We start from the raw sequence: 56,758 nt of genomic DNA on the forward strand, positions 1-56,758 counted from the left end.
CGCAGGCTTCGTGGTAACGCTTGTCATGGCGTGGTCTCCAGCCCGGCGCGTCAACGCCGGGTGATTCGAGGTTGATCACCCCGGAGACTACGCCACTTTCAATTCCAACCACTTTCCGGACGGCACCGGGCCCCCAAGGCGGATTCCTGCTCTGTCTCTCCGGGTCGGTCACGACCTCTGCTGGCGGCGGCGGGACTTTTGAGCCTGGCGCTTGTCATGGCCTGGCTGGCGGCGAGCAGCGAGCGACTTTCCGGCCTGCTGTTGGTGGGCGCGGCCTTGGGCGTCACACTGACCCATGGCGCCTTCGGCTTCGCCTCCGCCTATCGAGCGCTTTTTGTCCGTCGAGATGCCAGCGGCGTATTGGCGCAATTGCTCATGCTCGCCTTGGCGACGGCGCTCTTCGCACCGACTTTGAGCGGAGGCGTCGCTTTTGGCCACGACGTGGTCGGCGCGACGGCGCCGGCGGGCGTTTCCGTGGCGGTGGGCGCGTTTCTATTCGCGATCGGCATGCAACTGGGAAGCGCTTGCGCCTCGGGCTGCCTTTACGTCGCCGGAAGCGGCGACCTGCGCGCTCTTGTCGTGATCGCGTTCTTTTGCGCCGGCGCTTTCTTGGGCAGCCTGCACCTCGACTGGTGGCTTCGCCTGCCGTCATCAGGAGAGACGTCTTTCGGCCAGCTGATCGGTTGGAAAGCTGCAGCACTCGTTCAGATCAGCCTCATCGGCGTGCTCGCCTTGGCCTTGGGCCGCTTCGCGTCCTCCACGCGTCGGGTGCCGGTGACGCCGCGCGGCTCCGCTTGGCTGAAGGGGCCATGGCCAGCCCCGTTCGCGGCAGCGATGCTCGCGACGCTCAATTGGTCGACGCTGCTGATCGCGGGTCATCCCTGGAGCATCACCTGGGCGTTCGCGCTCTGGGGGGCCAAGGCGGCCCTGCTCGCGGGATGGACGCCGCCCGCAGACGGTTTCTGGAGCGGGGAATTCCAGCTCGCGGCGCTGAAGAACGGCGTCTTGGCCGACGAAACCTCGGTGATGAATATCGGCATCCTTCTCGGCGCCTTCATAGCCGCCGCGGCGGCGGGGCGCCTCAAGCGTCCCTCGCGAATTTCGCTGACGTCGCTGGCGGCGGCGGCCCTGGGCGGTCTATTGATGGGCTATGGCGCGCGCCTGTCCTTCGGCTGCAACATCGGCAGCTTTTTCAGCGGCGTCGCCTCGACCAGCCTGCATGGCTGGGAATGGATCGGTTTCGCCTTGCTCGGGACGCCGATCGGCGTCGCGTTGCGCCGCCGTTTCGGACTGCCAGATTGAACGCGGCGCCGCATATTTTCCCGCGAAGAAAGCTATTTGTTTTGAGAGCATGACGTCTTCACATTCCTGCTCGCCCAGGCAAACGTCATTAGGCTCTATCCAGCGGACCCAACGGGTTCATGGTCAATTAGCCGATAGGCGCTTGTGAATTGGGCTGCCAGGCCTGAAGGCGTGGAATGCAAATGCAAACGTGACGTCGTAGGGAATGTCGGAGAAGCGCCCAGCCTCGTGCCGCTGCACGATTACGTTTCCAACGTCGCGACCGGCCGCGACGGTCTCCTTGTCGAGGGCGGAGGTTTGTCCGGCCTCCCACTTCAGAACAATATTGCCGGCTTCGATCGTGCCACGCTCTCTCAGTAGCGACAGCGACCAGGCCTCGTGGTACTCCGGCTTGGTTTCGACGGCAACGACGCGCTCCATCGGATCAATGCCGCCAGGCAACGAGCCATCATAAAGGAAGGGCTTTTGGCCGCTCGCGTCGTATCCAACATAGGGATTCCTGCCGTAGTTGCGCGCGCGAGGATCGTTTGGGATGAGCACCTGCCCATTGGGGAAGCGCTGGCGAAAGCGACTGAAGGATTCTACACGCGACGGAATCAAACGAAGGTTTTTTCCGCTCAGAACGCCCACGATCGCATCGCCTCCGAATTGTTGCCACCAGCTCTCGGTCTGACGGTCGTACATTACGAGATCCGAGTTTCGGAGTTTTCCCGTTGTGCCAAAATCGAGGACGCGATTCTCCACCGTGCGGTCAAAAACGAGCGAGGCGTTGCAGAGCGGGCAATAGGTCACGGCGACCGGCGTGCCGCCGACGACATCGTTCACGACTTCGTGCCAGATCAGAACACTCAGTGGATAGGCTCGCGCATCGTCGCGGATGGCCAGCGAAATCACCGGCTCGGCGTCCACAATGCGCGCAGCCCAACCGGATGCGACACCATTGCTGAGCCGCTCGAAACGGGGGGCATCGATCGGCGGAATACCGTCCTTCGGCGGCCCGCCCGATTTGATCTCCTGTAGAGGAACAGTGTGCCGGGAAAAATCAGTGCGAGGCCACTCCGCCCGCCAGCTTGCCGGCTCGGCCATGGATCCGCCCACTGCGGCCAACGAGGCGGCAAGTGCGGCCACCGCCAGCACCGTCGTCCGGGCGCAAGTTTGGATACCTGATGACACGCCGCCAAGGACTCTCATGGTTTAGCCCAGCGCGCCGCAATCTCGGCTTTCGGAGGAATGTTCGCTCGGTCCCCTAACGAGGTTACCCAGTGCTCAAATCTCAACGCTCAGGTCGGATGCAGCCGGCCATTTGCTCAGCCGGCCGACATGACCGTTGCGCGCTCCGATCAACGGCTCGCCCGCTCCCGGAACAACGTCTCGATCAGCGGACATTCCGGTTGGGTGCCATTTCCGCATTGCGCAATAACATCTTTCAGCACCCGCTCCATACGCCTCAGGTCGGCGATCTTTGCCCGCACGTCATCGAGATGTGCTGCCGCGACCGCGCGAACATCGCCGCAGGGCTGGTCGCGTTCGTCAGCAAGATGGAACAGCTCACGGATTTCATCGAGGGCGAACCCCAGTTCGCGCGCCCGCAAGATGAACCGCACGCGACGTTCGTGCGTCGCGTCGTAGCTCCGATAGCCGGCGGCCGTACGCGGCGGCGCGGGCAGAAGGCCCACCTTCTCGTAATAGCGAACGGTCTCAAGATTGCAGCCGGTTCTTTGAGCGAGTTCCGCCCGCTGCATGCCCCTCACCCCGGTGTGATTGCGCATCGGAAGATCCCTATTGACCCTGTAGCCGCTACAGAGCGGATGTTTACGCCGCTCTTGAAGCGTTGCCAAGCAAAGAGGTGGAAATGGTTCCTTTGCGAACTGGAACAAGAGAAATCGTGCCGACTAGGCCCGGCACAGGGGAGCGCGAACTGGGGCGGCAGCGTCTTGCGGCATTCGGCGGGGTGATCGGCGCGCTGGCCGCCTCCTCCTGCTGCATCGTGCCGCTCATCCTGTTCAGTGTTGGCATAGGCGGCGCCTGGATCAGCAGGCTAACGGCGCTCGCTCCCTATCAGCCACTGTTCATAGCAGCAGCAGCCGGCATGCTCGGGTATGGCTTCTACCTGGTTTACTGGAAACCCGGACAGTCCTGTACGGACGGCACGGCCTGCGCACGCCCGGTATCTACCCGCATTGTCCGTTTATCGCTCTGGGTGGCCACGCTGATCGTGCTGGCAGCCTTTGCCTTCGACTATGCCGCCCCGTTGCTGCTCGGCACCTGATGGCAAGGAAAGGAGCCTTCCCATGAAGAGAAGCTCATACGTTGTTGCGCTGATCGCCTTGGCCTTATCGGCCACGGGCGCCGTTGCCGGCGAGCGCACGGTTACGTTCGCCGTTGACAACATGACCTGCGCCTCTTGCACCTACATCGTGAAGAAATCGATGGCCGCGGTTCGCGGCGTCGCCAATGTCACCGTGTCGTTCAAAGCCAAAACCGCAACCGTGACTTTCGATGACGCAAAGACGAATTCGGACGCTATTGCGGCTGCCAGCTTGAACGCGGGCTACCCGGCGCATGCAAAGCCGCAAGGTAGCTGAGATGGATGAATCCGGCGCGATCCACTACGGCACGGGAAGCACGGCCGATAGCGCTGTGCGATCAGACTGTCGGCCCCGATCGAGCAATGACGGCGTCCACGATCTTGTCGTGGTCGGTGCCGGTTCGGCCGGATTTTCAGCCGCAATAACCGCTGCCGAACAGGGCGCACGCGTTGCCCTTGTCGGTAGCGGAACGATCGGCGGCACCTGCGTCAACGTAGGCTGCGTCCCGTCGAAGACACTAATACGTGCGGCGGAGCAACTGCACAATGCACGCGCGGCCGCCCGCTTTGCCGGAATTACCGCGCAAGCCGCAGCCATCGATTGGCGGAAAACGGTTCACCAGAAGGACGCGCTCGTCGCCGAACTGCGCCAAGCGAAATACGTGGACCTGCTGTCGGCTTACCCCAGCATCGACTTTCGTCAAGGTCTGGCACGTCTCATGGACGATGGGGTGGAGATCGACGGAACGAGGCTTGCTGCCAGCAGGATCATCATTGCAACTGGGGCACGTCCGGCGATCCCCGCGGTCTCCGGCCTCGAGACCGTTCCATATCTGACCAGCACGACGGCACTCGATCTCGAAAGCTTGCCGCGCTCGCTCCTCGTGGTCGGCGGCGGCTATGTCGGGGCCGAGCTCGCCCAGATGTTCGCGCGCGCAGGCGTGAAGGTGACACTGGTGTGCCGATCCCGCCTGCTCCCGGAAGCCGAGCCCGAGATCGGCGCCGCGCTTTCACGCTATTTCCAGGCTGAAGGAATTAGCGTGATCGCCGGAATCGCCTACCGCGAGATCCGGAACGTCGGAGAACGCATTTCGCTCACGGTCACGCGCGACGGGCGAGACATAGGAATTGAAGCCGACCAGGTGCTGATTGCGACCGGTCGCACCCCCAATATCGAAGGGCTCGGGCTGCCTGAGTACGGGATCGCTACCGCACCAGGTGGAGGAATCGCCGTTGATGAGCACATGCGCACGACCCGCGCCGGCGTCTACGCCGCCGGTGATGTGACTGGTCGCGACCAGTTCGTCTACATGGCTGCTTACGGCGCCAGGCTTGCCGCAATGAATGCTCTGAGCGGCGATCGCCGCAGCTACGATAGTCGCGCTATGCCGGCCATCGTGTTTACCGACCCGCAGGTCGCAAGCGTAGGCCTCACTGAAAAAGCGGCGCGTGATGCCGGGTACGATGTGCGCGTCGCCACGATCGGTCTTGACCAGGTTCCGCGCGCACTGGCCGCCCGCGACACCCGCGGGCTGATCAAGCTGTTATCGGATGCAAGGACCGACCGACTGCTCGGCGCACACATCCTCGCGCCGGAAGGCGCCGACAGCATTCAAACTGCCACGTTTGCAATCCGTCAGGGTCTCACCGTCGCTGATCTCGTCGATACCATCTTTCCTTATCTGACCACCGTCGAAGGTCTTAAACTGGCGGCGCTGTCGTTTAACAAGGAAGTTTCCAAGCTGTCGTGCTGCGCCGTGTAATGGTTGTTTTCCCGAAGAAATTCACCCGAATCGTCTAAAGTATGTCCGAACACCTTACCCATATCCCTGCGAGTGCATGGTGAGATTGGCTGGCATGGTGATCGCGCCGGCACGCCGCCAGCTTGGCCGCTCGAGTTAGGTTTGGCCCGGGGTTGCAATCAACGCCGAGTCCTTAAGCTGAGAGCTGGCCGCACCGCGCAGGCGGCGCCGTAGCAGGCAGCTGCCGAAGTCGCTAAACTTCTTCCGTGTAACCGCCGCAGCCGTGAGACTGGCTGCGAGGCCATTCTTCCGGCGGAAGGCAAGCGGCCATGGCCAATGTCGATGCCGATCGCAAGCTAGTCGCGGTCCTCTGCGCCGACGTTGTTGGCTATAGCCGGATGATTGGGGAGGACGAAGAAGGGACGCTGGCGGCGCTTGCCGCACACATGAGCGAACTGATCGAACCCACCGTGGCCGATCACCACGGCCGCATCGTCAAGACGACGGGCGATGGCATCCTGGCCGAATTCGCGAGTCCGATCGCTGCGGCTCGCTGCTCGTTCGAGATTCAGGACGGTTTTCGAGCGCGAAACGCTGATGTCGCTGAGCCGAAGCGGCAATGGCTGCGGATGGGGCTCCACCTCGGCGACGTTATGATCCGCGCCGGCGATATTTTCGGCGACGCTGTCAACGTCGCCGCACGCCTTCAGTCGCTCGCCGAGCCTGGCAGCGTGTATTCGTCCGCGGCGGTTGTCGACCAGCTGCGCGGCCATGTCGGATTCGCGTGGGAGGATCTCGGCGAGAAATCACTGAAAAACATCTCGCGGCCGGTCAAAGTATTTCGCCTGGCGCCGGCCAGCCCGGCAACGACACCGCGGCCAAGCTTAGCGAAGAGTTGGCAACCTGGGTTCTTGCATCCTAGGTTCTTGCATGTTGCTGGCGCGGCGGCGCTCGCCGCAATTGTCGTGGTCATGGCGTATGTCTGGTTGCGGGCGCCATCGCCGGCGACGATGCCGAGCTTGGCTGTGCTGCCGTTCGCGAACCAAAGCGGGGATCCCGCCGACGACTATTTCAGCGATGGGATCACCGGGGACGTCATCAACGCGCTTGGGCGCTTCTCGGGGCTGAGGGTCATGGCTTATACCGCCGTGCTCCCGTACAAGGACAAAGGCGCGGCTGAGGCCGGTCGCGCACTCGGCGTCGAGTACCTGGTCGACGGGAGTGTCCGACGGGCGGCTGATCGAGTTCGCGTGTCCACCCGGCTGACCGATGCCCAGCGCGGCACCTTGGTCTGGTCGGAGCAGTTCGAGAAGGCGCTCAAGGACGTCTTCGACGTCCAGGACGCCATTGCGCTTCGGGTTGCCGGGACCCTGGCTGCCCGGGTCACCCGCATTGAACAGCAGCGCGCGCTTGCCAAGCGGCCCAATAATCTTGACGCTTACGACCTGGTGCTGCGTGGACGCGCAGTGCAGACGCGACGGTCGCGAGCCACGAATCGCGAGGCGCGGCAGCTCTTCGAGCGGGCCATGCAGCTCGATGCTAACTATGCGGCTGCATATGCTTTGCTTGGCCATGCCTATCGCGATATGGCAACTCTCGGTTGGACCGAGTTTCCCGCCGACATGGTCGCGCGGGCCGAGGAACTCGCCCGAAAGGCGTTGGCCATCGACCCGGACAATCTCGACGCTCACCGGCTGTTGAGCCAGGTGCACAACGATCAGTCTCAATACGAGCGGGCTCTGAGTGAAACTGACCGTGCCCTTGCGCTCAACCCAAGCGACGCGGTCAGCCACGCTGCGCGAGGCGAAACTCTCCTTTGGGTGGGTCGCTTCGAAGAGGCAATTGCCGCGCTGGAGACGGGGTTAACCCTTGATCCGAACATGTCGGCTCAATACGTCTTCACCCTCGGGACCGCCTATTACATCTCTCGCCGTCACACCGATGCGGTGCGGTTTCTCGAGCGCGAAGCTTTGCGGAGACCGGAGGAAGTCTTTATTCAGGTGGTTCTGGCAGCGGCCTACGGCCAGCTCGGCCGCACCGCCGAGGCCCAGCGCGCCGCCGAGACGGTCAGACGAAAGTTACCCGTGTTCGATCCGCAGATATTCGGTTCACGTTTTCAGAACCGGGAGCACCATGAGTATCTCACCGAGGGTCTGCGGAAGGCTGGCCTAATGTGAATCGCACGACGTGCCGGCCGCGGCGTCATTGAGTGAGCTTTGTGCCAATCGGGGCGTCTTTCAGCTTTTCCCAGTTGGCGTATCCTGCGGCCGCAGTGCCTTGCCGGTCAGCCTGAAAAAGTGCCTGGGCTGCTGGAGACCTGAACACAAAGAGACGACCGTCATGAATGAGCCAATTTTCAGGGTTGGCCTCGACCTTCATGCCCATGGACATTCCCGCGGCACATGACCCGGCAAACTGGGGGGCATAGCGGTCCGGCTCGGCGCGGAACAGCGTCATATGCTGAGCCGAGGCGAAGCGGTAGCGTGCCTCATCCCAATCACGCTCGAACTCAGACTTGCCGAGCGTCGGCCGGCCCTCGGTGAAATAGGCAACCGGATCGTAGCCTTTGAGCGTGAGCCGTGGGGCGTCCGTTTGACCCGAGACTTGCGCCCACGCCAAGCTACCAGGGATTGTTATGGTGAGAAGCAGCGCCGCGGTCATCATAGGCAGAACATTCCATCGATTCAGCATGGAACTTCTCCCACTACGAACGACGTACAGACGGACTATAGCATCGGCTGCTTGAGTTCGGAAAACACAGCCCCGCGAGCTTCCCGGGCAGCTTGGCGGGACCTGCTGCCCGAGGCTGGGGCAGCAGGAGATCCGCCATCTTCACCCATGTCGGGCGAGGCGACGCTAACGGCGCGTGATAAAAGGTCAGGTCGAAAGCAGCCGGCCAGCTGGCTCAGCTGGCTCACGACCGGTGCGCGCTCCGATCAGAGGCTCGCCCATCCAACAGGTTCCGATTCCCGCCTACGTAACGTTCCTCCTCTTGTGACGAAGTTAGAGGTAGGCGCGCCATTTGGCGCGCCGTAACCGCAAAACCAGGGAGACGTCTGATGCCGGCGAGGTCCTGCACAGCGTCATGTCTGCGTCGGGCCCCGTGGAGTGCTCGGTCATGACGCACGACCCTGGCAACCGCGGACCCTCGCTCAGGCTCGTCGGAAAGGACGACAGCGGCGGCTCGCAGCCGTCAGCCCCGGTCGCCCGGGATGTCGACTGGTCCATCCTGATGGCCAGAGCACAGGAGGGAGACCGAGCCGCTTATCACCGGCTGCTCCAGGAAATCACGCCGTATTTGCGTTCTCTTGCGGTGCGGCGGCACCGTGACCGCCGCGATGTCGAGGATTCGGTTCAGGACGTCCTGCTGACGATCCATTCCATCCGGCACACCTACGATCCAGCCCGGCCCTTTGCGCCGTGGCTCATCGCAATCGCCAACAGGCGATTCATTGATCGGCTGCGCCGGCAGGGTCGGACCAGAGACCGCGAGATACCCTTGACCGACGAGCATGAAACCTTTTGCGAGCCTGCAGCGAACCTAGAGGAGAGGTCGGACGAGCGGGAGCTCGAGGGGATGGTCAGCAACCTCCCCCCTGCGCAGCAGAATGCGGTCCGGTTGCTCAAACTCAAGGAATTGTCACTAAAGGAGGCGGCAGCAGTGAGCGGAATGTCCGTCGCGTCTCTGAAGGTAAACGTTCATCGCGCGCTGAAGAGCTTGCGGAAAAAGATGCTCGACCGGAGTGAACCTTGATCAAGACGCCCGATCTCATCGCTTCCCTTGCGGCAAACGCCACGCCGGTGCGGCGGTTGCGACCGCCGGTAATGCGGGCGGCGTGCTGGCTCCTGCTCGCAGCGGTCATCTTGACGCTGCTGGCCGTCAACCAGGGCATTCGCCCCGACCTGGTTCAGCGGCTGCAGGAGCCAGCTTTTGTCGCCGGCGTGGTGGCGGCAGCTCTGACTGGCGTGCTCGCGGCCGTCGCGGCCTTCCTCGTCAGTCTCCCCGACCGGGCACGCCTCTGGCTTCTGCTGCCCGTGCCCGCCCTGATCCTTTGGCTTTCAAACGTCGGCTACCAATGCCTGACGCAATGGGTTGCCGTCGGACCTGACGACATTAGCTTTGGCGAAGCTGCGCGTTGCTTCGCCACTCTCGTACTCACGAGCCTGCCATTGTCGCTCGCAATGCTCGTGATGCTACGCTACGCCGCCTCGCTCCGTCCGACGGCTGCGACCTTCATGGGTAGCCTGGCTGTCGCCGCGATCACGGCAACCGCACTGTCATTATTCCACGCCACCGACGCGACCGTAATGATCCTGCTGTGGAACTTCGGTACGGCGGTGCTGTTTATCGGGCTCGCCGGCATATTCGGCCGGAAAATGTTCCGATGGGTCGCACCGCGAACCCTCTATGCAAAGGACTAAGTCACAGGCGCCGCAACTGCGTGAACCGCCGATTGCGATCCCTTAGCCGAGTAAACCATGAAGCAACAACTCAGACGGGCTCACAAGCCCAGAATCTTCCCTTCTCGGCCTTGAAACACATTGAAAAGGAAGACCAGCATGACAAGTCCCTTGCCCCTGTTTCCACGACAGCCCGTACCGCCGCTCCGCTTCGAGATTGCCTCCGGCGGCTCCTTCGATCTTGCAAATGAGAAGCCGGCGCATTTCTCGCTTCTCGTGTTCTACCGCGGCCTGCATTGCCCGATTTGCAAGACCCAACTGAGGGAATTGGAATCCAAGCTCGATGAGTTCGACAGACGTGGGGTTGCGGTAGTTGCCATATCGTCAGATACGAAAGACCGGGCGACGCAGACCCTGGAAAGCTGGGGATTGACGCGCCTGCGCATCGGGTATGGCCTCGACCTCGCGCTTGCGCGCCGCTGGGGATTATTCATTTCGTCCGGGCGCGGAATGACGTCCACCGGCGTCGAAGAGCCCGCGCGATTCTCCGAGCCGGCACTCTATCTTGTGCGGCCGGATGGCACACTCTACTTCGGCAGTGTCCAGACCATGCCATTCGCGCGCCCGCATTTCTCTGACATTCTGACGGCCGTCGACTATGTGCTCAAGAATAACTACCCGGCACGCGGCGAAGCCACGGACGTGTAGAGAAACTGGTTTCACGCCGACTCGGCAGCGCCGCCTCGTGAGATCGTGCCTCGGCGCGAGGCCCTCCTGCGCGGAGAAGGCCATGAGAATTGCTATCGCCTCATTGTTGGCGGCAGTAGCGCTCCCATTGGCTGTGGGACTCGTTCCTGCTGAAGCCCAGGTCACCGAATTCATTCTGGCCACTCCCGCCAGCCGCCCCTCCGCAATCACGAGGGGGCCGGACGGCGCGCTGTGGTTCACCGAGGCGGCGGGCCGGATCGGGCGAATTGCCACCGATGGCGCGATCACCGAATTCCCGATCAAGGGCGGCGGTATTTTGCATGCCATTACGACGGGACCGGATGGCGCGCTGTGGTTCACTGACTTTACCTCGAAGAAGATTGGGCGCATTCCGGCAACCGCCACGGCTCAAAGGCTGCAGTTCGTCGAATTCGCGATCCCCGGCCCGGCTGGACCGCTCAGCATCACGCGCGGGACAGACGGCGCCCTGTGGTTCACGGATGCTGGCGGTAAGATCGTGCGGATGACGAGCGAAGGCACGGCCACTGAATTCACGATCCCGACCAAGAACAGCGGCCCCGAGGGCATTACAACCGGGCCGGACGGCGCGCTGTGGTTCACCGAATCGCTCAGCGGCAAGATCGGACGAATTACCATCGACGGCAAGATCAGCGAATTCGCGCTGCCCGATCCCGATGCGCAGCCGCTCGGGATCACCACGGGACCGGACGGCGCGTTGTGGTTCACTGAGGCCAGCTGCGTTCGCAAGCGGGCTTCGCGCTGTGTGATTGGCAACAAGATCGGCCGGATCACGACCACCGGCGTGATCACCGAGTTCGCGATTCCCTCAGACGGTAGCGGACCCCACAGCATCACGGCTGGGCCGGACGGCGCGCTGTGGTTCACAGAGTACTATGGGAGCAGGATCGGACGCTTGGTGCCTCCCTGATCGTCACCGCGGCATGCAATTTCGTGGGCCGGAGCAGAAGCCATTTGAGGACGCCCGCAAGCTCAGCCCCGGCCACGCATCGTGCGTCGTACCAATGCCCTGCAAGAAAGCCGCAGATGCATATTAGCAGCCCATATACGTTGAGACCAAGGAAGAGCCGAGCACAGACGGGGCCAAACTTCTTGACGAGCATATGGGGGAGAGACCGGTAGCCGCCGCGGGTCCGAAGGAAATATATCGCGATGCCGGCAACGGCGACCGCTCAAATAGTAAATGGTGTATCCGACGCCACCGCTAAGGCCGAACGCGAAGGCCAGATCGGAGGCGTTGGCGATCGACTTCGCAAAGATCCAGGTTGATGACGAGAACTAGCCGGGCGAAGTTCGGGAATACAACTGGGCGCTGGACCAATTATTCTTGCGAGCCGCCGTAACCCTTCGCGAGCGAGCAGCGAACAGTAAACAATGGACGAGAGCCAAGTACCGTCGACATCTGGAGCGCCCATCTTGCTGATTGACAGGTTACCGACGTCACAGGCGAAGCCAGGATCAAATGCCGTGATCGTCCCCCCAGGCGAGCCGCTGCTGGTTTTCGGTGGACCATACAGCAACCTTGAAGCGCTCCAGGCGATGATCGCGGAAATCCGGCAGCGCTCGATTCCGCCACAGCGCGTGATCTGCACCGGCGACGTCGTCGCCTATGGCGCCGACGCGGCAGCGACCGCCAGCCTGATGCGCGATTTCGGCTGCCACGTCATCATGGGCAATTGCGAAGAAAGCCTGGCCGCAAGTGCTGCCGACTGCGGTTGCGGCTTTCCCGAGGGCAGCGCCTGCCAACGACTGGCGTCCGACTGGTTCACCTACGCGGCGCGCGAAATGACCTCTGACCTGCGATCCTGGATGTCCGCGCTGCCGCGGCAGATTTACCTTGAAATCGGCAGCACGCGCCTGGTTGTCGTGCACGGTGGCGTAACGTCCATCAACCGGTTCATCTTCGCCTCGACGGCTGCCGCAGTGAAGGCGCAGGAATTGAATGAAGCCGCAGTGGACGGCATTATCGCAGGTCATTGCGGCATCCCCTTCACTCAGATCATCGGCGGACGGCTCTGGCACAATGCAGGCGCCATTGGCATGCCCGCGAATGACGGCACTCCCCGCGTCTGGTACAGCGTCCTGCAAGCACGTGACGGCATGATTTCGGTCGAGCACTGCTCGCTGCGATACGACCATGAAACGGCTGCCCGGAAGATGCGCCGCGCCGGCCTGCCGGAGGGCTACGCCGCCGCGTTGGAAAGCGGACTGTGGCCGAGCTGTGACGTTCTGCCGGTCAATGAGATCCGCGAAAAAGGCACTGCGATCGTCGAGGGCGCCGTCGAGTGGCGGCCAAACCCAACACCGGTCGCAAGAAAGAGACGGACAGGCGTTCAATCAAACCACCTTTGGCCGTCGGACGATCGCGCCCGCGTGCAAGCTCTCGCGCGGAATAAGTTTAACGACCCTGCGCGCACACTGGCGGGAACCCCTCGGGCGCGTGTCGAGCTCAATCGCCTGCAGACGCTATGGATCAACACCGGAACGCTTTGCAACATCACCTGCCGCAACTGCTACATCGAATCGAGCCCGAAGAATGATCGGCTGATCTATATCCGCAGGTCCGAGGTTACCCCCTTCCTGGACGAAATTACCGAACACCATCTTCAGACCGAGGAGATCGGCCTCACGGGCGGCGAACCGTTCATGAATCCCGAAATCATCGGCATCATCGAGGAATGCCTCGGTCGGGGATTAAGGGTTCTGGTCCTGACCAACGCCATGCGTCCGATGCAGCGCCACAAACCGGCGCTGCTGGCGCTCAATCGGCGGTACGGATCGCGGCTGACCTTGCGGGTATCCCTCGATCACTACACCGCCGAACGTCATGAGGAAGAGCGTGGTCTGGACACCTTCGCCGTCGCTATCGCAGGCCTGAAATGGCTCAGCGAGAACGGATTTCACGCGACGCTCGCCGGTCGGACGATGTGGGGAGAGGACCAATCGGCCGAGCGCAACGGATATGCTCGCCTGCTCCGCGACAATCACATTACGAATATCTCGGCCGCGCCCGAGTCGCTCGTACTCTTTCCTGAGATGGAAGCAGATCGAGACACGCCGGAAATCACCACGGCGTGTTGGGACCTCCTGCACAAATCGCCGGCTGACGTGATGTGCGCGTCCTCGCGGATGGTCGTCAAGCGCAAAGGCGTGGAACGACCCGCGGTGGTCGCATGCACCCTTCTGCCCTACGACCCGCGCTTCGAGCTTGGACATACCTTGAGAGAGGCGCACGCAAGCGTAGCGCTCAACCATCCCTTTTGTTCGCAGTTTTGCGTCCTCGGCGGCGCATCCTGCTCAGGCAAGTGAGAGGCGATTGGTCGTGGTCCCGCCATGAAGCGCTCCCTCAATTCTAGCATGGTCAGGGCTGCTGCTCTGGCCGCATTGCTGATCGCCTTCGCAGCCGCGGCAATGATGCTGCCTCTGAAGGACTGGGCGCTGGCGCTTGTGGATGCCGTCGAGGGGCTTGGATGGATCGGCATCATCGCCTTCACACTGATCTATGTCGTGGCCGTCGTGCTTCTGCTGCCGGTGTGGCCGCTGACAATCTCGGCGGGCCTTGCCTACGGGCTGTGGGCAATCCCGCTTGTGGTCGTTACGGCGACCGTCGGGGCTGCCCTGGCGTTTCTTGTCGCCCGGCGGGTCCTGCGACAATGGGTATCTGCATGGGCGCGCCGGCAACCCTATGTTGATGCGGTTGATCGGGCCGTGAAGGTCGAGGGCTGGAAGGTCGTTGGTCTCTTGCGGCTGAGCCCGGTATTCCCGTTCAACCTGCAGAACTACTTTTTTGGAGCCACAAGCATCTCCGCCACGGATTTCGTGACGGCGACGTTCTTCGGTATCATCCCGGGCACCGCGATGTATGTCTATATCGGCACGCTCGGGCGGGCGGCTGTGCTGCAGGGTCAGCTGTCGACCGGACAGGTCGTCCTCTTCGCGATCGGGCTGTTCGCGACAGTAATTGCGGTGGTGATCATCGCCCGAAAAGCAAGGCTTGCGCTGAGCCGGATGGGCGCTGCCGGGAATGGCACAGGCAAAGGGTCCAGCGATGTTATCGATCATCGTCCCGACGCTGAATGAGGAGGCAACCATCGCATCCTGTCTGATGCGCCTGCAGGCGCTGCGTGGCCGCAGCGCCGAGGTCATCGTGGTGGATGGCGGCAGCACCGACAACACCGTGGTCATCGCCCACAGACTTGCGGACGTTGTGACTGACGCCCCGCGCGGCCGGGCATCGCAGATGAACGCGGGGGCACGACGGGCACACGGAACGGAGCTTCTGTTTCTGCACGCAGACACGATTCTGCCTGATGATGCGATGGCGCAAATCGAGGCTGTCTTTCACGAACCGCGGCACGTATGGGGACGGTTCGACGTGCAATTCCAGTCTAACCTAAAACTACTTTCGCTCGTCGGCTTCCTGATGAATGCACGATCGCGATTTACCGGGATCGCCACCGGCGATCAGGCGATTTTCGTCCGGCGCGCGGCCTTTGAGCAGCTCGGCGGCTTCCCAGAAATCGCGCTCATGGAGGATATTGCGCTTTCCAGAGAACTAAAGCGGCTTGCACCACCGGTCTGCCTGCGCAGCAAGATTACCACGTCCGGGCGGCGGTGGGAGCAGAATGGGGCGATCCGAACCATTCTGCTGATGTGGCGGCTCCGCTTGGCTTACTTTTTCGGTGCTGATCCCTCTCACCTGGCAATAAAGTACATGTATGCGCAACGACGCCATTGAACCGATCCAGCTTGCGATCTTTGCCAAGGCTCCCATTCCCGGGTACGCCAAGACCCGGCTGATTTCCGTGCTTGGCGCCGAAGGCGCTGCCGACCTCCAGGCGCTTCTCCTGGGACGAACCATTCAAACAGCCCTGGCATCGTCTCTTCGGCCGATCACCCTGTGGTGCGCGCCGGATACCACTCACGAGATATTCATGTCCTTACACAAAGGCCATGACATCGACATCCATGCTCAGGTGGATGGCGACTTGGGCACGCGAATGCTTGCCGCGTTCGAACAGCTTACGGAACACGGCCCGGCGCTTTTGATCGGTACCGATTGCCCGACCCTGTCGGCAGGGCACCTTGATCGATGCGCGTCCGCCCTTCGCGAAGGCATGGATGCGGCCTTCATTCCAGCAGAGGACGGCGGCTATGTCTTGATCGGCTTGAGACGGCCGCATCGTAGTCTGTTCGAGGATATTGCTTTCGGAACAGACGAGGTCATGCGACAGACCCGCGAACGGCTGAACGAGCTCGGCTTGAGTGCGTTCGAAGCGGACGCGCTCTGGGATGTCGACACGTCTGCAGACTATCAACGAGCACAATCAGACGGCCTGTTGACGAGCGAAGTAGATCGCATTGGAACCAAAAGGTGACGACCTTAGCGAAATGAAGTCGATCAACGTGCCCATAATTAAGGATCTCGTACTGGTCGGCGGTGGACATAGTCATGTTGCCGTGCTCAAGAATTTTGGCATACGGCCGATGCCGGGAGTTCGCGTGATACTGGTCACGCGCGATCTCCAAACGCCGTATTCGGGGATGCTGCCAGGCTTCATCGCCGGCCATTACACTTATCACTCATGCCACATCGATTTGGTGCGACTGGCGTCATTTGCCGGCGCGCGGCTGTGCCACGCCGAGGCGACCGGCGTCGACCTGAAACTGAAGTGCGTGCTGTTCGCGGATCGCCCGCCATTGCGGTATGACATTCTGTCGCTCGATATCGGTTCGCGGCCGAAACAGGCCGATGTACCCGGGTCAGCGCGGCATGCGACACCGGTTAAACCCATCGACGGATTTGCGGCACGCTGGGAGCGGATTGCCGCGCGAGTGACAAGCAACCCAAGGCCACCATTGCGGATCGGCGTGATCGGCGGCGGCGCCGGCGGGGTCGAACTGCTTCTGGCGATGCAATATCGCCTGCGGCAGCTCCTGACCGAACAAGCCCAGGATCCGGATCGCCTTCGGTTTGTCCTGCTTACCGACCGCGACTTGCTGCCAACCCACAATCGAAAGGTTGGGCGCATCTTCGAGCGCGTGTTGAAGGAGCGTGATGTTGAGCTTCATCTGGACTCCCATGTTGTCGCTGTTAAATCTGGAAGCGTCAATTGCGCCAGCGGCGCGACAATCCCCCTCGACGAGATGATTTGGGTCACGCAGGCGGGCGGCGCGCCGTGGCTAAGGGATTCAGGCTTCGCGTGCGATCCGAATGGCTTCCTACACGTTCGCGATACACTCCAGACCGTAACCCACCCTGATGTGTTCGCGACCGGCGACATCGCTGCCGTGGAAAACCATCCGCGGCCAAAGGCCGGCGTCTTTGCCGTGCGCCAGGGCAAGCCGCTCACTCGAAATTTGCGGCTTGCGCTTGCCGGGCAACGGCCAAAGCCATTTGTGCCGCAGAGCAACTTCCTGTCACTGATTTCAACGGGCGACAAGTATGCCGTCGCTTCGCGTGGACGTTGGGCGACAGAGGGACGATGGGTTTGGACGCTCAAGGATTGGATTGATCGGCGATTCGTGCGCAAGTATTCCGATCTCCCATACATGGCCTCAGTAGCGGGGCCCGTCCCCAGCAAACGGTCTCACCGACTATAGGCCAGGCGAGGTGTAAGCGCCGGAGATGCCGAAGCTGCGGAGCCTACGATGAGGGCGTAATAGACCTGCCCGAGCAGCCTGCGCGGTATATGTTGGGATGAAAGCCGCGGAGATAAGCCACTATGATCGATGTGATGCGCAACGCCGCTTAGTTCGATTCTGAAAGAGCTTCAAAGCTCCATTTCCAAACGCGCCAAAAAAATTTGGCCGGAATAGAGCTGCTTACATAGCGAACTCAGCAGCTTGGCTGGCGACGCAGTGCTGATCGCACCCGTCTCCAGCTGAATTCCCTAAACAGGGAATTTTTCAGGGAAGTTGCCGCTTTTGGTGTCTCGGAGACGCACCTTGCAGCGAAAAAGCACGCGCACCGGCGATTTCTTAGCCTGATTCCCTACCCGAACTAACAGGGAATCATTTTAGGCGAACAGGGAATTGCCGCATCACAACAGGCAAATCCGGCAGGTCCTCTCTTGGGGGCGCGACCAACGCTGGCGGGATGTCGGGGATCAAGGATCGTTCCTACTTCAGCTGGGTCGGACGATTGCCCCGTTCAGGTGCACGAGGCCGGCGACCGAGAGCTCCTCCTGCCCGGTGAAGCCGCGCGTGCTCTGGCTCGCGATGGCGCCGGCGGTGTCGTCAGTGCCGTCGGGGAAGCGGCGCTTGCCCCAGGCGTCGTAGGACAGCCGCTCCTGCACGATGCCGTTCTCGTCCGTGATGACCGAGATCGAGCCGAGATGGTCGGTGTGGAAATAGCGCGTCGACAGCGTCTCCGACGCCGTCTGCAGCACCCGCATGCCGACCTTGGCGTTGCCGACCGAGAGATAGTCGGTCCAGCGCTCGGCCGCCGTGCCGGGATTGCCGCGGAGACAAGCCACTATGATCGATGTGATGCGCAACGCCGCTTAGTTCGATTCTGGACCGCGCTTCAGAAGCTCCATTTCCAAACGCGCCAAAAAAATTTGGCCGGAATAGAGCTGCTTACATAGCGAACTCAGCAGCTTGAGTGCTGGCTGGGGCGGGAGGGATCGAACCTCCGAATGGCGGAATCAAAATCCGTTTGATTATTCAGGTATTTCAACGCGCATTTGGAAAAAATGGCCAAAACACGCTCCAGCAATCTCAATAGGTTGGCGGCCGTTTCCAAATGAAAACGACCTTCCGCGGAGGATCAGCCGCAGCAAAATTTGGGCCGAACTGCGCCGACACTCTCAAGAGTTTCGAGTCGAACCGTTGCCCTCCGAAGGCAAAGGTCACACGTTCGAATCGTGTCGGGTGCGCCAGTTTGTCTTTATTTTTGCAGCCCGATATGCGCACCCTTACTGAAATTCCGGCCCTGCTTCATTCGAGCAAGGTGCGGCTGAAGTTGAGCATGCCGAACAGCATCATGGGGTAGACCTTCCTCGGCCGCTTGACGATCTTGCCCTTGCTGTCGAGCCGGATCAGCAGGTCCGAGATGGTATCGACCAGGCGTGCGTTCGTCCGCCGGGACAAAGACATGCGGCAGCACTCAGCCGGCAGCAGAAGCGCGCAGGATATCCCCGGCTCGACCGTCCTGCGCCGCCGTACGAATCGCCGCGATATTGCCAGCATAGTCCGACCGGCTTTTCCCGCGGAAGACAGCGGACCCGGCAACGAGAACATCAGCGCCGGCTGCGGCTGCGGCAGCCGCGGTATCATGGGTAATGCCGCCGTCGACCTGCAGGCGGATCGGCCGGCCGCCGATCATGCTCTGGATACGGCGTATCTTCTCGAGCTGCGAGCCGAGAAAGGATTGCCCGCCAAAGCCCGGATTAACCGTCATGACGAGCACGAGGTCGATGCGGTCGAGCACATACTGGATCGCGCCTTCCGGCGTCGCCGGGCACAGGCTGACGCCGGCCTTCTTTCCCAGCGCCCTGATCGCCTGCAGCGAACGGTCGAGATGGGGACCGGCTTCGGCATGCACCGTGATGATGTCGGCGCCCGCCTTGGCGAAGGCCTCGAGATAGAGATCGACCGGTGCGATCATGAGATGGACGTCGAAGGTCTTCGCCGTTAGCGGCCGGATCGCCCTGATGACATCGGCGCCGAAGGAGACGTTCGGAACGAAATGTCCGTCCATCACGTCGCAATGAATCCAGTCGGCGCCGGCCGCGTCGATCGCAGCGATCTCCTCGCCAAGCCTTGCGAAATCCGCCGCCAGGATCGATGGTGAGATGAGGATGTCTTGCGGCATTACTTCGCACTCCCTGCCGTCGGCTCGCCGCCGCCGAACACCCGGCTCGCCAGCACATCGGCGCCGTCAATGGTTTGGAGATCCGCGATCCCGAGCATCCGGTCGAGATCGGACACCAGCCGATCGGCCTGGCGGAGCCGCATGCGGTCGACCGCATTGCGGATCGAGCGCGCATTGGAGAACAACGGCTGGGTCCGGCGCAGCGCGATGTAACTGACGAAAGCTTCGCGTGCCGCCGTCGAGAAGCGGTAGCCGCGCTCGTGCAGCATGAGCTCGGCGATCAGGAGGAGTTCCGCTTCCGAATAATCGGGGAATTCGATGTGGTGCGCGATGCGCGAGCGAAAGCCCGGATTGCTGGCAAAGAAGCTCGTCATCCGCTCGCCATAGCCGGCCAGGATCACGACCAGATCCTCGCGTTGGTTCTCCATGACCTGCAGCAGGATCTCGATCGCCTCCTGGCCGTAGTCGCGCTCGTTGTCGGGCCGGTGCAGATAATAGGCCTCGTCGATGAACAGCACCCCGCCCATCGCCTTCTTGAGGATCTCCTTGGTCTTCGGCGCGGTGTGGCCGATATACTGCCCGACCAGATCGTCGCGCGTCACCGAAACCACCTGCCCTCGCCGCACGAAGCCGAGCCCGTGCAGGATCTTCGCCATGCGCAAGGCAACCGTGGTCTTGCCGGTGCCGGGATTGCCGGTGAACGACATGTGCAGGGTCGGCGGCGATGCGACGAGGCCGGCTTGTTGCCGGATGCGCTCGACGAGAAGCAGCGAAGCGATCTGCCGCACCCGGTCCTTGACCGGCCGCAGTCCGACCAGCTCCTGCTCGAGCTGTTGCAGGATCGCGGTGATTCCAGCCGCCTCGGCCTCCTTGCGCAGATCGAAGGCAACGGGCCGCTGGTCTCCGTTTCCGCTCACATCGGCGATCTCAGTGTGTGGCAGATCAAGCATCGGGTTTCTCGAATAGAAAGGGCTTCGCCGGCTGGCCGGCGAAGCAGTTGTCCGCCAAGGGAACGGAGTGGGGAGATGCTCACTCCGAGCGGATGTCTTTCCACCTTACGGCGAAGCATGCTGAAGCGGGCGGCGGACGGTGGTGTAGCGGACCGAGCGTCCGACGACTTCCTGCCGCACCAGCTCGAATTCGGCTTCCTGCGGCGGACGGTTGACGATGAATGAGATCCGCACCGACTCCCAGCCATGACTGGAATCGAAGCCGCTGATGCGGATGTAGCGGTCGCCATATACCTTGCGGCATTCGGCAAGCTCCATCATCACGCCGGCCGCGTCCGCAAGATCGAACATCGGCAGGCCCCACATCTCCCAATAGGTGTTGCGGGGGTGCGGATCGTCGGTGAACTCGATGTTCACCGCCCAGCCCTTCGCCAGGCAATATTGCACTTGGCCGTAGATCTGATCGTCGGTGAGATCGGGCAGGAACGAGAAACACCCTTGTGTCAGTCTCATGTCATGTCTCCTCAAACGGCGACCAGCGCCGTCGGCACGAAGTCCGGCGTGTCGGTGGATTGATAGTTGAAGGTCACGTCCTTCCAGGTTTCGAGCGCGGCCTTCAGCGGCGTGCAGCCGGCAGCGGCCTTGGCCAGGATCTCCGGTCCTTCGTGCAGATAGTCGCGGCCTTCGTTACGGGCGAGGATCATCGCCTCCAGCGCCACGCGATTGGCGATCGCGCCGGCCTGGATGCCCATGGGATGACCGATCGTGCCGCCGCCGAACTGCAGCACGACGTCTTCGCCCAGGAGATCAAGCAGCTGGTGCATCTGGCCGGCATGGATGCCGCCCGAGGCCACCGGCATCAGCTTGTTGAGGCTCGCCCAGGGCTGGTCGAAAAAGATGCCGTGCTCGAGCTTCATCGGATTGAAGTCTTCGCGGCAGATATCGTAGTAGCCGCGCGTGGTGTTGGGATCGCCTTCGAGCTTGCCGACGACGGTTCCGGCATGAATGTGGTCAACGCCGGCAAGGCGCATCCACTTGGCGATGACGCGGAACGACACGCCGTGGGATTTCTGCCGCGTGTAGGTCGAATGGCCGGCGCGATGCAGATGCAGGATCATGTCGTTGCGGCGCGCCCATTTCGCCATCGACTGGATCGCGGTATAGCCGATCACGAGGTCGATCATGACCACGACCGATCCGAGCTCCTTGGCGAACTCGGCGCGCTCGTACATGTCCTCCATGGTCGCGGCGGTGACGTTGAGATAGGTGCCCTTGATCTCGCCCGATGCCGCCTGGGCGCGGTTGACGGCTTCCATGCAGTAGAGGAAGCGCTCGCGCCAATGCATGAAGGGTTGCGAGTTGATGTTCTCGTCATCCTTGGTGAAATCCAGCCCGCCTTTCAGCGCCTCATAGACAACGCGTCCGTAGTTGCGTCCCGAAAGCCCGAGCTTCGGCTTGATGGTCGCGCCGAGCAGCGGCCGGCCGAACTTGTCGAGCCGCTCGCGCTCCACCACGATGCCGGTGGCAGGCCCCTGAAACGTCTTCACATAAGCGACCGGAAAACGCATGTCTTCCAGGCGCAGCGCCTTCAGCGGCTTGAAGCCGAACACGTTGCCGATGATCGAGGCCGACAGATTGGCGATCGAACCGCCCTCGAACAGGTCGAGATCGTAGGCGATATAGGCGAAGTACTGGTCCGGCGAACCCGGCACCTCGTCGACCCGATAGCACTTGGCGCGATACTTTTCCGCCGCGGTCAGACGATCGGTCCAGACCACCGTCCAGGTTGCCGTCGAGGATTCGCCCGCAACGGCGGCGGAGGCTTCGATCGGATCGACGCCGTCCTGCGGTGTGACGCGGAACACCGCGATGACGTCGGTGTCCTTTGGCACATAGTCCGGTTCCCAATAGCCCATGCGCTTGTATTCCATCACGCCCGAGCGATAGCGCTCCTTGCCGCGGACTGTTCCGGTATGTGCGTTCATGTTCGTCTCCTCAAGATATTCTCTGCTCTCTCTGCATGGTCAGGCCGCGACCGGCTCGCGCGCATCGATGCGCGGATCGAGGTCGCCGGCGCGGTAGCGCCGCGCCATCTCGCTCAGGGGGATCACCCTGATCTTGGTGGCGTGGCCGGCGGTGCCGAACTGCTCGAAGCGCTCGCGGCACAGATCGCGCATCGCGTCCATCGCGGGCTTCAGGAATTTTCGCGGATCGAATTCGCCGCGCGCCTGCATGGCTACCTTGCGGAACACCGCGGTCATCGCGAGGCGGCAGTCGGTGTCGATATTGACCTTGCGCACGCCGCATTTGATGCCGCGGACGATTTCCTCGACCGGCACGCCCCAGGTCTGCGGCATCGCCCCGCCGAATTCGTTGAACATGTCCTGCAGCGGCTGCGGTACCGACGAAGACCCGTGCATGACGAGATGCGTATTGGGCAAGCGACGGTGGATCTCCTCGACCACCCGCATTGCCAGGATCTCGCCGTCCGGCTTGCGGCTGAACTTGTAGGCGCCGTGCGACGTGCCCATCGCGATCGCCAGCGCATCGACGCCGGTGGCGCGGACGAAATCCACCACCTGGTCGGGATCGGTGAGCAGCTGGTCGCGGCCGACCTTGCCTTCGAGGCCGTGGCCGTCTTCCTGCTCGCCGCCGCCATGTTCGAGCGAGCCGAGCACGCCAAGCTCGCCCTCGACGGATGCGCCGACCCAATGCGCGAGATCGACGACACGACGCGTGATGGCGACGTTGTAGTCGTAATCCGCTGCCGTCTTGGCGTCGGCTTTCAGCGAGCCGTCCATCATGACGGACGTGAAGCCGTGGGCGATGGCGCTGGCGCAGGTCGCCTCGTCATTGCCGTGATCCTGATGCATGCAGAGCGGAATTTCGGGATAGGTCCGCTCCAGCGCCTCGATCATGTGCGAGAGCATGATGTCGCCGGCATAGCTGCGCGCGCCGCGCGAGGCCTGGATGATGACGGGCGCATCGACGGCGGCAGCCGCCTGCATGATCGCGAGCCCCTGCTCCATATTGTTGATGTTGAAGGCGGGCACCGCGTAGCCGTGGTCTGCGGCGTGATCGAGCAATTGCCGGAGTGTGATACGTGCCAAGGGAATGCTCCTATCTTGCCTGCTTTGCGCGCGCGGCCGCGCGCCGGGCCGCAGCCGCAACGGACTGCGGGGTGATATCGAATTCGCGGTAGAGGATCGGCGCGGGCGCCGAGGCGCCGAAGCCGCGCATGCCGACGAACTCGCCATCGGCACCGATCCAGCGCGGCCAGTCGCCGAGCACCGCGGCTTCGACGCCGACGCGGGGCGCCGTGCCCAGCACGTTGGCGCGGTATTCCTCCGGTTGTTCCACGAACAAGGCGAAGCATGGCGCCGAGACGACCGCTGCACGGATATGCTCGGTGGCAAGCAGACGCGCCGCCTCCATCGCAATCGACACCTCCGAGCCGGTCGCAATCAGCGTCACGTCGCGGCCGCCCTCGGGCGCAACGACGAGATACGCGCCGCGCGCGACGCGGTTCTTGCCGCGCGCATCGCTGCGGAAGGTCGGCAGCGCCTGGCGCGACAGGCACAGCACCGAGGGACGATTCGTAGCCTGCAGGGCGCAGTCCCAGGCTTCCAGTGTTTCCACCGCGTCCGCAGGACGGAACACCAGCAGATTTGGAATGACGCGCAGCGCAGCCAAGTGCTCGACCGGCTGATGCGTGGGGCCGTCCTCGCCGAGCCCGATGGAGTCGTGCGTCATCACGTGGACAACGCGAAGGCGCATCAGGGCCGAGAGGCGAATCGCCGGCCGGCTGTAGTCGGAGAAAGCCAGGAAGGTGCCGCCATAGGGAATGAATCCGCCATGCAGCGCGATGCCGTTCATGGCGGCGGCCATGCCATGCTCGCGAATGCCGTAGTGGACATAGTCGCCGGCGAATTGGCCGGGCTTGACCGGATGCTGGGTCTTGCTCTGGGTCAGGTTCGAATGGGTGAGATCGGCCGATCCGCCGACCAGTCCCGGAATGGTGGAGGCGATGGCATCGAGCACCAGTTGCGATGCCTGGCGCGTGGCAAGCTTCGGCCGCTCGGTGGCGAAACGCTCGCGCAATTTCGCCGACATCAGATCATAAGCACCGGACAAAGCGACCGCCTTGCCTGCGGTGAACCACTCGCGGTTTGCCGGTTTGGCGCGTTCGCAGCGATCCTGCCAGGCAAGACGGTCGATCTGGCCGCGTTGTCCGATCATTCGCCACGCCTTGAGCACCGGGGTGGGCACGACGAACGGCTGGTAATCCCAGCCGAGATTTCGGCGCGCCGCCGCGGCCTGCTCGACACCGAGCGGCGCGCCGTGCGCCTTCTCGGTCCCCTGCCGGTCCGGCGCGCCATAGCCGATGATGGTGCGACAGGCGATCAACGAAGGTTGCGCGGTCTCGCGCTCCTCGGCGATGGCGGTCCCGATCGCGTCGGGATCGTGTCCGTCGACGCGGCGGACCGACCAGCCGGAAGCGGCAAAACGCTTGAGCTGATCGTCGGAAGTCGCAAGCGAAGTCGGGCCGTCGATGGAAATCGCGTTGTCGTCGAACAGGACGATCAAGCGGCCGAGCTGCAGATGGCCGGCCAGCGAAATCGCTTCCTGGCTGATCCCTTCCATCAGGCAGCCATCGCCGGCGATCACATAGGTGAAATGATCGACCAATTCGTCGCCAAGCCTTGCATTCGCCATGCGCTCGGCAAGCGCCATGCCCACGGCGGTCGCGATCCCCTGCCCCAGCGGCCCGGTCGTCATTTCGACACCGGGCGTGTGACCATATTCGGGATGGCCCGGCGTTTTGGAACCCCACTGGCGAAACGCCTTGATATCCTCGAGGCTGACGTCGCTGCCGACGAGGTGCAGCAGCGCATAGAGCAGCATCGAGCCGTGGCCGGCCGAGAGCACGAAGCGGTCGCGATCGGGCCAAGCGGGATCGGCGGCGTCGAACTTGAGGAAACGCGAGAACAGGACGGCGGCGACGTCGGCCATGCCCATCGGCAGGCCGGGATGGCCCGACTGCGCCTTCTCGATGGCGTCGACGGCCAGGAAGCGGATGGCATTGGCGAGATCGCAATGGGCGACCTTGTTGAGGTCGGCTTCGGCATGGACCGAAATATTCATCAGACGCTCCCGTGATTCTCGTACATCCGCGGCATCGCTTTCAGGCCGCGCTTGCGCTCGATCAGCTGCATGATCAGCGGCGTCAGGATCAGCTGCATGGCGAGATCGAGCTTGGATCCGTGGCAGACGATCGAGTTGGCGCGCGACATGAAGCTGTTGGGCAGCATCGACAGCAGGTAGGGAAAGTCGATGCCGCGCGGAGACTTGAAGCGGATCACGACCATCGATTCGTCCGGCGTCGGAATCCAGCGCGCGACGAAGGGATTGGAGGTATCGACCGTCGGCACGCGCTGGAAGTTGATGTCGGTCTCGGTGAACTGCGGGCAGATGTAATTGATGTAGTCGGGCATCCGGCGCAGGATGGTGTCGGTCACCGCTTCCGTCGAATAGCCGCGCGCGCTGCGGTCGCGATGCAGCTTCTGGATCCATTCGAGATTGATCACGGGCACGACGCCGATCTTGAGGTCGGCATGGCGTGCGACGTTGACCTTGTCGGTGACGACGGCGCCGTGCAGGCCTTCGTAGAACAGGAGGTCCGAATTGTCCGGCAGCCGCTTCCATTCGGTGAAGGTGCCGGGCGGGCTGCCGTGGCGGGCGGCTTCCTCCTCGTCATGGACGTAGTGCCGCGTCACCGCGCTGCCGGTCTCGCCATAGTCGCGAAACGCCTTCTCCAGCTCCTCGAACAGGTTGGTCTGCGGGCTGAAATGGCTGAAATGCTTGTTGCCGCGCTCGGCCTCGTTCGCCATCTGCACACGCATCTCGGCGCGGTCATAGCGATGAAACGCGTCGCCCTCGATGTAGACGGCCTTGACGCCCTCGCGATGGAATATCTGCTCGAAGGTTCGCTTGACGGAGGTCGTGCCTGCGCCCGAGGAGCCGGTGATCGAGATGATCGGATGTTTTCTGGACATGGGCTTTTCCCTCACAGCCGGAAGAAGCCGCGTTGCGCGAACAGCGGCGCGGAAACGCTCGCTGCCGGTAGCGGATCGCAGTGCAATTCCTCGACGCGCCGCACTTCGCCGCTCGATCCCATGATCAACGGCACGCGCTGGTGCAGGCTGTGGGCCGCGAGATCGAGGATACGCTCGCGCCCGGTCGAGGCGGCGCCGCCGGCCTGCTCGATGATGAAGGCGATCGGGTGGGCTTCGTAGACCAGGCGCAGGCGGCCGTCGCCATAGCCCGGCCGCGCATCGGACGGATAGAGGAACACCCCGCCGCGCGAGAGGATGCGATAGGCTTCCGCCACCAGCGAGCCGATCCAGCGCATGTTGAAATCGCGGCTGGCAGGACCGTCGACGCCGGCCAGGCATTCGTCGATGAAGGCACGAACCGGCGGATCCCAATGCCGCCGGTTGGATGCGTTGATGGCGAACTCCTCCGCCGTGTCGGGAATCCGCAACGCGCGCCGCGCCAGGCGGAAGCCACCGGCCGCGCGGTCGAGGGTGAAGATGTCGACGCCGTCGCCGAGCGTGAGCACCAGCGATGTCTGCGGACCGTAGGTGACGAAGCCGGCGGCGAGTTGCGCGGTGCCGCACTGGCCGAAGGCGAGACTCGGATCGTCGGGTGCCGGCAGGATCGAGAAGATCGTGCCCACCGTCATGTTGATATCGATGTTGGAAGAGCCGTCGAGCGGATCGATCGCGACGCAGATCCGCGCCTCCCGGTCGCCGATCTCGGCTTCCTGCATCTCCTCGGAAGCCAGCGCGGCAATCGGCACCTTGCCGAGGCAGCGGCGAATGATGGCGTCGGCCTGAACGTCGAGATCGCGCTGCAGGTCGCCGTCGCTGTTACGGCCGGTGGCAAGGCCGGACTTGTCCGACAGCGCCCCCCTGCCGGTGAGCTCGGCGATCTCGATCGCCGCGACCGTGATCGCATCGACCGCGGTGGCCACGGCCAGCGCGAGCGGCCCGGTTTCCGAATACCGTTGGAGGTAATCTTCCAGCGTGAGTTGCCCGATCATGCGCGTCATCCCCTCGCAACCGCCGCGTCCCTGGCTCGGCGGCCCGCGTTAGGAAGGTTGACAGAGCGCGCTTAATAAGAAAAATTTCTATTCATAATGAGAGGCAAAGATTTCTCTTATAATCATCCAGCCTCCCAGCTGCGGCATCTGACGATCCGCCAGCTGCGTTCGCTCGCAGCCCTGGCCAACAAGGGCAGCGTAACCGCGGCCTCCACCCATCTCGGATTGACCCAGCCCGCGGTAACCCAGCAGTTGCGCCAGCTTCAGGAGCTGGCCGGCCTGCCCCTGGTGCAGCGAACCGGCGACGGCATGCTGTTGACGGCAGCCGGCCGCGAGGTGCTGACACTCGCCAGCCGGATCGAAGCCGCCATTGCGGATTGCCAGGGCTCGCTCGACCTGCTCGCCGGACGCACCGGCGGCATGGTCCATCTCGGTGCCGTCTCGACCGCGAAATACTTCGTGCCGCACGCGATCGCCGCGTTCTCCAAGCGCTTTCCGAAGATCGAGATCAAGCTGACGATCGGTAACCGCGAGGAAATCCGCGAGGCGATGCACTCCTACGATCTCGATTTTGCGGTGATGGGGCGGCCACCTGAAGACGTCAGCGTCGACGTTCGCCTGCTCGGGCAAAATCCGCACATCATCATCGCGAGCAAGGGCCACTGGCTGGAACGGGACGCCGGCCTCAGCCTCACCGATCTCGTGCACGAGACGTTCATCACGCGCGAGCCCGGCTCGGGCACGCGCACCCTGATGGAGGGCTTGTTCCAGAAGTCCGATCTCGAGCCGATCATCGGCATGGAGATGAGCAGCAACGAGACCATCAAGCAGGCGGTCATGGCTGGGCTTGGCGTCGCCTTCATCTCCGCTCACACGGTGGCGAGCGAGCTTGCCCAAGGCCGCCTCGTCATCCTCGACGTCGGCGGCCTTCCCATCGTCCGCCAGTGGTACGCGATCCGCCGCAGCGACAAGCTTCTGCTGCCACCGGCGCAGGCGATGTTCGATTTCCTGGGGACGGAAGGCTCGAACTATCTGCCCGACGTGCCCGGGCTGGACGCCGGACTGTCCTGATCAGGCCGATGGCAGCGCGAACGAGAAGCAGGCGCCGCCTTCGGGCCGGTTTGCGGCCGACAGCTCGCCGCCATGCTCCCGGATGATGCCGTAGCTGATCCACAGGCCGAGGCCCGTTCCTTCCCCGACACGCTTTGTGGTGAAGAAGGGCTCGAAGATTCGGCCGATGTTGTCCTTTTCGATGCCCGGCCCATTGTCGGTGACCGCGATCAGGACGTCGCTGCCCTGCCGCGAGGCCGACACCGTCAGGCGCGGTTGCGCGGTCGTGCGCATGGCGTCGATGGCGTTCTCGACCAGATTGACGATCACCTGATGCAGTTGCCCTTCGTTGCCAGAGACGCAGAGACCCCGCTCGATCTCCATCCTGACGTCGAGGCGCACCTGCTTGGTGCGCACCGCCCATAGCACCGCGGTGTTGATCAGGCGTTCGATGTCGACCTGCGCGACCTCGCCGACCTTGCTGAACGACAGCCGGCGCAAATTCTTCACGATCTCGCTGATGCGCACCGCGCCCTCCAGCGTGCCGTCGATCAGCGGCCCGAAATCCGCGAGGATGTCGTCGATCCGCAGGCGCTCCCTGAGCGCGGCAAGATCGGTCGTCTTCGACTTGCCGTGGATCGCATCGAGATAGGCGACCAGCGCGGTGCGGTAGCGCATCAGGGTATGGATGTTGCCATAGACGAAGCTGATCGGATTGTTCAGCTCGTGCGCGACGCCGGCGACCAGCCGGCCGAGGCTCGCCATCTTCTCCTGCTCGACCAGCTGCCGCTGCGCCCGCTGCAGCTCGTGATGGGCCTTGTGCAGCGCTTCATAGGCGCGCCGCAGCTCCCCGATGGGCCGGCCGGTCAGCACCACGCCGATGAAGCGGCCGCGATGATCGTGACGGGGCGAGCTGTTGATCGCGAACAGATCGGAGCTGCCCCCGGCGGTGGCAAACCTCAGCTCGCCGTCGACGACTTCGGTCGCAGCACGCGGCTGCAGCAGCGGCTCGAGCCTGGCGCCGTCGCCGGCAGCGACGATGGCGGCGATGCCGCCGCCGAGCACATGATCGAGCGGCCGGCCCAGCATGTGCTGAAACGCCGAGTTGGCCTGCTGCACCACGCCCTTGGCGTCGCACACCACGAGAATGTCGGACACCGATTCGATGACGTTGGTGACGAAGGCCTGCGCCTCCTCGAGCTCGGCGTTCTTGTGCTCGAGGTCGACCTCGTAGCGCAGGAGATCGGAATACACCTCATCCATCTTGCGGATGACTTCGATCCACGCGCCCTCACGCTCGCTGTCGAACTCGATCGAACCGCGGTTGGCGATCAGCTTGAGCAGCGATTCCGACTCCGGAATCTCAGGAGATTTCGTCGCCTTTGGCATTCTTCCTCAGGTCATATCTCGACAGCTTGTTCCTCAGGCCCACGCGCGACAGGCCGAGTTCGCTCGCCACCCGGCTGATATTGCCGTCATACCGCTCCAGATAGCTGACGATGACCTGCTTCTCGAGGTGCTCCACCTTGTCCTTCAGCGTGGCGGAGCCGTTCAACTTGCCGTTCGGCGGCTGGCTCGGGCGCGGCCCGTTGCGGCGGCCGAGCAGCGGGGCGTATCTGAGCTCATCCTGATCGGCCAGCACGACCATCCGCTGAATCTCGTTCTGCAGCTCGCGCACGTTGCCCGGCCAGTGATATCTGGCAAACTCCTGAAGGATGGAAGGCGAAAATCGCAGATTGTGGCGGTTGAACGATATCTTGACCGCGGACAGGACGTTCTCGGCGATCAGGGGAATGTCCATCGGGCGCTCGCGCAACGAAGGCATATGCACCGGAAACGCCGCGAGCCGGTAGTAGAGGTCGCGGCGGAAGCGGCCGGCCTCGACCTCGGCCTCGAGATCGCGATTGGTCGCAGCGACGACGCGAACGTCGACCTTGCGGACCCGCTGCGCGCCGAGCGGCCTGATTTCGCTTTCCTGCAGCACGCGCAGCAGCTTCACCTGGAAGGCGGGAGAGGTCTCGCCGATCTCGTCGAGGAAGATGGTGCCGCCGCCGGCCACCTCGAACAGGCCGATGCGATCCTGGTAGGCGCCGGTGAACGCGCCCTTCTTGCAGCCGAACAGCTCGCTTTCGAGCAGCTCGTCGGGCAAGGCGCCGCAATTCTCGACCACAAACGCCTTGTTGGCGCGCGCCGAGCCGTAGTGGATCGCGCGCGCGAGCAATTCTTTGCCGGTGCCGGATTCGCCCGTGATCAGCACCGAGATGTCGTATTCGGCCGCGCGCTTGCCGAGCTCGATGACGCCGTGCATGGGGCTGTCGGGCGAATGCACGATGCGGTCGAAATCGTATAGCCGCTTCGCCGCGCCGCGCTTGACCGACAGCACGTTCTTGATGTGGCCGGGCGACGCCTTGATGTCGACGCCTGCCGTCTCGGTTTCCTTCTGCAGGCGATAGAGCTGGATCGCGCCCTTGACGATGTCGAGCAGCTGATCGGGATGCCAGGGTTTGGTGATGTACTGATAGATGCCTGCCTCGTTGAGGCCGGCGATGATGTCCTGCGAGTCCGAATAGCCCGATATGATCATGCGCACGGGATCCGGCCACATTTCGCGAACCCGCTTCAGGAAGCTGACACCCGATTCCTCCGGCATCCGCTGGTCGCATATGATGACGTGGACGATCTCGCCCTCGAGCAGCTTCTCGGCGTCGGCTGCGCCGCCGGCGCACAGCACCTCGAATTCCTGGTTGAGAACCCGACGCAGCGCCTCCTGCGACCTCACTTCGTCGTCGACAACGAGAACCGTTCCCTGCACGCTCATGATGAGATCGCCTGGCGGTTGGTCCGGTCCGGCTCGCGCCGCAACCGATGGTTCGCGATGGTCAGCGGCGTGCGGGACTTCGGAACCTTGTGGATGAAATTGTATCGCGCGACATGATAGCTCGTATCGAAACCATAGAAGTTCAGCCGCATCCGGCGCAATTCGTCCTTGCGGTAAGCCTCGAGCGGCTTTTCCGCATCATCCGCGGCTCGACGCTTTTGCTTCTCGGCGAGGCGCGCGGCATAGCCGTCGCCCGATGCCAGGGCCGAGGCCTGCGCGACGAGGTCTTCCGCGTTCATTCCGCTGTCGGGGACAACCCGATCGACCAGGCCGAGACGATGGGCCTCGGCCACGCCCATCGGCAGGCGGCACCTGGTGATCCTTTCCGCGTTGGCCTTTCCGGCGCGGCGCGGCAGCAGATAGGTCCAGTATTCCGAGCCGAATAGATTGCCCATGTCCTTGTAGTGCGGGTTGAGCACGACGTGTTCGCCCGCCCACACTTCGTCGGCGGCAAGACTTAAGAAAACCCCGCCGGCGCCGGCATTGCCGCGGATCACGGAGACGACGAGCCGATCGGTGGTCTGGATGACGGTACCCGCCAGATCGTCGATGGCGTTGATGTTGCGCCAAGACTCGTCGGCGGCGCTGTCGGCGGCCTCGATCTCTGCGAGGTGAATGCCGTTCGACCAGTAGTCGCCGCCGCCGGTCAGCAGCAACAGCCTGGTCGGCCGCGCCAGCGCCGCTTCGTAGGCGCCGAGCAGCCGCTCGCAGTCTTCGGTGCTCATGGCGCCATTGTAGAAGGAGAACGCGAGCTCGCCGACCTCGCCATGCTCGCGATATCGAATCGGTTCGTAACCGCATTGCGGCCGGTGCGGCAGCTCTGCCGCTTCCGCCGCAAAGACTCTTGCCGCAGGAAGCTTGAGGCTCTTTTCTTCCATGCGGCGGACGTGACCGATCCAGACCGCACCGTCGATGGTGGCGCGTGCCAGCGCGCCATCGCATTGCGCCACGACATCGCCGGGAATACCGGAGAGACCGCACGCTACATGTGCGTCGAACAGCCGGACGTCGTTCCCGAACAAGCGGTCGACCAGACCCGGCATCCCGTCGGCCGACCAGATCTTCCGCAACACGACATCCGTCGCATCGCGCTGCCAGTCGATCGCGCGGTCAACCTGGCGGCAGACCCCGCGCGCGCTGATGCGCGGGTCGTCGCGCCGCATCGGCGCCGGCGTCGGCCGTCCCGCTTCGATCGCTGCCACGGCCTCGATCACCGCACCGATCGCAGACCGCGTGACCTCGTGGCGATAGATGCTGGACTTGGCGGCGCGCCGCATCGGGAAACTGGCCGACGCCCAGACCGGGCCGGCGTCGAATTCGCTGTCGGCCTCGAGCACCGTCACGCCCCATTGTGTGGCGCCTTCGAGCACGGCCCAGTCGAGCGCCGCCGGTCCGCGGTCGCCGGGCGGCCCGGGATGCACAATCAGGCATCGCACCGCGCGCCAGACATCTTCCGGGATCGCCCGCTTCAGGAACGGCGCGATCACGAGATCGGGCCGGTACAGGGCGATGCTCTCGCGCGTGATGTCGGGATGAATATCGAGCTCGACGGACACATCGTGCCCGCGCTCCCTGAGCTCGACGTGCAGCCGCTGCGTCAGGCTGTTGAAGGAATGCGACAGGAGCAGGATGCGCATCGGTGTCCTCAACATATCCGCGGCAGCTGTTCGCCGGACAACCAGTCGACGATCCTTCCGCCGCCAAAGCTCGTCACCATCTGGACGAAGTGATGATCGTCGGCAATGGCTTCGCCGATATCGGCGGCATCGCGGCCGAGCGGATGCGCCTTCATCGCGGCGAGCACCCGATCTGCGACCTCCGGCGCCACGATCGCGACAAGCTTGCCCTCATTGGCGACGTAGAGCGGATCGAGACCAAGCAGCTCGCAGGCGGCCGCGACCGCCGGCTTCACCGGGATCGCCTCTTCCTGCAGGCGGAAGCCTAGCCCGGATTGATGGGCGATTTCGTTGAGGCTCGCGGCAAGCCCGCCGCGGGTCGGATCGCGCATCACCCTGATGTTATTGCCGGCAGCCGCCACCATGTCCGCGACCAGCTCGTGCAGCGCCGCGGAATCCGAGAGTATCTCGGTCTGGAAGGTGAGGTTCTGGCGCTGCGACATGATCGCGACGCCATGATCGCCGAGGCTTCCCGACACCAGCACGCGATCGCCTACTCTGGCGTTCTCCGCCGAGAGATCGAGGCCATCGGGCAGGACGCCGACGCCTGCCGTCGAGATGAACAGTCCGTCGGCCTTGCCGCGTTCGACCACCTTGGTGTCGCCGGTAATGATGTGGATGCCGGCGGCCCGCGCCGCCTCGCCCATCGAATCCGCGATCTGCTTCAGCTCGGCGAAACGGAACCCCTCCTCGATGATGAAGCTCGCGGACAGATAGAGCGGACGCGCGCCAGCCATGGCGATGTCGTTCACCGTGCCATGGACGGCGAGCGATCCGATATTGCCGCCCGGAAAGAACAGCGGCGAGACCACATAGCCGTCGGTCGTCATCACCATCCGCCCGGCGCCGACGTCGAACGCCGACTGATCATTGCCGCGGGCAAGCCAGGGATTGCCGAACGCCTGGTGGAACAGTCCGGAGATGAGCTGCGCCATGGCGCGCCCGCCCGAGCCGTGGGACAGGTCGACGCAGCCGTTCCTGATATCGAGCTTGCGCTGATAGTTCCTGGCGCTCATGACGCCCGCCTCTCCCGATGATCTCGAAACCGGCCGTAAGTCCAGTGCGCGGCGCAAGCGCCCTCCGACGAGACCATGCAGGACCCCATCGGGGTCTCCGGCGTGCAAACCGTGCCGAACAATTTGCAATCGATCGGCTTCTTCGCGCCGCGCAGGATCGCGCCGCATTCGCAGGCCGGATTGTCCTCGACGCAGACGTCGCTCATCGCAAAGCGAACCTCGGCGTCGAATTTGGCGTAGCTTCGCTTCAGCTTCAGCCCGCTATAGGGGACGAGGCCTAGGCCACGCCATTCGAACTGGTCGCGGAGCTCGAATATGTCGGACACCTCTTCCTTGGCGCGCAGGTTTCCCTCGCGCGTAACCGCGCGGCTGTACTGGTTCTCAACCTCGTGACGCCCCTCATTGACCTGCCGCACCAGCATCAGGATCGCCTGCATCATGTCGAGCGGTTCGAAGCCTGATATCACCACCGGCTTGCCGAACTCCTCGGCGAAGAACTCATAGGGTTCGGTGCCGATGATCGTGGAAACATGGGCAGGACCGACAAAGCCGTCGATCTCGACGCGCCCGATGCGGCGGATGTCGGGGCTCTCCAGGATGTTCAGCATTGCCGGCGGCGTTAGCACGTGGTTGCAGAACACGCTGAAATTCTCCAGCTTCTTCTTCTCGGCAAGCCGGATCATGACAGCGGTAGGCGGCGTGGTGGTCTCGAAGCCGATGGCAAAGAACACCACCTGCCGGTCCGGCGTCTCCTCGGCGATCCGAACCGCATCGATCGTCGAATAGACCATGCGGATATCGGCGCCGCGAGCCTTGGCGCGGAGCAGCGATTGTCCTTGCGAGCCCGGCACCCGCATCAGGTCGCCATAGACGCACAGAATGACTTCGGGCCGCGCGGCGAGCCCGATCGCCATGTCGATGCGGCCGGCCGGCAAGACGCAGACCGGGCAGCCCGGACCGTGGATCATGCGAATGTTGCGCGGAAGCATGTCCTCGAGGCCATAGCGGGAGATCGCGTGGGTGTGCCCGCCGCAAAATTCCATGAAGCGATACGGCCTCCCGGCAGCGGCCTCGGAGCGGATCGCCTGCGCCAGGCCCTGCGCAATCTTCTTGTCGCGGAATTCGTCGGCGTACTTCATGACGCAGCTTCCTGGCCCTGCGCGCTGAGCTCGGCCAGCAGCTCGAGCGTGCGTTTCGCTTCTTCCGGATCGATCTTGGTCAGCGCGTAGCCGACATGAACGATGACATAGTCGCCGATCGCGAGACCCTCGATTAGCGCGACTGATATCTCCTTGCTGACGCCATCGAGCGACACGATGGCCATGTCGTCAGGCAGGATCTGAGTCACCTCGGCGGGTATGGCAAGACACATGTCAGCTTCTTCCTTCCCGGCGTTGCGGCCGATCGGCGATCTGCAAGGCGGCAATCCAGGCCTGGCCGAGGCTCAAGCCGCCGTCATTGGGCGGGACCTGGCGCGGCAGAAATACTTTCAGCCCCGCGGCGGCACAGCCGCGGCGCACGGCGTCGGTGACGATGGCGTTGAGGAAGCACCCGCCGCTCAGGGTGACGTTGCCAATGCCGGTTGACTTCGCCGCGCGCCGTATCCAGTCCACGCAGGCAATCGCGAAGGTGCCGTGAAACAATTCGGCACCCGCGGTTCGATCTATCTTCCCGGCGAGATGCTCGAACAACGGCTCAAACGACAGCACGCCGGCGTCGATGTTCCATCCCCCGTTCAACACGACGGGTTCGCGAACGCAGGCCTCGAGCTTCATCGCCGCCTCGCCCTCATAGCTCTGCATCGCGCAAACGCCGAGCAGTCCTGCCGCGGCGTCGAACAGGCGGCCGGCACTGGTCGTGGTCGGCATATCCGGCCGGCGGAGCAGCATCGACAGGCCTGCCGCGTGCGGCTGTGCTGCAAACCGTTGCGGAATCTCGCCGGCCCGCTGCAGCTGCGCGAGCATCGCCGCGGCCATGCGCCAGGGCTCGCGCGCGGCGCGATCTCCGCCCGGCATTTTCAGCGGAGCCAGATGGCCGATGCGCCGAAAACCGGCGCTCTCGCACACCAAGAGCTCGCCGCCCCAGTTGCCGCCGTCGGTCCCGTAGCCATGGCCATCCAGCACCAAAGCGAGCGTAGCCCCCTCAAGGCCATGTTCCGCAATGACAGCGCCAGCATGGGCATGGTGATGCTGAATCGCAATCGGCTCGCGGCCGAAGGTTTCGGCGAACCGGGTCGAGGCCATGTTCGGGTGCAGATCATGGGCGACGGCGACCGCATCGATATCCAGGGTCGAAAGCAGATGACTGATGGTTTCCTCGAAAAAGCGGATGCCTTCGGCGGTATCGAGGTCGCCGATGTGCTGGGAAACGAAGGCCTCATTGCCCCGCGTGACGGTGACGGTCGATTTCAGCGCACCGCCGACCGCAAGCACGCAAGGAACCGGCCGGGAAAGGCGGATCGGTTCGGGGACATAGCCCCGCGCCCGGCGGATGAACTGCAACTGCCCGGCCATGACGGCCAGGACGGAGTCATCAGCGCGCGTGACAATGCTGCGATCGTGGGTGACGATCAGATCGGCGATGCCGGAAAGCCGCCGCAACGCCTCGTCATTGTCGATCACCAGCGGTTCGCCGCCGGGATTGGCACTGGTCGCGACAATAACCGGAGCCGCGCCGCCGCTCGACAGAGCATGAAGAATCAGGTGATGCAGCGGCGTTGCCGGCAGCATAACGCCGAGACAGGAAAGCCCGGGCGCAACCGCCGGCGCGAGGCTGTTGCGCGACCGCAGCAGCACGATCGGTCGGGCCGGCGTTTCGAGCAACGCCAGCTCATTGGCATCGGCATGTCCGATTTCGGCGATGGCTTCGAGCGAAGCAACCATCACGGCGAAAGGCTTGGCGTCGCGCTGCTTCCGGTCCCGCAGCCGTTGCACGGCGATCTCGTTGCGGGCATCGCAAAGCAGCTGGTAGCCGCCGAGTCCCTTGATTGCGACGATCCGTCCCGCCGCGATCGCTGCGGCGATCTCGTCGACGGTGTGACTGAGGCGCGGACCGCATTGGGGGCAGGCGATCGCCTCCGCGTGAAACCGGCGGCTGGCGGGATCGGCATACTCGCGCGCGCAAGTCCCGCACATCGCGAACGCCTTCATTGCAGTGGTGCGGCGGTCATAGGGCAGCCGTTCCGCGATGGTATAGCGCGGGCCGCAATGGGTGCAGTTGACGAAGGAGTAGCGGTGGAACCGGCTGTTCGGATCGAACAACTCGTCGAGGCATTGCCGGCAGGTCGCGGCATCGGCGGCGATGCGCGTCGAGATCCTGCCCTGCTCGCTAGCGCGGATCTTGAATTCGCCGCCCTCGATCGTGCCGATCTTCTGGACAAGGATCTGGTCGATCCGCGCCAAGGGCGGCTTCTCCAGCGGCAGCGCCGTCACGAAGTCGGAGGCCTTCTCGCCCTCGATCTCGATGATCACGCCTTGCGGATCGTTGGCGACGAACCCGGCAAGCCGGTATCGCGTGGCGAGGCCATAGACATAGGGACGAAAGCCGACGCCCTGCACGGCGCCGCGGACGTGCACGCGCAGTCTGGTTCCGTCGCTTGCCATGGCCTGGCCGGTCATGCTCATGCTGTCGCCGCTTCGCCCGCAGGCTCTCTCGCAAGCCGGGCCTGCCGTTTCCCGATCCAGGCGTAGAACGCCGCAAAGCCCTCGCCGGTGCGCGCCGACAGCGTCATCACCTCAATACCGGGATTTACCCGCCTTGCATATTCGATCGTGCGGGCAAGGTCGAAGTCGAGCACGGGGGCAAGATCGATCTTGTTGATCAGCATCAGGGAAGCCGCGGCGAACATGTCCGGATACTTCAACGGCTTGTCTTCGCCTTCGGTGGTCGAGAACACGACGATCTTGCAGGCCTCGCCGAGATCGAAGGCCGCCGGGCATACGAGGTTGCCGACATTCTCGATGAACAGGAGACCGTTTTCCAGCGGAGGCAAGCGCCGATAGGCCTCGCCCACCATCGCCGCATCGAGATGACACCCCTTGCCGGTATTGACCTGGATCGCCGGAGCGCCGGTGGCGCGAATGCGCTCGGCGTCGTTCGAGGTCTGCTGGTCTCCCTCGATCACACCGACGACGTGGTTCTTTTGCAAGTCGGATACCGCGCGGACCAGCAGCGAGGTCTTCCCCGCGCCGGGGCTGGAGACGAGATTGAAGACGAGGACATTATCGGCGCCGAAGCGCGCGCGATTGGCGGCGGCGAGGGCGTCGTTCTTGCCGAGGATGTCACGCTCGACCTGGATGATGCGGTCGCTGCTCATGCCGACGATCTTCTGCCCGGCCGGATCGGCGCCACAATCCACAAGTCCGGCATCGCCGGGCGCGTGGTGGTGATCGCCATGATGGTGATCATGCTCATGGTGCGCATGATCGTTGTGGTGATGATCGTGGGCATGATCATGGTGATGATCATGGTGATGATCATGGTCGTGATGATGGTGGTCATGGCCGTGGTGATGGTCGTGACCATGCGCATGATGATGAGCGTGGTCATGGCCGGCTGAAGCCAGCTCCTGATGGCCCACCTTCTCGATCGTGGATTTTCCGTCGCTGCAGCCGCATACCGTACACATCAATCGACCTCCAATTCCTTCACTCGCATCTCCTCGCCCGCCGTGACCTGCAACTGGTAGCCCCCGCACGAAGGACAGGGTTCATGGCGTTGCTTGATCTCGACATCCCTGGAGCAGGCCATGCACCACGCCCGGCCCGGCGTTTCGATGATCTCGAGCGCCGCACCATCCGCAATGGTCCGCGCGGCGACGGCATCGAAACAGAATCTCATCGCCTCCGGCGTGACATGGCTCAAGGCGCCGATCTCCAGGCACACGGCCTTCACCTTCGAGAACGAGCGGCGTCGCGCCTCGTCCTCCACGATCTGGATGATGCCTTCGCAGAGCGCCATTTCATGCATGTGCCGCCTCGCGAAAGGTGAGACTGAATGCGACGCAGGGGTCGAACGATCCCACCATCGCCCGCACCGCCTCCTGCCCCTGCCGGCCGCCGGAAAGGACGGAACCCTGCAGCCCCTGCACCAGCGGGCCGCGGGCGTGAAAGTTCCATTCGGTCGGCGCGAGAAACTCGAAACGGGAAATCTGGTCCTCGCCGTCGAGCTCGACGAGATGGTAGAGGCGGCCTCTCGCGCATTCCACCGCCGCCGCCCCGGTGCTGGCCCCGAGGTTATAGCTTTCGACGATGCCGTCCTCAACGGAGTTGAGTTCGTCGCCGGCTTCGAGCCATGCGCAAAGCCTGGCCGCCTCGGCGATCCGTGCCTTCAGGCGCGCGGCCGGTCCCGCCTCGCGCGGCAGCGCCGGCTCGCGCATCGCCCGGCGCGCCCACACGCCGGTCTCCGGAACCCGGCCCTGCAGATCGGGCGCATCGGAGAACTGTGCGCCATCGGTGCGCAGCCGCAGCAGCACGTCGCGGTCATCTGCGCTCGACAGGAATGATGGCTCGATCGCCGCAGGCGAGAAGGCCTCATCATCGAGCGCGGCGACATGGGCGGCCAGCGCACTTCCGGGCGCCGGCGCGCCTTCCTCGTCGGATACGCCCAGCGCCGTCAGCGCCGCCCTGATCCGCGACACCGACTCGCGGCGCGCCGGACCGTGGTCGGTATCGGCCGCGTCATAGCCGAGGACGGTTGCGGCCTGCATCATCGAGCGCACCGCGGCAGCGCCGGCGCTATCGAGCGCAAGACGCCCGACAAACAGCCCGCGCAACAGTTCGGTCAGCCGTTCGGCGATCACGGCGGTGACGCGGCGGTGCCTGGCATCCGCAGCTGCGGTCTGCCCGCGCGCGGCCTCGACGGCCGAAACGAAGGCCACCTGATGCGCGCAGGAGCACAGCGAGAACAGGCGGGGCAGCACGGAAAACAGCGATCCGACCTGCTTGCCCGCGAACAGGCGCGTCAACGGCGGCCGCGTCCTCGGCAGGATTTCGACGTCGGCGATCGCACCGCGTGCGAGCAACACCGTGACGTCGATCTCGTTGCGGAATGCGATGCTCATGCACGCCGCTCCGTCAGCGTGCCGCGCAGGAAGGCGCGGCGGTCGATGGTGCCGGTCGCCGCGTGATCGCGTTCGCTCTCGCTTGGCGGCAGCATCAGCGCATCGAGTGCGGCTGCCGCCGTCGCGAGGGCCGACGCCTTGTCGGCGAATTCGAACATCGGAGAAAACAGCGAGCAGCTGGCGACACGGCCCACCGATGCCACCTCGCCGACGGTGAATTCGATATTTCCCGCCGGAAAGCGCAGGCAGAAGGTCGAGCCGGGCCGATGCGCCTGCAGGACGCAGTCGTCGGCATCCACGACCACATTCATGAACCACGGTGTGACCATGATCCCGACGACATGACCGTCAAATCGGCGGAAGCCGATCGCCTCCACGCCGAGCGCCTCGTTGAAGATCGGCAGATCGCGCATCTGGCGCTCGCCGACGTCGCGGTAGACCGCAGCCAGCATGTCGCCCCATGCGACGGGATCGCCGTCGACGCGAGAGGAGCGATGCGGTGCGCCGTCAGGCTTCATGTTCGATCGCCATGAATTTCGATTTGGGCGCGTCGCAATTCGGGCAATGCCACTCTTCGGGCAAGTCCGCAAACGGCGTCCCCGGCGCGATCTGGGCTACGTCGTCGCCGTCGGCCGGGTCGTACACGGTCCAGCAGATGCCGCACTCCAGGCGCGCATCGTCGGCGAGATGCTGCCTGACGCCGAAATTCTCGAACCCGCTCATGTGAAATAGGCCTCGACGATTTCCCGCAGCCGCTCCGCCGAATCCTCGAAATCCTCATCCGCCGCCACCGCCACGGTCGGCACCCCGCCGACCTCCAGCGTGTCGAGAATGATGGTGTCCATGGCGTTGAAGAACTGCACCGACCAGACGTTCCGCACGCCGGTGGCGAGCACGCGGCAGGTGCCGTAGCCGCGCGAGGTGAGCTGGATCGGGCCGTTGCCGATGCGCTGCTGCAGGAACGCCATGTCGACGGGACTCATCGGCAGCAGCGTGAAATTGATGATCTGCGAGCGCATGCCCGGACGCCAGGCCCGGGCACGCTCGCGAACTTCGGCAAGCACCGGCAGCACGTTCATGGCGCCCTCCGGCGGTTCGCCGATCTCGATATCCGCCGACGTCAGGTCTTCGGCCGCGCGCCTTACGATCTCGGGGATGGCGCCGACCTCGACATATTCGTGGGCCGCGTCGGTCTCGAGGCGCACCCGCCAGATACCGGCCAGCACCGATTCCTGAACTTGCGCGACCGAGCCGCCCGGCAGCGCGACGATGCCGGCGACCTCGCCTTCGCCGAACACGTCCGCGACCAGCCGGCGCTCGAGATCGTTGAGATTGTCGAGCTGGAACAGCCGCGTCGGTGCATCGCTCTTCTGCTCCGCCACTGCCGCGGCGATATTCGACAGCAGATCGATCGCCTGGGGACAGGCCTTGGCCAGTTCGACGCCGTCGAGCGAGGCGAGCTTGGCGAGCGCGCCGGCCGCGGTGAGGCCGCTGTGCGCCGCGTTGAGACTTTCCTCGCCGATCGGAAACACGTTGACCGGCTGCTCGGCGCCTTCCGGCGTCATCCAGAAGCCCATTTTCATCGTTCGATTTCCCGTCCGACATGCTGAGGGATGATGGTCTTGACGACAGCCGCGCCGCCGGAATGCGGGCGGTCGATCAGCTTCGAAATGCGGTCGACATAGACCGACCAATCCTGGATCTTCGCGATCAGGCCGAGCGTCTCGCTCCCCCGGCACAGGATCAGGCTCGGCTGCACGCGCACGCCAAATCGCTTGCCAAGCTCGCCTTCGGCTTCACGCGCGATCACCGCACCGCGCAGGCGGCCGCCAAACGCGTCGATCAGTTCGGGCAGGACGACGGCGACGTCGATGGCCTCGGGCCAGCGCGCAGGATCGCCAGCCGACAGCAGCACCGCGACGGCGCCGGCGTTCCCGGCCCGGGCGATGAACGCATCCACATTATCTACGTCCACCTCGGGCAGGCCCCGCCGGACGAGATTGTGCTTCCCCTCCTGAAACTCCATCGAATCCATCCCTGACAAGTTGCTTATGCTTACAGAGGAGTTAGCAAGCTGCGTGCCAGCTCGGACAGCAAATTGCCATCACGCAATATATTGATATTACGTTATAATTTTTGCCATACCGGAAGGCAGGAGGTTGCCGCAAGCCAGCTTTGCATATTTTCTGAAAACTTTCTTTTCATACTAGAAAGTTTTCTTCCAGATGGCCAGCGCCCGGCGTCAACCGCTCAGCGCAGGTGCTCGGGCAGCTGCGGCTCGCGGTCGACGAGGTCGGCAAAGAAGCGGTCGAAATCCTCGCCGTTCAGCGCGGCGCCGACGCCTTCGATCGCAGCGCCAATCAGGCGCGCCTCTTCCTCTTCGAGCAGCCGGATCGCGGTGTCGATATAGACGAGGACTTTGGCGCCGACCGGCGGGGCGGACAGCAGCAGCACGGAGACGCGGCGCTGCCCGCCGCAGTATTCGCACAGCGCCGACACGCCGTCGGTTTCCACGATCGTCATCGGCAGGCCAAGGCACATGGCAACACTCGCGAATTGATCGGCGCGCCGGTCAGGCCGGCCGCATCTCGTAGTGCAGATGGTCGATGTCGTTCGCCAGCAGCCGATCGGGCTCCGCCAGCGGCACCTGACGCGGCGACGGCGGCGATCCCCACTCCGCCAGCAGCTCGCAGGCGATAGCGATCGCCGGCTCGATCCGCTCGCGCACCGGAGCGGTCAGCGGCCCGCCCCAGTCCTCCAGATCGAGCGGCTGACAGCCTATCAGCGCCAGATGCTGCGGGCAGCGGCCGAGCAGGTCGGCTGCGCTCAGCACTTCCTGGAAGCCGGTCTGGTGCAGGCTCATCTTCTTGGCGCCGGTGAATTTCGGCACCTCGTCGTCGCGAACGAGCTTCAGCGAGCCCGGCTCGAGCCCATAGTCGATGGCGTCGAACACAATCAGGCGGTCGGCTTCCTCGAGATAGTTCACGAGGTAGAGCCCCTGAGTGCCGCCATCGAGGATGGTGACGTTGTCCCGCACGGCGTAACGGCGGTGGAATTCCTCCACCGCGCGCACGCCGAAGCCTTCGTCGGCCCACAGGATGTTGCCGATCCCGAGCACCAGGATTCGCTTCGCGCCCACGGCATCAATCCCTGAATTCGCGCTCGCCGGAGATCATCGAGGAGATGATGCTCTGGCGCGACATGATGTCCTCGCGGATGGCCGCGTAGATGTGGACGATGGCGAAGGTGACGATGATCCACAGGCCGAGGTGATGCCAGGTGTGGGCGTCCTGGCTGTTCGGCCAGATCGCAAACACCCAGCCGAACAGCCTGTATTGCCAGCTGTCGTGCCCGGCGCCCTCGCCGTAGAGCGCAAAGCCCGTGACGATCATGAACGCGATGGTCACCGTGTACATGAAGAACATCGTCAGCTGCGCGAGCGGATTGTGCCCGACATATTTCTTCGGCTTGTCGGTCAGGAACGCGTACCAGCGGATCTCGTGCGCCACCTCCGCCCACCAGCTCTTGCGCCAGACCGGCACGAAGAATATCTGCCTGGCGTGCGGATTGCCCATGAAGGCCCAGTAGATGCGCAGCAGGAAACCGACGGTCAGCACGTAACCGGCGGAGAAATGCGCGAAGCGGACATAGCCGAACAGGAAGTTGTCGCTCGCTTCGCCTGATATCGTGGGCGTGGCGCTGCCGATGAAATAGCCGGTCAGGCCCAGCACCACGATCGCCAGGGCATTGATCCAGTGCCACAGCCGCACCGGCGCTTCGTAGACATAGACGACGTTGCGCTCGACGCTGCGATCGCTGCGCGCGGCGTCGACCGCGACATCCGCGGTGACGGCGTGAGGACTACTATCGATCATGACCGCCTCCTATCGCACCTTGACGTTGGCCATTTCCTGCCCGTCGGGGCTCATGACGTGGGTCGAGCAGGCCAGACACGGGTCGAAGGAATGGATCGTCCGCAAAATCTCCAGCGGCTTCTCCGGATCGGCCATCGGCGTGTCCATCAGCGAAGCCTCGAACGCCCCGATATTGCCCTTCGGATCGCGCGGCGAGCCGTTCCACGTGGTCGGCACCACGCACTGGTAATTGTCGATCTTGGTGTCCTTGATCTTGATCCAGTGCGCGAGCGCGCCGCGCGGCGCCTCGGTGAAGCCGTAGCCCTTGGCCTCCTTCGGCCAGCTCTCCGGCTTCCATTTCTCGACATTGGCGGTCGATGTGTCGCCGGCCTTGATGCGCGCCACCAGCTTGTTCTGGAAATAGCGCATTTCGTTCGCCGCCCATTCGCACTCGAGCGCGCGCGCCGCGGTGCGGCCGAGCGTCGAGAACAGCGCGGTGACCGGCAGACCGAGCGTCTTGAGCAGCTTCTCGGTCGGCTCCTTGAATTCCGGCTTGTTCTGCGCATAGCCGACGATGTAGCGGGCGAGCGGACCGACTTCGACTGCGTTGCCGCGCCAGCGTGGCGCCTTGATCCAGGAATATTTGCCGCCTTCGTCGAGCTCCTTGATGTCGGTCTTGGTGCCCTTGGTCTTGGGGCCGAGCTGATAGTTCGGCTCGGTGACGCCGTCCCAGGGATGCAGCCCTTTCGACTCGTCGGCATATTTGTACCAGGAGTGGGTGACGAATTCCTGGATCTGCGCGGGGTCGCCATGATCGATCGGCAACACCTCGTTGAGGTTGCCGTTGATGATGACGCCGCGCGGCAGTTTCAGGCTCTTCGCCGAATAGTCGTTGGCGTTTTCGGGAATGTCGCCATAGGACATCACGCTCTTGCCGGACAGGCCGCCGCCGAACAGCCAATCCTTGTAGAACGATCCGATCGCCGCGACGTCGGGCAGATAGACCTGCTCGGTGAATTCGATGCAGCGGTCGATGATGGAGGAAACGAGGTTGAGCCGTTCCATGTTGATGGCGCCGACCGCGCCGACCCCGTCGACATTGATGGCGCAGGGCACGCCGCCGACCAGCCAGTTCGGATGCGGGTTCTTGCCGCCGTAGATGGTGTGGACCTTGACGATGTCTTTCTGGAAGTCGAGCGCCTCCAGATAGTGCGCCACCGCCATCAGATTGGCTTCCGGCGGCAGCTTGTAGGCGGCATGTCCCCAGTAGCCGTTCTTGAACGGGCCGAGCTGCCCGGATTCCACGAACTTGGTCAGCCTGATCTGCAGATCCTTGAAGTAGCCGGGCGACGACAGCGGCCATGACGAAATGGACTGCGCCAGCGCCGAGGTCGCCTTCGGATCGGCCTTCAGCGCGGAGACGATGTCGACCCAGTCGAGCGCATGCAGGTGATAGAAATGCACCAGATGATCATGCACCTGCAGGCAGAGCTGCATGATGTTGCGGATCGAATTGGCGTTGTCCGGAATGGCGATGCCGAGCGCGTTCTCCACGGCGCGTACCGAGGTCAGCGCGTGGGTGCCGGTGCAGACGCCGCAAATCCGCTCGGTGAACGCCCAGGCGTCACGCGGATCGCGGCCGCGCAGGATGGTCTCGATGCCGCGCCACATCGTGCCGGTCGAGACCGCATTGCGGATCACGTTGTTGGAATCGACGTTCACCTCGACGCGGAGGTGGCCTTCGATCCGGGTCAGCGGATCGACGACGACGCGCTTGCCGGAATTGTCGAGATTGAACCCATTGGGTGTCTGAATGCCCATCGTTATCTTCCTGAAATTCGATTACTGATCCTGAGCCGCGCCTTCGCGCTTGCTCGCCAGCCGCTTGACGGCCGTTACCGCGGCGTGCGCAGCCACTGCGGCGCCGACGGCGCCAGCGGCGACCATGCCGACCTGATCGGCGTTCTTCTCGATGCCGAACTGCTTGATGTTGGTGAGGCGGTCGTAGAACGATCCCTTGTCCCAGAAACCGTCTTCGGAGCAGCCGATGCAGCCGTGGCCCGACTGGATCGGGAACGAGACGCCGCCATTCCAGCGCACGGTCGAGCAGGCGTTGTAGGTCGTCGGCCCCTTGCAGCCCATCTTGTAGAGGCAGTAGCCCTTGCGCGCGGCTTCGTCGTCCCATTCCTCGACGAACTGGCCGGCATCGAAATGCGGCCGCCGGTAGCACTTGTCGTGGATGCGCTGCGAATAGAACATCTTCGGACGACCCTGGCGGTCGAGCTCGGGCAATTTGCCGAAGGTGGTGATGAAGGTCACCACGCCGGTCATCACTTCGGCGATCGGGGGGCATCCCGGCACCTTGATGATCGGTTTGTTGGTGATGACCTTGTCGATCGGCGTGGCCTGGGTCGGATTCGGCTTGGCCGCCTGCACGCAGCCCCAGGAGGCGCAGGCGCCCCAGGCGATGATCGCCATGGCGTCTTCCGCCATCATCTTGAGCTTCTCGACGAACGGTTTGCCGCCGTCGATGCAGAACATGCCGCCCTCGTTGAGCGGCGGGTTGCCTTCGACCGCGAGAATGTACTGGCCCTTGTGCTTGGTGCGGGTCTCTTCGAGGATGGCCTCGGCCTGGTGCCCCGCCGCCGCCATGATGGTGTCGTCGTAATCGAGCGAAATCATCGAAAGCACCACGTCCTTGACCAGCGGATGCGCGGACCGGATGAAGCTCTCGGAGCAACAGGTGCATTCGAGACCGTGCATCCAGATCACCGGCACGCGCGGCTTGGTCTCCAGCGCATTGGCGATGCGGCTCGCCGCCAGCGGACCGAGCCCGAGGCTGGTCGCCGTCAAGCTGCAGAATTTGTGGAAGCTCCGACGCGTGATTCCCTGACGCCTGATCACGCTGTAGAAAGTTTCTGTTGCCGCGCCCATGAGCCCTCCCATTTGATTCCGCTTCGACCGGCACCGGTCGATTGCCCTGGGGGACAGCAAGAAGCAGGCCAAGATCGGCGGCTTGAAAAAACTCGCGGCAAATCAAGTCATTGCCAATTTCCCTGCACCCAGGCCGACCAACAAAGAGGCGAGGAAGGGCCGCGGCCGGAAACTATTCGATTGCAGACTGCAACGTAGTTTCCACAAAATATATTTCAGTGCGCGGTGCACACCATGCACGGATCGAACGAGCGCACGATGTGCTGGATTGCAACCGCGCGCGGTCCGGCGTCGCCGACATCCGTTCCCACCAGCGCCTGTTCGAGCGGCCCGCAGACGTCGGAGGAATCGCGGGGGGAGAAGTTCCACGTCGTCGGCGCGATGATCTGGTAGCGCTCGATCTTGCCGTCGCGGGCGACGATCCAGTGCCCGAGACTGCCGCGCGCAGCTTCCACCAATCCGATTGAGCTGCCATCGACGATCGCGTGCGTGTCCAGGCAGAACGGATCCGAGAGCCGCAGCTCCCTGATCCAATGCTCCATCGCAATCGCAATGCGCGCGGTCTCGATCAGCCGCGCGATCACCCGGTTGCGCACGTTGCTGCCGGCCTTCGACACCAGATCGGCCACCAGCGGCTGGCCCGCCACCGCCTGCCGCGCCAGCGCACCAACCTCGACCGGCTCACCGGACAGGCGCGGCGCCTTGCACCAGCTATAGGCATTGGGCTTGTCGGGATGGGGAATCGTGTTGGCGTGCGCGGGGTCGCCCGCGCTGTCCCTCATCCAGGCGTGCGAGACGTCCTCGGTAATTTGCGTCACCGGCAATGGCTCGACCCGGGAGTGCGGACCGAACACGCCGCGCGGGAACAGCGCGCCGTCGCCATCGTGGTAAGCGCCATAGCTCATCAACAATCCCGGTCCCTTGCCGAGCCCGGCGAGATCGAGACTGTCGGCAATCGTCAGGAAATGCGCGAAATCCCCGGCGCGGCCGGCGCGCCAATCATCCAGCTGTCGCGCGTCGGCGATCGCCAGCACGTTTTCAAGCGTGTCGCCGAATACGATGTGCTCGAGAAACGACCGGAAGCCGTTGGCAATCGACATCAGCCTGACGCGTTCGCCGAGGTCGATCGCGCGCGTCGTGCCGCCGGGCTGGAAAGCGAGGCTGTGCGGCCATTTGCCTGCGAGAATCCCCATCACCGCGAGCAGTCGCGCGCGCGCCGGCAACGCCTCGCGCGCTGCGCTGCCACGGGTCGCTGCGAAACGCTCCGCCGTCGCGCCATGCCAGGGATGGCCTGCGTAGGCCTCGCGCGCGAAGTCGGGCATGAAGAACACGTAGAAATGCGTCAGGTGATCGGCGGCATTCTCGGCCGCGTGGGCGATATTGGTCGCCAGCACGCCGTTGGGTGCAGCTTCACATCGCATCGCTTGCCGGAGCGCGGTGGCCGCCGCGATCGATTGTGAAACTGAGCAGATTCCGCAGATGCGCGGCGCCAGCACCAGTGCATCGAGAGGCGGACGGCCTTCCAGTATCTGCTCGAAGCCGCGGTACAGCGGCGCCGTCACCTCGGCGCGCACCACGTGCCCGTCCTCGACGTCGAGGCGGACCTCGAGGTCGCCTTCGACGCGATTGAACGGACCGATGGTGATGCGCGTCATGGCGCGCGCTTGCCGCCCGAGCGGCCGGGCGGTACGACCACATGATCTGACGTCGCATTGGTGCGCACGCGGCGAGGCGTAGCGGATTTCGACAGCGCCGCCAGCGCGACGAACCAGGCCTTCGGCATGTCGGTGGGCAATCCCACCGGAATGCCGGCGAGCTTGGCCGTCTCGAGGAAATTCTGCGCGCCTTCGAATCCCGGCGACGTGCAGGCAATGCAGGCGTAACCGCCCTTGGTGCACGATCCGCCACCGTTCCACGAACGCTGGTTGCAGTCGCCGACGGCCTGGGTCGCCTTGCAGCCGAGATGCTCCATCAGGCAGCCGCGTTGCGACATCGTCTCGGCGCTCGCCTTGAATTCGTAGAACTCGTTCCGCGAGCAGCCGTGGTGGGCGAGATGATTGGCGACGAATTTGGGGCGCCCGTAGGCGTCGAGGTCCGTGACCGCGAGATCCCCGGAGGTCAGCGCCAGCAGCGTTTCCATGATCCAGCCGGGATGGGGTGCGCATCCCGCCACATTGATCACGGGCAGGCCCAGCCTCGATCTGAAGTTTGCGCCCAGCGCGCCGCCGAGATCGCCACCCTCGAATTGCAGTCCGACGGCGTCGGTCGGATTGGACCCGGCCGCAGGAACGCCGCCATAGGCCGCACAGCTTCCAACTGCCACCACATAGTCGGCCCGCTGGGCGAGATCGCACATCCAGCTGTAGATCGAGCGGTTGGTGCCGGCGAGCAGGTTGAAGCGGCCGGTGTTGTCGGGCCCGCGTGCGACCGAGCCTTCGAGTAGCAACAGGTCGAGGCGCACCGTTCCATCCCGCACCGCTTTGAGCACGGCGAGCACTTCCTCGCCGGTCTCCTCGCTGACGGAAGGGTGCCAAAGCAGGTTGATGCCGGATTGCCGCAGCTCGTCGAACCAGCCGGAAGAACCGCTTTCGAGGACGGACATGGTGCAGCCGCCGCAGCTTGCGCCTTGCAGCCAGAGCACATTGGTCATCTCGCCGGTTCGGCTCATCCTTCGTTCCTCCATCGGTGCGACCTTTACCACAAACGCAGGGCGTTGACCCACGGAACTTCAGTCCTCCGCCATCGAAGCGCCGCCCCGCTTCAAGTGATGCCTGCGGATGTTGCGAATGATGACCCAGACCGCAACGACGGCAACCGGCACGAAAACGGCGCTGGCGAAGGACGGCTCGACCGGCAGCCCGACGTCATGTGCTCCCTTGGCGAGATATCCGAACAGGCTGACGACGTAATATCCGATCGCCGCCACTGACAATCCTTCGACCGTGCTCTGCAACCGAAGCTGCAACCTGGTCCGTTCGTTCATCGAGTGCAACAGGTCGCGATTCTGCTGCTCGAGTTCGACGTCGACACGCGTCCGCAGCAGGTCGGCCGCGCGCGCCAACTTGACCGACAGGTTCGCCTGGCGGTCTACCATGGCCGCACACGTGCGCATGGCCGGCGCCATCCGGCGCGCCAGGAACGACGACCAGGTCGGGTAGCCCGGGATCTCGCCGCCCTCGACAATCGCCAGTCTCGACTGCACGAGTTCGTAATAGGCCCGGCTGGCGCCGAAACGAAACAGGCTGCCGGCCGCGCCGCTTTCGAGCGAGGCGGCCAGCGCCGTCAGCTCGCCGAGCAGGCGGTTGTTGAGCTTGAGCTCCTCCGCACCCTGCATTTCCTGCAACACCTCGACCAGGCGGCTGCCGATACGATCGACGGACGGCGCAAGGTCGAGCGCGGCGGGCAGGCCGAGCAGCGCCAGCATGCGGTAAGTCTCGATCTCCAGCACGCGCTGCACCAGCGCGCCGAGCGCCTCAGGCGATAGTCCCGTGTCGCAAATCAGGATCCGGGTGAAGCCCTGCTCGTCCGCTCGAAAATCCGATGCCACGACACCCGCGCCGCTCCTGACCGCGACCATCGCAAGGCTGTTCCTGTCGAACAGCTGCGCCGCGCGCTCAGGCGGCGACTTCCCCTCCTCCACTTCCAGCTTGATCGCAACCAGCAGCCGTCCCGTCTGCGGCAGTGCCGCGATCAGCGACTGCAAGCTTTCGTCGACATCCCCGAACCGGCGCGCGGCCGCGCCATCGGCGTTGCCCCTGATCCAGGTCAGCGTCGCGAATTCCGAGTGCTGCTCCCAGCGCAGCGTGACCGGCCCGATCATGACCTGATGGTGCTTGGCCAGCGGGTCGGGTGCGGCCACCGCGTGCTGCCGGCAGAACTCCTCAAAGCCGCGCCGGTCGACGGCGGCTTCCTCGCCCTGCGCAAGGAAGGCAAAGCGGACGACGCCGACCGACGGCGCCAAACGCGTGAACGGACGCGCGTGGACCTCGCCGAGAACGGCTTCCCGTAGCGGGTGCAGCCGGAACAATCCAAGATCCAGTCCGTCGCTCATAGCGTGATCCGCAGCCCCTTTGTCATTGATCAGAACGAGCCGGCCAGCGTGATCCGGAGCGCGCGCGGCTCGACCGGGTGCAGCACGTAATCCATGACGCCATTTTGACAAACGGCGGCAGGAGCCAGTTGCACCGGATGGCACATGTTGTAGAGGCTGTCCGTCCTGATCAGCGAGCCGTAGGCATAGGTGATCTGGTTCGTTTTCGCATTCAGCAGATTGAGAACGTCGAGCTGAACGCGCCAGCCGTTGTCTGCGCGGTAACCGGCGCGCGCGTTGAAGATGCTGACGGCCGGCGAGCGAAATGCGTTGTCCTCGGTGAGCGGGCTGGAGCCGAGATAGCGCCAGCGCAAGCCGCCATACGGACCGGTTTTCTCGCCAAGCGTGATGCCAGCGGAGGCAACCATCGCCGGCGCATTCGGAACGTAGTTTCCGGGCGCGTTGCCGATCTGGGCCTGCGGAAAGTCGGCAAGCGAGGCGTAGACCGCCGCCTGATCGACGTCGTAGCCGATGAAACGGGCGCGCGTGACGGCGAGGTCGGCGTCCACGGCGATCCAGGAATTGGGGCGATACTTGTTGGTCCATTCGACTCCAAGGCGCCGGCTGGGTCGTTTTGCCGCGGTGTCGCCGCTGTCGCCGTTGAACACCAGCTCCGAATCCTGGTCGAGCAGGAAAACGCTGACCGAACTCTCCAGGCCCGGGATCAGCTTGCTGCGGACGCCGATCTCGGCGCCTTTCGTACGCACCAGCAGCGGGACCGGCGAAAGCTTCACCGCGGGATCGGTCGGCTGCTCGGCAATGGTCGCGCCGCGGGCATCGTTGCTGTGCATGCCAAGGCCCGCGTTCAGGAACAGCTCGGTCCGGGCGAACGGCCCCATGGCCACACCGAATTTCGGTGAGCCGATCGCGGCAGCGACGTGACCCGAATTGTTGGGATTGAGCAGCGAATTGACTCGCGCATCGAAGTAATCGCCGCGCCAGCCCGCCGTGGTCCTGAGCCAGTCGGTCCAGTGGATGTGGTTCTGGGCGTAGACGCCGATGCTGCCCTCCCCGACCCTGTCGGTTCGAATGTCAGACAGAATATTTCGCTGCCAGGTGTTGGCCAGGCCGAGATCGATGGCATCGTAGCGGCTCTGGATGCCGAACGCCGTCTGCATCGGCAGACCGGCAAACGAGCCATAGAACGTGCGCGAAACATTGGCGCCGGCTATGACGCGGCTGTCGCGTTGATGGAATTGATCGCCGAAGATGGGATCGTTGAGGAAGTAGGTGAAGTTGTTGAACAGGTCCAGCTCGCTCCTGACGACGAAGGCATTGGCCTTCCACGTCCCGGTATCGTCCGTCGTGGCCAGGCGCGCCGATAGCGCGAAGCGGCTGGCCTTGCCGCCATCGCTCGGATCTTCCGAGCCGAAGCGGCCGATCTGTCCCGAAGCGATCGCACGTTGTGGAATCTGGTCCGTCGAATTCCAGCCATTCGAATAGGCCATGCCGGTGACCGAAAGTCCTTCGAGCGCCGTTCCCTGGGTGTAGCGCACGAGACCGTTCAGCTTGCGCACATTGTCGGGATTGACCCACGGACCGTTGTAGGTGCCGGCTTCGCCTGCGACCAGCAGCTGACCGTCCCCGACCTTGGCCGACCCCATGCCGAACCCGCGCCGGTAGCCGAAGCTGCCGGCGGTGACCTGAGCGACCGGCTTGTCGACGCTGTCGAGGAGACTGATGCGCAGACTTCCCGCAGAGGCGAAGTCGCCGTCATCGGCGTAATAGGGCCCCTTGCGAACGTCGAGCGCCTTGATCGTTTCCGGCATCAACCAGTTGAGGTCGGCATAGCCCTGTCCGTGCGCATGGGTGCGCATGTTGACGGGCACGTCATCGACCGAGATTGCCAGATCGGTGCCGTGGTCGAGATTGAAGCCGCGCAGGAAATACTGGTTGGCTTTGCCCTCGCCGCTGTGCTGCGTCACGATCAATCCAGGCACGGCTTCGAGGATCTCGCCCGGCCGCGTCAACGGACGCTGGCTGAGATCTTGCCCCGAGACAGTGAGCTGGCTCGCCGCGACCGACGCATTGCCCGGGCCCGGCACCGCGCCGGAGGGGTCGAGCGATGGCGTCGAGATATACACAACGGGCCGGCCGGTGGCCGTGACGGGCTTTCCGGGCCTGGAACTCGCGCGTTTCTTCTGCGGCCGCGGATCGGGCGACACCTGGATCGCCGGGAGCGGTCTGGCCTCCTGCGCATCATGCGCTATGGCGGCGGTACCGCCGCCGGAGGCAATGCAGCCCGCGACGAGCGCGGCGGCGACCGCGCATCGGCAGGCTCGTCGGGCGGGATCAGTATGCCTCGACGGCATTGGCGCACGCATCCCGACCGCGGCGGTCGGCGACGGTCCGCTCGCGGCGGCTATCGAATGCGACGCGGTAGATCGCGATCGAAGCGAGCCAGGCGAACACAAACAACCCGATGACCACAAACCCGAAGTTCGCGAGATTTTCGTTGAGGGCGGCAACGACCGCCCACAAACCGCCCTCCAGCCCGAGCCGCTGGCTGATCAGGTTGAGCGCCTCGATGCCGCCAATGAAAACCGCAACGATCACCGACGATGCGGTGATTGTCAGGTTGTACCAGAGCTTGCGCAGCGGATCGACGAAGGCCCAGCGATAGGCGCCGGTCATCAGTGCGCTGTCCGCGGTGTCTACCAGCGCCATGGCAGCGGTGAACAACGCCGGAAAGACGAGCAGGTTCGCGACAGTAGTGCCGCTCGCAGCTTCCGACGCCGACAGGCTCAACAGGCCGATTTCGGTTGCCGTGTCGAAGCCGAGCCCAAACAGCAAGCCGAGCGGGTACATGTGCCAGCCCCGGGTGACCATGCGAAACGCCGGGCCCAGCAGACGCCCCAGCAGGCCATGCTCTGCCGAGAGCTCTTCGACGCTCTCGATCTCGTGCCCGCCGCGCTTGCGGACCGCGCAGAAGGTCCGCCAGAGCCCTGCGAGAATCGCCAGATTGACGGCTGCAATCAACAGCAGGAACGCAGCTGACACCGAGGTACCGATCATGCTGCCGACGGCCCTGACAATATGCTGGCTGCCGTCGAACTGCATCAGCACCGCCACGAGAACCGTGCCGGCCACCACCACGGTGCAATGGCCGAGCGAGAAATAGAGTCCGACGCTGCGCGGCTCACCGTCGGTATGCATCAGCTTGCGCACGACGTTGTCGATTGCCGCGATGTGATCGGCGTCGACCGCGTGGCGCAGCCCAAGCACCCAGGCCAGCAAGGCCGTGCCCATGACAGCCGGGCGGTCGGCAAAGACCGCGAACGCCCAGGCCCACGCAGCAAGATTGGCGAAGATCAGTCCGCCGAACAGGGCGGCGGTGCCGGCCGGAATCAGGCTGGCGACGCCGGCAGTGGAGCTATCCCTTACTTGTGCCATTTGCCTCCCCTGGCGCTACCCACGGAACGGCTCCCTTGGTATGAGCACTTGAGCCAATCCTCATACCTGGACGTTCAGCAAGATGCGCGCCATGCTGCCGTGGTCCGGCTGCCGGGCCTGAAACCCGTATCATTTCAAGGATTCAAACCAATCGCCGGACACGTCGTCGGGCGAGGAAGGCGGCGATCGTCACCCAATTGATGGAAACCTACTGTCCATCGATGGTCAGCCGGCTGACTTCCTTCCGGCGTGGCGAACGTGGGCATGGGCATGCGCATGCGGCTTGCCGCCGCCATGGCCGTGCGCTTCCGCATCCAGCGCCACGGGAACAACCACCAGCCGTCCGTGCCGCACGCCGCGCTCGGCGATGATGTGTTCGGAGAAGTGCCGAACATCGGACGACGAACCGCGAAGCACGGCAACCTCCAGGCAGGAATGATGGTCGAGATGAACGTGTAGCGTTGCGACCGAGATATTGTGATGGTCGTGTTGAGCCGTGGTCAACCTCTTGGCCAGTGTTCGGACCTCATGGTCATAGACGTAGACCAGGGCTCCAACACAGGCGCCGCCTCCGTGCTCGGGCACCACTTGCTGCAGGCCAGCCCGTATCAGGTCGCGCAAGGCTTCGGAGCGGTTTTGATAGCCTCGCTCTGCTCGAAAGCGATCGATTTCTTCGACCAGATCCTGATCGAGAGTAGCCGTGATCCGTTCCATGGCCATCGCCCCATTTGTGCCTGCTGGCGCAAGAGTAGTAGCGCAATGCGCTCCCGGTCAATTTGCGCTTGCGTGCGACAGTATGGCTGGCGGGTTCATGTATTTCGCGCAGCAGCGCAACAGTGTATGCCGATCGTACCAGGCTTGCACCAGAAACGACCTCGCAAGCGGACAACGAACGCGATCGACGGCCGAATGTCCGGCGCGTCCTTCCTGATCCAACTGTCAAACGCCGCGAGGGTAAGCCATTCGCGTTCCCTCCGGCGGATCAACCATTTTTCGTGTCCGTTGGCCCGATTCTCACGTGAACATCGCACGGCTTCGCCAGATAGGGCGATGAAGTGACCACGATATCCGCTCCGGCTTGCGCATAAGCGGCGACGTTTCCCGCGTGAATGCCGCCGGCGGCGGCGACGACTGGTCGCGCCATTAACGAAAACTGTGCGACCAGCGCGGCTATTTCCGCCGGCGCGAATTTCTCCAGCTGGATGACGTCAAGACCTATTGCGGCCGCAACAATGGCCTCCTCGAACGTGGCCACCTCGACGACCAATTTCTTTTCCGGCGCCGCGCGCCTCAGCCGCTCGACCAATCCGGCGAACGGCTCCTTGCCCAGGAATGCGCGGTGCTCGGCAAAGACCAGCACCGTTTCCGACAGGCCGAGTCGATGCATGACCGCTCCGCCTGCCTTCACCGCCGCAACCGCAAAGCGCTTCGTGCCCGGAACATTCTTGCGCGTGCAGGCGACCGCGATGCCGGGCGCGACGGCTCTCGCGGCGTCGACGATCGCGCGGGCTTCCGTGGCAACGCCGGACCAGATCTCGACCAGGGTCTGCGCCACCTTCCAGCTGTGCAGCAGTGCAGACGCCGGACCGCGCGCCGTCAAGATCGGCGATCCCGGATCAAGCACGACACCTGAAGGCGCGTGCAGATCTACCTGACAACCGGCAAGTTCAACGATGGCCGCCGCATCCTCGGCAAGCGCAAGGACCATGGTGTCACGGGCAGTGAACTCCATCACGCCGGACGCTGCACCGATGCCAAGCGCGTCCGTCGTAAGGTCGCCATAAGGAACATCGTCGGCGAGGAGTTGCTCGAGCTCGGCGCGGGACGCGACCGTCGGTCGCGCAGTTCCCGGCTTCAGAGACTCGACAGGGTGCAGACGATCTGGCGAAAACGCAGTTTGGTGCAGCATTTCAGGCAAGCTCCGTCTCATGTCCCGTCAACGACATCAATTGTCGGAAATACGACAATGCGGCACCGGGGCCTGAACAGACTTCACTGAAATACCCCGCCGCCCCAGCAGATAAGCAATCGCCGGACCAACATGAGTGCGGCATGCGGCTTGCTCAGATCATGGCATCGGGGCGGACCAGGGTCCGCCGAAGCGGAACGAGGAGTTCACAATGAGATATGCCAAATCCATTCAACTCGCCGTCAGTATCGCGACCTGGGTTCTCACTTGCAGCAACGTGCCCGCGGCACAGACCAACGTGGCCGCCGCCGCCAACTTCACCGAACCGGCCAAGGAGATCGCCGCAGCATTCAAGGCGAAGACTGGTCACGAAGCCATACTCAGCTTCGGCGCCAGCGGACAGTTCTATACCCAGATCACGCAGGGCGCGCCGTTTCAGGTGTTTCTCTCGGCCGACGATGCCCGCCCGAAAAAGCTCGATGACGACGGGCTGGCCGTCCCCGGCAGCCGCTTCACCTATGCCA

54 protein-coding genes and 1 pseudogene (1 of these 55 cut by a window edge) are annotated in these 56,758 nt (G+C 63.8%); 16 read left to right on the forward strand and 39 right to left on the reverse strand.

The genetic code is table 11. The features are described 5' to 3' along the window. Positions 1-216: 216 nt before the first annotated feature. Positions 217-1,302: a YeeE/YedE family protein gene (locus ACT4OC_RS07940; RefSeq protein ID WP_444838422.1), complete on the forward strand. Its 1,086-nt coding sequence runs from the start codon at positions 217-219 to the stop codon at positions 1,300-1,302. Positions 1,303-1,425: 123 nt separating this feature from the next. On the opposite strand, the gene ACT4OC_RS07945 is transcribed toward ACT4OC_RS07940, so the two are convergent. After that, a complete protein-coding gene (locus ACT4OC_RS07945) occupies positions 1,426-2,388 on the reverse strand; it encodes a DUF3179 domain-containing protein (protein WP_444838423.1) in 963 nt (320 codons plus the stop codon). A gap of 254 nt (positions 2,389-2,642) precedes the next feature. Continuing rightward, complete coding sequence (locus tag ACT4OC_RS07950) at positions 2,643-3,071, reverse strand: MerR family transcriptional regulator (protein WP_444838424.1); 429 nt, start codon at positions 3,069-3,071, stop codon at positions 2,643-2,645. A gap of 83 nt (positions 3,072-3,154) precedes the next feature. Between ACT4OC_RS07950 and ACT4OC_RS07955 the strand changes: the two genes are divergently transcribed. The 4 genes and pseudogenes from ACT4OC_RS07955 (at position 3,155) to ACT4OC_RS07970 (ending at position 7,529) form a co-directional block, all read left to right on the forward strand. After that, positions 3,155-3,571, forward strand: a complete 417-nt coding sequence (locus tag ACT4OC_RS07955) for a mercuric transporter MerT family protein (RefSeq protein WP_444838425.1) — start codon at positions 3,155-3,157, stop codon at positions 3,569-3,571. 22 nt (positions 3,572-3,593) lie between these two features. Continuing rightward, positions 3,594-3,887, forward strand: a complete 294-nt coding sequence (locus ACT4OC_RS07960) for a heavy-metal-associated domain-containing protein (protein WP_444838426.1) — start codon at positions 3,594-3,596, stop codon at positions 3,885-3,887. 88 nt (positions 3,888-3,975) lie between these two features. Beyond that, positions 3,976-5,373 (forward strand): annotated as a pseudogene (gene merA / locus ACT4OC_RS07965) (mercury(II) reductase); the annotation flags it as partial. Positions 5,374-5,681: 308 nt separating this feature from the next. Next, entirely contained in the window at positions 5,682-7,529 is a 1,848-nt protein-coding gene (locus tag ACT4OC_RS07970) for a tetratricopeptide repeat protein (RefSeq protein ID WP_444838427.1), read from the forward strand. A gap of 25 nt (positions 7,530-7,554) precedes the next feature. Here ACT4OC_RS07970 and ACT4OC_RS07975 read toward each other — a convergent pair whose 3' ends face one another. Continuing rightward, positions 7,555-8,043: a YHS domain-containing (seleno)protein gene (locus ACT4OC_RS07975; RefSeq protein WP_444838428.1), complete on the reverse strand. Its 489-nt coding sequence runs from the start codon at positions 8,041-8,043 to the stop codon at positions 7,555-7,557. A gap of 427 nt (positions 8,044-8,470) precedes the next feature. Here ACT4OC_RS07975 and ACT4OC_RS07980 point away from each other — a divergent pair, with 427 nt between their 5' ends. From ACT4OC_RS07980 to ACT4OC_RS08020, 9 genes are all read left to right on the forward strand, one after another. Next, complete coding sequence (locus ACT4OC_RS07980; protein ID WP_444838429.1) at positions 8,471-9,106, forward strand: sigma-70 family RNA polymerase sigma factor; 636 nt, start codon at positions 8,471-8,473, stop codon at positions 9,104-9,106. Beyond that, positions 9,103-9,774: an NrsF family protein gene (locus ACT4OC_RS07985; protein ID WP_444838430.1), complete on the forward strand. Its 672-nt coding sequence runs from the start codon at positions 9,103-9,105 to the stop codon at positions 9,772-9,774. Before ACT4OC_RS07980 ends, ACT4OC_RS07985 begins: the two co-directional genes overlap by 4 nt. Before the next feature lie 120 nt (positions 9,775-9,894). Beyond that, a complete protein-coding gene (locus ACT4OC_RS07990; RefSeq protein ID WP_444838431.1) occupies positions 9,895-10,461 on the forward strand; it encodes a peroxiredoxin-like family protein in 567 nt (188 codons plus the stop codon). Between the two features lie 82 nt (positions 10,462-10,543). Continuing rightward, the gene (locus ACT4OC_RS07995) at positions 10,544-11,410 is read left to right on the forward strand and encodes a Vgb family protein (protein ID WP_444838432.1); all 867 of its coding nucleotides are present in this window, start codon (positions 10,544-10,546) and stop codon (positions 11,408-11,410) included. Between the two features lie 506 nt (positions 11,411-11,916). Then, entirely contained in the window at positions 11,917-13,809 is a 1,893-nt protein-coding gene (locus ACT4OC_RS08000) for a radical SAM protein (protein WP_444838433.1), read from the forward strand. A gap of 24 nt (positions 13,810-13,833) precedes the next feature. Further along, on the forward strand, positions 13,834-14,580 hold the full coding sequence (locus ACT4OC_RS08005) for a TVP38/TMEM64 family protein (RefSeq protein WP_444838434.1): 747 nt from the start codon (positions 13,834-13,836) through the stop codon (positions 14,578-14,580). Continuing rightward, positions 14,549-15,238: a TIGR04283 family arsenosugar biosynthesis glycosyltransferase gene (locus ACT4OC_RS08010; protein ID WP_444838435.1), complete on the forward strand. Its 690-nt coding sequence runs from the start codon at positions 14,549-14,551 to the stop codon at positions 15,236-15,238. The genes ACT4OC_RS08005 and ACT4OC_RS08010 overlap by 32 nt, the downstream gene beginning before the upstream one ends. Then, on the forward strand, positions 15,219-15,878 hold the full coding sequence (locus tag ACT4OC_RS08015) for a TIGR04282 family arsenosugar biosynthesis glycosyltransferase (RefSeq protein WP_444838436.1): 660 nt from the start codon (positions 15,219-15,221) through the stop codon (positions 15,876-15,878). The genes ACT4OC_RS08010 and ACT4OC_RS08015 overlap by 20 nt, the downstream gene beginning before the upstream one ends. A 13-nt stretch (positions 15,879-15,891) precedes the next feature. Beyond that, positions 15,892-17,103 carry an FAD-dependent oxidoreductase gene (locus ACT4OC_RS08020; protein ID WP_444838437.1) on the forward strand — a complete coding sequence of 404 codons (1,212 nt, stop codon included), beginning with the start codon at positions 15,892-15,894 and terminating at the stop codon, positions 17,101-17,103. Positions 17,104-17,627: 524 nt separating this feature from the next. Here the strand turns inward: ACT4OC_RS08020 and ACT4OC_RS08025 are convergent. From ACT4OC_RS08025 to ACT4OC_RS08070, 10 genes are all read right to left on the reverse strand, one after another. Then, positions 17,628-17,978 (reverse strand): hypothetical protein, encoded by a 351-nt coding sequence (locus tag ACT4OC_RS08025; protein WP_444838438.1) that lies wholly within the window; start codon positions 17,976-17,978, stop codon positions 17,628-17,630. 463 nt (positions 17,979-18,441) lie between these two features. Beyond that, positions 18,442-18,600, reverse strand: a complete 159-nt coding sequence (locus ACT4OC_RS08030) for a hypothetical protein (RefSeq protein ID WP_444838439.1) — start codon at positions 18,598-18,600, stop codon at positions 18,442-18,444. A gap of 10 nt (positions 18,601-18,610) precedes the next feature. Continuing rightward, entirely contained in the window at positions 18,611-19,318 is a 708-nt protein-coding gene (gene rpe / locus ACT4OC_RS08035) for a ribulose-phosphate 3-epimerase (protein ID WP_444838440.1), read from the reverse strand. Further along, a complete protein-coding gene (gene cbbX / locus ACT4OC_RS08040) occupies positions 19,318-20,268 on the reverse strand; it encodes a CbbX protein (protein WP_444838441.1) in 951 nt (316 codons plus the stop codon). The genes rpe and cbbX overlap by 1 nt, the downstream gene beginning before the upstream one ends. A 105-nt stretch (positions 20,269-20,373) precedes the next feature. Continuing rightward, complete coding sequence (locus ACT4OC_RS08045; RefSeq protein ID WP_444838442.1) at positions 20,374-20,781, reverse strand: ribulose bisphosphate carboxylase small subunit; 408 nt, start codon at positions 20,779-20,781, stop codon at positions 20,374-20,376. Positions 20,782-20,792: 11 nt separating this feature from the next. Then, positions 20,793-22,253 carry a form I ribulose bisphosphate carboxylase large subunit gene (locus ACT4OC_RS08050; RefSeq protein ID WP_444838443.1) on the reverse strand — a complete coding sequence of 487 codons (1,461 nt, stop codon included), beginning with the start codon at positions 22,251-22,253 and terminating at the stop codon, positions 20,793-20,795. A gap of 39 nt (positions 22,254-22,292) precedes the next feature. Further along, on the reverse strand, positions 22,293-23,378 hold the full coding sequence (gene fba / locus ACT4OC_RS08055; protein ID WP_444838444.1) for a class II fructose-bisphosphate aldolase: 1,086 nt from the start codon (positions 23,376-23,378) through the stop codon (positions 22,293-22,295). A gap of 10 nt (positions 23,379-23,388) precedes the next feature. Then, the gene (gene tkt, locus ACT4OC_RS08060; RefSeq protein WP_444838445.1) at positions 23,389-25,413 is read right to left on the reverse strand and encodes a transketolase; all 2,025 of its coding nucleotides are present in this window, start codon (positions 25,411-25,413) and stop codon (positions 23,389-23,391) included. Next, positions 25,413-26,324: a phosphoribulokinase gene (locus tag ACT4OC_RS08065; protein ID WP_444838446.1), complete on the reverse strand. Its 912-nt coding sequence runs from the start codon at positions 26,322-26,324 to the stop codon at positions 25,413-25,415. Before ACT4OC_RS08065 ends, tkt begins: the two co-directional genes overlap by 1 nt. A gap of 11 nt (positions 26,325-26,335) precedes the next feature. Next, positions 26,336-27,373: a class 1 fructose-bisphosphatase gene (locus ACT4OC_RS08070; protein ID WP_444838447.1), complete on the reverse strand. Its 1,038-nt coding sequence runs from the start codon at positions 27,371-27,373 to the stop codon at positions 26,336-26,338. A 96-nt stretch (positions 27,374-27,469) separates the two neighbouring features. Here ACT4OC_RS08070 and ACT4OC_RS08075 point away from each other — a divergent pair, with 96 nt between their 5' ends. Next, positions 27,470-28,444 (forward strand): LysR family transcriptional regulator, encoded by a 975-nt coding sequence (locus tag ACT4OC_RS08075; protein WP_444838448.1) that lies wholly within the window; start codon positions 27,470-27,472, stop codon positions 28,442-28,444. Here the strand turns inward: ACT4OC_RS08075 and ACT4OC_RS08080 are convergent, their stop codons facing one another. The 26 genes from ACT4OC_RS08080 to modD all read right to left on the reverse strand — a co-directional run bounded on the left by ACT4OC_RS08080 (position 28,445) and on the right by modD (position 56,234). Further along, positions 28,445-29,812 (reverse strand): sensor histidine kinase, encoded by a 1,368-nt coding sequence (locus tag ACT4OC_RS08080; protein WP_444838449.1) that lies wholly within the window; start codon positions 29,810-29,812, stop codon positions 28,445-28,447. Further along, entirely contained in the window at positions 29,787-31,241 is a 1,455-nt protein-coding gene (locus ACT4OC_RS08085) for a sigma-54-dependent transcriptional regulator (RefSeq protein WP_444838450.1), read from the reverse strand. The genes ACT4OC_RS08080 and ACT4OC_RS08085 overlap by 26 nt, the downstream gene beginning before the upstream one ends. After that, positions 31,238-32,938 (reverse strand): hydrogenase maturation protein, encoded by a 1,701-nt coding sequence (locus ACT4OC_RS08090; protein WP_444838451.1) that lies wholly within the window; start codon positions 32,936-32,938, stop codon positions 31,238-31,240. Before ACT4OC_RS08090 ends, ACT4OC_RS08085 begins: the two co-directional genes overlap by 4 nt. 8 nt (positions 32,939-32,946) lie before the next feature. Then, a complete protein-coding gene (gene hypE, locus ACT4OC_RS08095) occupies positions 32,947-33,993 on the reverse strand; it encodes a hydrogenase expression/formation protein HypE (protein WP_444838452.1) in 1,047 nt (348 codons plus the stop codon). After that, positions 33,990-35,132 (reverse strand): hydrogenase formation protein HypD, encoded by a 1,143-nt coding sequence (hypD, locus tag ACT4OC_RS08100; RefSeq protein WP_444838453.1) that lies wholly within the window; start codon positions 35,130-35,132, stop codon positions 33,990-33,992. Before hypD ends, hypE begins: the two co-directional genes overlap by 4 nt. Beyond that, entirely contained in the window at positions 35,129-35,365 is a 237-nt protein-coding gene (locus ACT4OC_RS08105) for a HypC/HybG/HupF family hydrogenase formation chaperone (RefSeq protein WP_444838454.1), read from the reverse strand. Before ACT4OC_RS08105 ends, hypD begins: the two co-directional genes overlap by 4 nt. A gap of 1 nt (position 35,366) precedes the next feature. Next, positions 35,367-37,616: a carbamoyltransferase HypF gene (gene hypF / locus ACT4OC_RS08110; protein ID WP_444838455.1), complete on the reverse strand. Its 2,250-nt coding sequence runs from the start codon at positions 37,614-37,616 to the stop codon at positions 35,367-35,369. Beyond that, a complete protein-coding gene (gene hypB, locus ACT4OC_RS08115; RefSeq protein WP_444838456.1) occupies positions 37,613-38,620 on the reverse strand; it encodes a hydrogenase nickel incorporation protein HypB in 1,008 nt (335 codons plus the stop codon). The genes hypF and hypB overlap by 4 nt, the downstream gene beginning before the upstream one ends. Then, on the reverse strand, positions 38,620-38,961 hold the full coding sequence (hypA, locus tag ACT4OC_RS08120; protein ID WP_444838457.1) for a hydrogenase maturation nickel metallochaperone HypA: 342 nt from the start codon (positions 38,959-38,961) through the stop codon (positions 38,620-38,622). Before hypA ends, hypB begins: the two co-directional genes overlap by 1 nt. Then, entirely contained in the window at positions 38,954-40,054 is a 1,101-nt protein-coding gene (locus ACT4OC_RS08125; RefSeq protein ID WP_444838458.1) for a nickel-dependent hydrogenase large subunit, read from the reverse strand. The genes hypA and ACT4OC_RS08125 overlap by 8 nt, the downstream gene beginning before the upstream one ends. Next, complete coding sequence (gene hybE / locus ACT4OC_RS08130) at positions 40,051-40,572, reverse strand: [NiFe]-hydrogenase assembly chaperone HybE (protein ID WP_444838459.1); 522 nt, start codon at positions 40,570-40,572, stop codon at positions 40,051-40,053. Before hybE ends, ACT4OC_RS08125 begins: the two co-directional genes overlap by 4 nt. Then, entirely contained in the window at positions 40,562-40,777 is a 216-nt protein-coding gene (locus ACT4OC_RS08135; RefSeq protein WP_444838460.1) for a rubredoxin, read from the reverse strand. Before ACT4OC_RS08135 ends, hybE begins: the two co-directional genes overlap by 11 nt. Further along, positions 40,774-41,637, reverse strand: coding sequence for a hydrogenase expression/formation C-terminal domain-containing protein (locus ACT4OC_RS08140; protein ID WP_444838461.1), 864 nt, complete (start codon positions 41,635-41,637; stop codon positions 40,774-40,776). Before ACT4OC_RS08140 ends, ACT4OC_RS08135 begins: the two co-directional genes overlap by 4 nt. Continuing rightward, the gene (locus ACT4OC_RS08145) at positions 41,634-42,080 is read right to left on the reverse strand and encodes a hydrogenase accessory protein (RefSeq protein ID WP_444838482.1); all 447 of its coding nucleotides are present in this window, start codon (positions 42,078-42,080) and stop codon (positions 41,634-41,636) included. The genes ACT4OC_RS08140 and ACT4OC_RS08145 overlap by 4 nt, the downstream gene beginning before the upstream one ends. Positions 42,081-42,304: 224 nt before the next feature. After that, entirely contained in the window at positions 42,305-42,595 is a 291-nt protein-coding gene (locus tag ACT4OC_RS08150) for a HypC/HybG/HupF family hydrogenase formation chaperone (RefSeq protein ID WP_444838462.1), read from the reverse strand. Positions 42,596-42,626: 31 nt separating this feature from the next. Beyond that, positions 42,627-43,193 carry a HyaD/HybD family hydrogenase maturation endopeptidase gene (locus ACT4OC_RS08155; RefSeq protein WP_444838463.1) on the reverse strand — a complete coding sequence of 189 codons (567 nt, stop codon included), beginning with the start codon at positions 43,191-43,193 and terminating at the stop codon, positions 42,627-42,629. A gap of 4 nt (positions 43,194-43,197) precedes the next feature. Next, positions 43,198-43,929, reverse strand: coding sequence for a Ni/Fe-hydrogenase, b-type cytochrome subunit (cybH, locus tag ACT4OC_RS08160; protein ID WP_444838464.1), 732 nt, complete (start codon positions 43,927-43,929; stop codon positions 43,198-43,200). A 9-nt stretch (positions 43,930-43,938) separates the two neighbouring features. After that, complete coding sequence (locus ACT4OC_RS08165; protein WP_444838465.1) at positions 43,939-45,729, reverse strand: nickel-dependent hydrogenase large subunit; 1,791 nt, start codon at positions 45,727-45,729, stop codon at positions 43,939-43,941. A gap of 21 nt (positions 45,730-45,750) precedes the next feature. Continuing rightward, complete coding sequence (locus ACT4OC_RS08170; protein WP_444838466.1) at positions 45,751-46,842, reverse strand: hydrogenase small subunit; 1,092 nt, start codon at positions 46,840-46,842, stop codon at positions 45,751-45,753. Between the two features lie 215 nt (positions 46,843-47,057). Further along, positions 47,058-48,497, reverse strand: a complete 1,440-nt coding sequence (locus ACT4OC_RS08175; protein WP_444838467.1) for a nickel-dependent hydrogenase large subunit — start codon at positions 48,495-48,497, stop codon at positions 47,058-47,060. Next, positions 48,494-49,510, reverse strand: coding sequence for a HupU protein (locus ACT4OC_RS08180; RefSeq protein ID WP_444838468.1), 1,017 nt, complete (start codon positions 49,508-49,510; stop codon positions 48,494-48,496). Before ACT4OC_RS08180 ends, ACT4OC_RS08175 begins: the two co-directional genes overlap by 4 nt. A gap of 60 nt (positions 49,511-49,570) precedes the next feature. Continuing rightward, positions 49,571-50,893: a DUF3422 family protein gene (locus tag ACT4OC_RS08185; RefSeq protein WP_444838469.1), complete on the reverse strand. Its 1,323-nt coding sequence runs from the start codon at positions 50,891-50,893 to the stop codon at positions 49,571-49,573. Between the two features lie 29 nt (positions 50,894-50,922). After that, positions 50,923-53,244, reverse strand: coding sequence for a TonB-dependent receptor (locus ACT4OC_RS08190; protein ID WP_444838470.1), 2,322 nt, complete (start codon positions 53,242-53,244; stop codon positions 50,923-50,925). Continuing rightward, positions 53,225-54,325, reverse strand: a complete 1,101-nt coding sequence (locus tag ACT4OC_RS08195; protein ID WP_444838471.1) for a HoxN/HupN/NixA family nickel/cobalt transporter — start codon at positions 54,323-54,325, stop codon at positions 53,225-53,227. The genes ACT4OC_RS08190 and ACT4OC_RS08195 overlap by 20 nt, the downstream gene beginning before the upstream one ends. Before the next feature lie 225 nt (positions 54,326-54,550). After that, a complete protein-coding gene (gene nikR / locus ACT4OC_RS08200; protein ID WP_444838472.1) occupies positions 54,551-55,039 on the reverse strand; it encodes a nickel-responsive transcriptional regulator NikR in 489 nt (162 codons plus the stop codon). Between the two features lie 268 nt (positions 55,040-55,307). Further along, positions 55,308-56,234, reverse strand: a complete 927-nt coding sequence (gene modD / locus ACT4OC_RS08205; protein ID WP_444838483.1) for a ModD protein — start codon at positions 56,232-56,234, stop codon at positions 55,308-55,310. Positions 56,235-56,445: 211 nt separating this feature from the next. Here modD and modA point away from each other — a divergent pair, with 211 nt between their 5' ends. Next, a protein-coding gene (gene modA, locus ACT4OC_RS08210) for a molybdate ABC transporter substrate-binding protein (RefSeq protein ID WP_444838473.1) crosses the window boundary here: on the forward strand, positions 56,446-56,758 show its 5' portion. 449 nt of this gene lie beyond the right edge of the window; the window shows 313 of its 762 coding nt (coding positions 1-313); the start codon lies at positions 56,446-56,448; its stop codon lies off the right edge, out of view.

This window comes from Bradyrhizobium sp. (assembly GCF_052389815.1).
In the GTDB taxonomy this organism is placed as follows: Bacteria; Pseudomonadota; Alphaproteobacteria; order Rhizobiales; family Xanthobacteraceae; genus Bradyrhizobium.

Bases quoted from the DNA above. Each gene is read 5' to 3' on its own strand.
- ACT4OC_RS07940 (WP_444838422.1), top strand. From the start codon at position 217: ATGGCCTGGCTGGCGGCGAGCAGCGAGCGACTTTCCGGCCTGCTGTTG.
- ACT4OC_RS07945 (WP_444838423.1), bottom strand. From the start codon at position 2,388: ATGGCCGAGCCGGCAAGCTGGCGGGCGGAGTGGCCTCGCACTGATTTT.
- ACT4OC_RS07950 (WP_444838424.1), bottom strand. From the start codon at position 3,071: ATGCGCAATCACACCGGGGTGAGGGGCATGCAGCGGGCGGAACTCGCT.
- ACT4OC_RS07955 (WP_444838425.1), top strand. From the start codon at position 3,155: ATGGTTCCTTTGCGAACTGGAACAAGAGAAATCGTGCCGACTAGGCCC.
- ACT4OC_RS07960 (WP_444838426.1), top strand. From the start codon at position 3,594: ATGAAGAGAAGCTCATACGTTGTTGCGCTGATCGCCTTGGCCTTATCG.
- ACT4OC_RS07970 (WP_444838427.1), top strand. From the start codon at position 5,682: ATGGCCAATGTCGATGCCGATCGCAAGCTAGTCGCGGTCCTCTGCGCC.
- ACT4OC_RS07975 (WP_444838428.1), bottom strand. From the start codon at position 8,043: ATGCTGAATCGATGGAATGTTCTGCCTATGATGACCGCGGCGCTGCTT.
- ACT4OC_RS07980 (WP_444838429.1), top strand. From the start codon at position 8,471: ATGACGCACGACCCTGGCAACCGCGGACCCTCGCTCAGGCTCGTCGGA.
- ACT4OC_RS07995 (WP_444838432.1), top strand. From the start codon at position 10,544: ATGAGAATTGCTATCGCCTCATTGTTGGCGGCAGTAGCGCTCCCATTG.
- ACT4OC_RS08005 (WP_444838434.1), top strand. From the start codon at position 13,834: ATGAAGCGCTCCCTCAATTCTAGCATGGTCAGGGCTGCTGCTCTGGCC.
- ACT4OC_RS08010 (WP_444838435.1), top strand. From the start codon at position 14,549: ATGTTATCGATCATCGTCCCGACGCTGAATGAGGAGGCAACCATCGCA.
- ACT4OC_RS08015 (WP_444838436.1), top strand. From the start codon at position 15,219: ATGCGCAACGACGCCATTGAACCGATCCAGCTTGCGATCTTTGCCAAG.
- ACT4OC_RS08020 (WP_444838437.1), top strand. From the start codon at position 15,892: ATGAAGTCGATCAACGTGCCCATAATTAAGGATCTCGTACTGGTCGGC.
- ACT4OC_RS08030 (WP_444838439.1), bottom strand. From the start codon at position 18,600: ATGTCTTTGTCCCGGCGGACGAACGCACGCCTGGTCGATACCATCTCG.
- rpe (WP_444838440.1), bottom strand. From the start codon at position 19,318: ATGCCGCAAGACATCCTCATCTCACCATCGATCCTGGCGGCGGATTTC.
- cbbX (WP_444838441.1), bottom strand. From the start codon at position 20,268: ATGCTTGATCTGCCACACACTGAGATCGCCGATGTGAGCGGAAACGGA.
- ACT4OC_RS08045 (WP_444838442.1), bottom strand. From the start codon at position 20,781: ATGAGACTGACACAAGGGTGTTTCTCGTTCCTGCCCGATCTCACCGAC.
- ACT4OC_RS08050 (WP_444838443.1), bottom strand. From the start codon at position 22,253: ATGAACGCACATACCGGAACAGTCCGCGGCAAGGAGCGCTATCGCTCG.
- tkt (WP_444838445.1), bottom strand. From the start codon at position 25,413: ATGAATATTTCGGTCCATGCCGAAGCCGACCTCAACAAGGTCGCCCAT.
- ACT4OC_RS08065 (WP_444838446.1), bottom strand. From the start codon at position 26,324: ATGTCCAGAAAACATCCGATCATCTCGATCACCGGCTCCTCGGGCGCA.
- ACT4OC_RS08070 (WP_444838447.1), bottom strand. From the start codon at position 27,373: ATGATCGGGCAACTCACGCTGGAAGATTACCTCCAACGGTATTCGGAA.
- ACT4OC_RS08075 (WP_444838448.1), top strand. From the start codon at position 27,470: ATGAGAGGCAAAGATTTCTCTTATAATCATCCAGCCTCCCAGCTGCGG.
- ACT4OC_RS08080 (WP_444838449.1), bottom strand. From the start codon at position 29,812: ATGCCAAAGGCGACGAAATCTCCTGAGATTCCGGAGTCGGAATCGCTG.
- ACT4OC_RS08085 (WP_444838450.1), bottom strand. From the start codon at position 31,241: ATGAGCGTGCAGGGAACGGTTCTCGTTGTCGACGACGAAGTGAGGTCG.
- ACT4OC_RS08090 (WP_444838451.1), bottom strand. From the start codon at position 32,938: ATGCGCATCCTGCTCCTGTCGCATTCCTTCAACAGCCTGACGCAGCGG.
- hypE (WP_444838452.1), bottom strand. From the start codon at position 33,993: ATGAGCGCCAGGAACTATCAGCGCAAGCTCGATATCAGGAACGGCTGC.
- hypD (WP_444838453.1), bottom strand. From the start codon at position 35,132: ATGAAGTACGCCGACGAATTCCGCGACAAGAAGATTGCGCAGGGCCTG.
- ACT4OC_RS08105 (WP_444838454.1), bottom strand. From the start codon at position 35,365: ATGTGTCTTGCCATACCCGCCGAGGTGACTCAGATCCTGCCTGACGAC.
- hypF (WP_444838455.1), bottom strand. From the start codon at position 37,616: ATGAGCATGACCGGCCAGGCCATGGCAAGCGACGGAACCAGACTGCGC.
- hypB (WP_444838456.1), bottom strand. From the start codon at position 38,620: ATGTGTACGGTATGCGGCTGCAGCGACGGAAAATCCACGATCGAGAAG.
- hypA (WP_444838457.1), bottom strand. From the start codon at position 38,961: ATGCATGAAATGGCGCTCTGCGAAGGCATCATCCAGATCGTGGAGGAC.
- ACT4OC_RS08125 (WP_444838458.1), bottom strand. From the start codon at position 40,054: ATGAGCATCGCATTCCGCAACGAGATCGACGTCACGGTGTTGCTCGCA.
- hybE (WP_444838459.1), bottom strand. From the start codon at position 40,572: ATGAAGCCTGACGGCGCACCGCATCGCTCCTCTCGCGTCGACGGCGAT.
- ACT4OC_RS08135 (WP_444838460.1), bottom strand. From the start codon at position 40,777: ATGAGCGGGTTCGAGAATTTCGGCGTCAGGCAGCATCTCGCCGACGAT.
- ACT4OC_RS08140 (WP_444838461.1), bottom strand. From the start codon at position 41,637: ATGAAAATGGGCTTCTGGATGACGCCGGAAGGCGCCGAGCAGCCGGTC.
- ACT4OC_RS08145 (WP_444838482.1), bottom strand. From the start codon at position 42,080: ATGGAGTTTCAGGAGGGGAAGCACAATCTCGTCCGGCGGGGCCTGCCC.
- ACT4OC_RS08150 (WP_444838462.1), bottom strand. From the start codon at position 42,595: ATGTGCCTTGGCCTGCCGATGACGATCGTGGAAACCGACGGCGTGTCG.
- cybH (WP_444838464.1), bottom strand. From the start codon at position 43,929: ATGATCGATAGTAGTCCTCACGCCGTCACCGCGGATGTCGCGGTCGAC.
- ACT4OC_RS08165 (WP_444838465.1), bottom strand. From the start codon at position 45,729: ATGGGCATTCAGACACCCAATGGGTTCAATCTCGACAATTCCGGCAAG.
- ACT4OC_RS08170 (WP_444838466.1), bottom strand. From the start codon at position 46,842: ATGGGCGCGGCAACAGAAACTTTCTACAGCGTGATCAGGCGTCAGGGA.
- ACT4OC_RS08175 (WP_444838467.1), bottom strand. From the start codon at position 48,497: ATGACGCGCATCACCATCGGTCCGTTCAATCGCGTCGAAGGCGACCTC.
- ACT4OC_RS08180 (WP_444838468.1), bottom strand. From the start codon at position 49,510: ATGAGCCGAACCGGCGAGATGACCAATGTGCTCTGGCTGCAAGGCGCA.
- ACT4OC_RS08185 (WP_444838469.1), bottom strand. From the start codon at position 50,893: ATGAGCGACGGACTGGATCTTGGATTGTTCCGGCTGCACCCGCTACGG.
- ACT4OC_RS08190 (WP_444838470.1), bottom strand. From the start codon at position 53,244: ATGCCGTCGAGGCATACTGATCCCGCCCGACGAGCCTGCCGATGCGCG.
- ACT4OC_RS08195 (WP_444838471.1), bottom strand. From the start codon at position 54,325: ATGGCACAAGTAAGGGATAGCTCCACTGCCGGCGTCGCCAGCCTGATT.
- nikR (WP_444838472.1), bottom strand. From the start codon at position 55,039: ATGGAACGGATCACGGCTACTCTCGATCAGGATCTGGTCGAAGAAATC.
- modD (WP_444838483.1), bottom strand. From the start codon at position 56,234: ATGCTGCACCAAACTGCGTTTTCGCCAGATCGTCTGCACCCTGTCGAG.